We start from the raw sequence: 55729 nt of genomic DNA, 5'->3' as shown, positions 1-55729 counted from the left end.
GCGGGTAGATGGTGCCGTTGTCGAGCTTCAGCTTGACGCTGACATTGGCACCGCTGAACTTCAGCCGGCCTTCGTTGATCGCCTGGCGCAGATTGAGCAGGTTGGTGCTCGACTGCGTGACATCGACATTGATCGGGTCGAGCGAGCGAATGGTGGTCAGCACCGTTTCCTGGTTGGCTGTGACCAGCGCGCCCGGCGTCAGTGTCGATTTGTCGATCCGGCCGGCGATCGGCGCGCTGATCGAGGTGCGATTGAGGCTGATGCGCGCGGTTTCGACGCCGGCCTTGGCAGACGCCACATCGGCTTGAGCCTGCGCCAATGTCGCTGCAACATCGTCATAGTCCTGCTTCGAGACCACATGCTGGGTCAGCAATCCGGAGTAGCGGTCGAACTTGGCTTGCGCGGTGGAGACCGCCGCTTCGGCCCTCTGCTGGGCGGCAACTGCGCTGTCATAGGCGGCCTTGTAGCTTGCCGGATCGATGAGGTAGAGCGGCTGTCCCGGCACCACCTCGGCGCCTTCCTGGAACAGGCGCTGCTGGATGATGCCGTCGACCTGCGGGCGCACCTCGGCGATGAGCGAGGCCGCCGTGCGGCCCGGCAGCTCGGCGGTGATCGCAACCGATTGCGGATGCAGCGTGACGACGCCGACCTCGGGCCTGCCGACGCCTCCCATGCCGGGTGGCACCTGGCTCTTTTCCTGCGAGCAAGCCGCCAGCAGAAGCGTGGCGCCAAGCATCGCCGAAATTGTCAGCCGGTGTGTCCGTCGGAGAGGCTTGCTGAAAGGAATACGCATGTCTGATCATCTTTCGCTGGATTTGCGGCGGAGGATGGTTGCTGCACGATAGGCCCCCCTATCGATCGAGGGGAGCATCGGTATCGACGGGCAGAGGCGAGGCCGAGCATGACGGAAGGAAGCGCTCATCGCCGGCGCACCGACCGGCCACCGCGTCCCGGCGTCGAGCGATGTGTCGAAGCGGCTCATCTCGCGCTCCTTCTTTACAGCCAGGAAGCGCTCGACGCCACCGTCGAACGCGCGGCTGCGACGTTCACCACGGCAGTATGCCGATCGGTGGCGATAAGCCAAGCGCTTTGCCGGTCGTCCGCATTCCGTACTACCGATTGGGGCGCAGTTGCTCGATGGGACAAGGGGCTCACGCGATTTTCTGATCATGATTCTCGACGCTTGCCGATGGGATCGGCAGCGAGAGGCGATAGCCCTGGAAGCTCAGTCGGATCGCGCTCTTCATCGTAACAGCCGGTAAGGTCGGCCGCAGCGCATGCCGCCCGAGAGGGAAAACCGGAGCGATCGACGCGGTCAGCCGCAGCATCATCAGGGCTTCCCACATCATAATGCGCTCCGTGCTTGCTGGCGGTCGCGCGGACGCGCCCGCCAATTCGCAAAAAGTACCGGCCGGCCCTTGAACGGGTGGGGTCAGGGGAGCCGGCCGGCGCAGCCGGTCAGAGTTGCTCGCCACTCCGGGGTAGGGGTGGAGGGAGTTGTCCGCCGTGATCGGGCAGACCTCCGGGGCCGGCTGCGTCCGGCGGATCGCCCCATGGACCGGGGGGTGGGCCGTGCGGTCGATCCGCCAAAGCAAGTATTTCGAGCTGTTCGGGCGTCAGCTTGGCCCGCAACACAGTGATGGAGTCCTTGAGCTTGGCGGCGGAGGCGGCGCGCTTGGTCACCTCGTCGGCCAGCTTTTCCTGGAAGGCGAAGGGGTCGCGCTTTGCCTCATCCGGCTTGCCACCGGCGGCATCGTCCGGCCCACGGCCGGCCGGGCCGAAATCGGGCCGCGGCGGCGGCGCCAGCACCGCTTGCAGCGCGCTGGTATAGTCGCGCCAGGCGTCGAGCTGCTCGGAGCGGATGCCGATCCGGGTTTCGAGCGCGGCGAGCCGGGCGGCAAGAAACTCCGGCGGCGGACCCATGCGGCGCGGGCCGAAGTCCTCGGGGCCGTGCCGCATCGCCCAACGCTGGCCGTGCCACGGCATCGGGCCGGGGCCAGAGTCGGGGCCTGCGTCGTCCTGCCGGCCGATTGCCGGCGGCTCGTCACCGGGTGATGCGCCCGGCTGCGGCTGCGCGGCGAGCACGGGGTGGATGGCCGCGACCGAGAAGAGGCCAAGCGCCAGAAGTCTGCTTCGCATGACATGATCCTTTCCTGCATGCTTCGGATGCCGGAAGGATAGGAAGCGTCTTTTGCCGCATTGCTTCGGCGCGTTGCCGAAGGTTTCCGGAAAAAGGAGATTTGTTTCCGAATGTTTCCAGCGGCTTTGCGGAAACGTTCCGTTGCAATTTTGCGTGCCGCTTGGCGGCATCGCTCCCTATAATCACGGACGAAAAGGCAAGCGGGCAAAGAATGCAGGCACAATCCCACATCCTTGTCGTCGACGACGATCGCGAGATCAGGACGCTGCTCGGGCGTTATCTCGACGGGCAGGGCTTTCGCGTGTCGGTGGCGGCCGACCGGCGCGAATGCGAGCAGAAGCTCGGCTCGGGCCAGTTCGACCTCATCGTGCTCGACGTCATGCTGCCCGACGGCTCCGGTCTCGACATCTGCCGGAGCCTACGGGACCGCAAGCCGCACATTCCCGTCATACTGCTGACGGCGCTGAAGGAAGATGTCGACCGCATCATCGGGCTGGAACTCGGCGCCGACGATTATCTCGGCAAGCCGTTCAATCCGCGCGAGCTCTCGGCCCGCATCCGCGCCGTGCTCAGGCGCTCGGCGCCCGAGGAGACCGTCCCGCCCAAGGTGCGTGTCTACCAGTTCGCCGGGTACCGGCTGGAGCCCGACACGCGCAAGGTGATGAACGCCGATGGCGCGCTGATCGATCTTACCGGCGCCGAGTTCGACCTGTTGCAGGTCTTTCTCGACCGGCCGGGACGGCTGCTCTCGCGTGACCAACTGCTCGACCTGACGCAGGGGCGCGAGCGCGAGCCGCTCGACCGGTCCGTCGACGTGCTGATGAGCCGGCTGCGCCGGAAGTTCGCCGAGGCGGGCGAGGAGAACCTGTTCAAGACCGTGCGCAATGGAGGCTATCAGTTGACGGCGCGGGTCGAGACGACGGAGTACCGCGCCCCGACAGCGGAGACCGGGGCATGACCTCGCTGCGCCGGCGGTTGATCATCCTACTGGTCGTTTCGATCCTGGGTGTCGTCGGGCTCGCCACCTTCGTCGCGGTCAAGGTGCTTGGCGGGCCGTCGCCCGAACTGATCATGGGGCCGCTCGCCCACCAGATCCAATACATGGTGCAACTGGTTCCCGGCCATGCGCCGAACTCAAGCGACGCGCCCGTCATCGTGAAGGATCTCCCGGCCGACGGTTCCGAGGACCGCAAGCACACAAAGGTGCTGAACGAGATCCTGCGTCACGAGGGGCTCAATATTTCGGCCGTGGTCAGCCGCAAGGCCGGCGGACCGGGAATGGTCGCCTCGGTCGAGCTGCCCGACCATCGCTGGATGATCGTCGATGTGCCCGATTTCGGCCCGCCGCGCGATGTCTGGTACGGGCTGGTGGGCTGGATGGTGCTGATCGTGCTCGGGGCCACGCCGGTGTCGATCTATTTCACCGGCGTGCTGGTGCGGCCGCTGGAAATGCTCGAAGCCGCCGTCAGCAAGATCGGCTCGGACGGCGTGCTGGCGACCTTGCCGGAAAAAGGCCCGGCCGAGGTAAGGGCTACCGCCCATGCGCTCAACGAGCTGTCGGCAAGATTGAGGATGGCGATGGAAAGCCGCATGCGGCTGGTGGCGGCGGCCGGCCACGATCTCAGGACCCCGATGACCAGGATGCGGCTCCGTGCCGAGTTCCTCGAGGAGGATCGCGAGAAGTGGCTGAGCGACCTCGACGAGCTCGACCGCATCGCCGACAGCGCCATCCGCCTGGTGCGCGAGGAGGTCAACCAGGACACGGTCGAGCCGGTGGAACTGGACAGGCTGGTCCGCGATATCGAGGTCGAGATGGCCTCGCTCGGCCATGCAGCAGCGATCGACCATCTCGATCATGTGTCGGTCAAAGCCGGCGCGCTTGGCTTGCGTCGGGCGCTGCGCAACCTGATCGTCAACGCCGCCACACATGGCAAGAGCTGCAGCATCGCGCTTGCGGGGCGGGGCGGCCAGGCGGTCCTCACCATAGCCGACCGCGGCCCCGGCATTCCGCCGGACCTCCTCAACAAGGCCTTCGAGCCGTTCTTCCGGGTCGATCCGGCGCGCACGCAATTCATTCCGGGCGCTGGGCTGGGGCTTGCGATCGCGAAGGAGATCATCGAACGCTACGGCGGAACGATCACACTGGAGAACAGGCAGGGGGGAGGATTGCTGCAGACGGTGGTGTTTGCCACAACCTGACGTCATTGTTCGTCCTTGGGCAATTCCAGGCTCTTGACGCGGGCTTTCAACTGCTTTTTCAAAACTTCGCTCGCTGCATCGTGACCGCGCCACCGTTGCGGAGCGGCGTCGCAAGATGCGAATTTGGCGATAAGATGTTTTGCGAGGACGCCACCATGCCCATACGCAAGATTGCGTTTTGCACGGCAGCGATGATCGTTGCCGCCACAAATTTCGCCGATGCGCGGCCTGACACACGCAAGATGACCTGCGCTGAGACCCAGGCGCTGATCCAAAGCCGGCATGCGGTGGTGCTGACCACGGGGGCGAGCACATATGAGCGTTATGTCCGCCAGTACGGCAATGAGTGCGATGCTCCCTACGTCCCGATGGTCAACTATGTCCCGGTCCGTGACGGTAAGTGCATGGTCTATCGGTGCGAAGAGCCGGCGCCAATGGTTCCGGATTGATCGGGCGCCCCATTTCTCTCTGCAGGATGGCCGCTACCTTTTTCGGTCGTCAACCCAGGCTGGCTCGATCAACGGCATGCCTTTCGCCACAGAGCGCGCGCTGCCTCTTACTTGACCTTCTTAATCTCCGGGCCTGCCGGCTGGTCGGTCGCCGGAGCCGGCGTGCAATCCTGCCCTTTGCACTCCAAAGCCGGGTCGTCCTGCGGCGGCAGGCAATTCTGCCCCTCGCAGTGGATGACCGGCTGCTGTTGTTGCGCGGCGTCGCCGTTCGACTGGGCAGGCTGATCCTCCGCGCGGACGGGCTGCGCCCCGGCGAGGCCGGTCATTGCCGCGCATAAGAACGCTGTCCGAAGCAGGTTCATTCGCGCCTCCATGGCTGGGAGCGTGAAGAACAAGGTTACATCGTCGGGTTGAGGTCGGCATCCCAGCCCTACGAACGACGTTAACGGGACGTTTCCGACCAAGGAACGCTCGCTTCGTGCGGGCTGAAGCTCCTCGATGCCCGTCGTGACAGTAGGTTCTGGCTAAAGGGCGATGTTCGCCCAGCTTGACATTGGATGGCGATGCCCGGTCAATCGCGTCCAGGGAGGAAAACATGGTCATTCGTTTCTGGCGGGCCGTCGCCGGCTCCGACGAGGTGCTTGATGCCTATGCGGATCACCTGCAGCGGACGACGTTCGTTGAGATGGCCGAACTTCCCGGGCATCTCGGCGCGACGCTGGCGCGCAAGGTGAGGGGGACCGACAACGAGCTCGTCGTCATGAGCTTCTGGGCGGACATGGATTCGGCGGCGCATTTCATCAAAGGCGATTTCGACGACGCCGTCGTCAAGCCGAGCACCCAGAAGCTGCTCAAATCCTTCGATCTCAAGGTTGAGTTTTTCGAGACAATTGTCTCGACTGGTATCGTTGGCGGGTATGATCAGCTGGTACGCCCAAGGGGAATCGAACCCCTGTTACCGCCGTGAAAGGGCGGTGTCCTAACCGCTAGACGATGGGCGCGCTCAGACGAAGCGGCTTATAATTGCGTTGTTCGCAACCGGCAACCCATCCGCAGCCACATGCGACAACTTTTTTCATGGCGCCGTGAAACGTGCGGCTTTGGATGAGAAAAGTGCGTGCGCGCGTGCGGATGCGGCCGAAGGGCGGGCAGGCTCAGCCGTCCTCGCCACCGCCGCTGTGGCGACGGCAGCGCCAGTTCCAGTCGCGCTCGGGGCCGACGTCGACATGGACGGATTCGGTGTGGCAGTAGGTGCCGACGCCGCCGCGGCCCGGCATCGTGCGGACATAGTTCGCCAGCTCCCACTTCGACACGCCGGGCACCTGGATGTCGGCGGCGGCGCAGTACATGTGCAGCGAGTTCTTGGCGCCGTTGGCGCGGCGGTTGCGCGAGGGATCGCGATAGCCGGAGGTGACGACCATCTTGCGGCCGAAATGGCCCTCGATCGTCTTCAGCACCCGTACCAGCGACGGTTTCAGGCAGGCGACGTCGACGCTTTCGTTCTGCTTCAAAAGGCCGTTCGGCGCGAGCCTGGCCATGCCGGCGGCCGACGCCACCTGGTAGGAGCCGCCGCCCTCGTCCTCGTTGAGGTCGACGTCGCTCTCGTCGTCTATGCCGGACTTGCGCTTGATCTCGAACAGCGCGGTCTGGCGCACGCCGGGAAGGGCATCGGCACCGGTGATGTGATAGCTCGGATCGTCCAGCGAGGCGAGTTGCACTGGTTTTGCGGCCGGCGTCGCGGAAGCCAGCTCAACGATCGGCTTGGCGGGAGCCGCCGGGGCGGTCGCGGTCTTGGCCTGCGCCGCGGTCTGTTCGGAACGCGCATTGTTGATCAAGGGGGCAGGTGCCGCCGAAGCCGGCGTGGTGCTGAACAGCGAGGCAAACAGGCTCTTCTTCGGCGCGGCGATCTGCGGCTGCGCCGGCTCGCCCGCGGTCACATAGACGCCGTTGCTCATGGTCTGCGTGGTCGCCTGCGCCTTTGAGGCGATGGCGGCGGCATCGCCGGCGGCGACCTGCTGGGCGACACTTTGCGTCTGTTCCGCCGTCTGCGCCGGCTGAACCAGCGGTTGCGGCGTGCTGCCGGCAATCGCGGTGGAGCCCGCCGGCACGGCGACGGCCGGGAAGGCGGCGGCTTGCGGCCGCGTCTCCGGCACATAGGCGACCTTCTCGGGCAAAGGCGTGTCGCCTTCGCTCATCACGGTTGATGCCGCCTCAGTCGGCGCCGATGCCTGCGGCGTCGAATCGGCCGCGGTCGCTGTCTTGGCGCCGGACGTCGCGCTCATTTGGGTCGCGGTTGAATTGTAGGCGGGCGAAACGACCGACATCGTCGGGTCGCCGGTCGACGTGCAGGAGGCCAGCAGCACGGAGAAAAGCGCTGCCGTGATGCTGCGGCTTTCCCTTCGTGCAAGACGCCAACCTACTGATTTCAAAATAAATTCCCCCTCAGTATCCGGTCGGTTCGTTATCGCCGCGCCACTCCAGCATCGCGCCGCGATAGCCCTCCTGTTCCCAACCGGAAACGGGATATGTGTCGAATCTGCAAGCCTCGGAATTAATCTGCGTCGGAAGGTGATTTGAGGCCGCCGAACGATTGACGCCACCATTTCGCCCTGTTTTGGCGGCCCGTCAACTCACCAGACATTACAGTCCGTTACACACGTACCTTGACATAGGTGCCCGGCGCATCTCCCAAGGTTTTCATACGCTTGCCGGGTTTGCGGGCGGGTACGTGGATGTTGTCCTGGTTCTCGATCCAGTGCTGCCAGTGCGTCCACCAGGATCCTTGATGCTCATGCGCGGCGGCAAGCCACGCGTTGAAGTCTCCCACCGGCTTGCCGCCGGTCCAGTACTGGTACTTCTTGGCGGCAGGCGGGTTGACGACGCCGGCGATATGGCCTGAGCCCGCCATCACATACTCGACATCGCCGCCGAAAAACCGTGATCCCAGGAACACCGAAAGCGCGGGCGCGATGTGGTCCTCTTTCGTGGCGAGGTTGTAGACGGGGATGGTGATGTCGGCCAGCGAGACGGTGCGGCCGGCAAGCTCCATCGCGCCGCGCGAGAGATTGTTCTCGAGATAGCAATTGCGCAGATAGAAGGAGTGGTTGGCCGCCGCCATGCGGGTGGAATCGGAATTCCAGTAGAGCAGGTCGAAGGGCAGGGGCTCCTTGCCGCGCATATAGTTGTTGATGACATAGGGCCAGATCAGGTCGCCCGAGCGCAGCATGTTGAACGCTGTCGCCATCTTGGTGCCTTCCAGATAGCCCTTCTCGCTCATCGAGCGCTCGACCGCTGTGACCTGGTCCTCGTCGACGAAGACCTTGAGGTCGCCGGCATAGGTGAAGTCGACCTGAGTGGTGAAGAAGGTGGCCGATTTGATGCGGTGGTCGCCTTCCTGCGCCAACAAGGCGAGAGCCGCGCCAAGCAGCGTGCCGCCGACGCAGTAGCCGATGGCGTTGACTTCCTTTTCGCCGGTGGCTTTCTCCACCATGTCGAGGCCGAATTGCAGGCCTTCGCGGATATAGGCCTCCCAACCCTTGGCGCCGTGGCGCTCGTCTGGATTGATCCAGGAGATGACGAAAACCGTGTGGCCCTGCTCGATCGCCCAGCGGATGAAGGATTTCTGCGGGTTGAGGTCGAGGATATAGAATTTGTTGATCCATGGCGGGCAGATCAGCAGCGGCCGCTTCAGCACCGTCTCGGTTGCCGGATCATATTGGATGATCTCGGCGACATCGCTGCGGCCGATAACCTTGCCGGGCGTGGAGGCGATGTTCTTGCCGATTTCGAAGGGTGTGTAGTCCGCCTGGCGCAGCTTCAGGTCGCCGCGGCCGGCGGCGATGTCCTCGGCCAGCATCTTCATGCCGCGCACCAGGTTCTCGCCGTTCGAGGCGACCGTTTCGCGGAACAGCTCCGGATTGGTCAGGATGAAGTTCGACGGCGCGATCGCGTTCGACACCTGCTTGACGTAGAAGCTCGCCTTGTGGCGGGTGTGCTCGTCCAGGCCCTCGGCATGCTCGACAAGCTCGCTCGCCCAGCGCGAGGTGACGAGATAGGCCTGCTTCAGGAAGTCGAAGAAGGCGTTGCGGCCCCATTCGGGATCCTGGAAGCGCTTGTCGCCGCGCTCGGGCTGAACCGCGTCCTGCGGTGCCTCGGCGTTGGGGTTGACCTTCTGGATGGCGTTCGCCCAGACGGTCATATAGCCGGCGAACAGCCGAGTCTGCGCTTCGAGCGCGCGCTGCGGGTCGCCCAGCCAGTATTCCGAGAGCTTGGAGAAGGTCTTGACCATGTCGACCACCGGTTCGGCGACATGATCGCGCACCTCACCCTTCTCGCGCGGTTCGGTCCAGGCGGAAGCCGCCTTGCCGGCCTGCTCGATCATGCGAGCCATGTTCAAGGCGAAACGCTCGGGATCCTTCACCAGATATTGCTCGATGGCCGAAGGTCCGCCATTTTCCGCTTTGTCCGAATCGGGAGCTTTGGACATGGTTCGCGGGGTTCCTCCCGGAGCGTTTTCTTGACATATTACCATGGGACATCTGACCGGGTCCAACTATCGCTCTAACCCGGCTGCCAGGAAAACAATATGACGATTAATGTTGGCGGGACTTTTTTTCTCAGGCCGGGTTCGATTTGCCGCATGGCCGCCGTGGCGGGGCTGGTTGGTATGCTGCTGCCTGCCGGCGGCTGCACCAGCACCAGCCCGAGCAATGCGGCGCCGACGGCCCTGACCGAAGGCCCGAAGGACACCGGCTCCTACCCCAACCTCAACATCGCGCCGCAGGTGGCCGCCAAGCAGTTCACCAAGGAGGAGACCGCGGCGAACCTCGCCCAGCTCAAGGCCGAGCAGCAGGCGCAGCTTGCCAAGGGCGGCAGCGTCAAGGCGCCGACGAATACCGCGGCGCTGAAGACGCTTGCCAAGACGCATGGCGGCGACACGCTGAAGCAGATCGAGGGCAAATGCGACCCGACCCTCGACCCTAACTGCAATTAGGTTTATATCGCGCGCCCAAAGCGCCCCCTTCGATCGTCTGGAACTGAAATGGAAGAATTTCACAAGGTCCGCCGGCTTCCGCCCTACGTGTTCGAGCAGGTCAACCGGCTGAAGGCCAGCGCCCGTTCGCGCGGCGCCGACATCATCGACCTTGGCATGGGCAATCCGGACCTGCCGACGCCGAAAGCCATCGTCGACAAATTGTGCGAAGTGGTGCGCGATCCGCGCACGCATCGCTATTCGTCCTCGCGCGGCATTCCGGGCCTGCGTCGCGCCCAGGCCAGCTACTATGCCCGCCGTTTCGGCGTGAAGCTCAATCCCGACACGCAGGTCGTGGCCACGCTCGGCTCGAAGGAGGGCTTCGCCAACATGGCGCAGGCGATCACCGCGCCGGGCGATGTGATCCTGTGCCCCAACCCGACCTATCCGATCCATGCCTTCGGCTTCATCATGTCGGGCGGCGTCATCCGCTCGCTGCAGGTCGAGCCCGATGACGGCTTCATCCCGGCGGTGGAGCGCGGCATCCGCCACTCGATCCCGAAGCCGCTGGCGCTGATCCTCAACTATCCGTCGAACCCGACGGCGCTGGTCGCCTCGCTCGACTTCTACAAGGACGTGGTCGCCTTCGCGAAGAAGAACGACATCATCATCCTGTCGGATCTCGCCTATTCGGAGATCTATTTCGACGGCAACCCGCCGCCTTCGGTGCTGCAGGTGCCGGGCGCGATGGATGTGTGCGTCGAGTTCACCTCGATGTCGAAGACCTTCTCCATGCCTGGCTGGCGCATGGGCTTCGCGGTCGGCAACGAGCGGCTGATTTCGGCGCTAACGCGGGTGAAATCCTACCTCGACTACGGCGCCTTCACGCCGATCCAGGTGGCGGCAGCGCATGCGCTGAACGGCGACGGCGCCGATATCGAGGAGGTGCGGGAGGTCTACCACAAGCGCCGCGACGTGATGGTCGATTCCTTCAGCCGTGCCGGCTGGACCATTCCCGCGCCCGCCGCCTCGATGTTTGCCTGGGCGCCGATCCCCGAGCAGTTCCGCCAGCTCGGCTCGCTCGAATTCTCCAAGCTGCTCATCGAGCATGCGGATGTCGCGGTGGCGCCGGGCATCGGCTTCGGCGAGCATGGAGACGACTATGTGCGCGTGGCGCTGGTCGAGAACGAGCACCGGATCCGCCAGGCGGCGCGCAACATCAAGAAATTCTTCGCGACCACCGTCAAGCAGCCCAACAATGTGGTGCCTTTGGCTGCCCATCGCTAGAGCCGGATGATTTCAGCTCTGTTCGACCTGAAATCTGAATCCGGCTCTAAATCAAAAAGATAGAGCATGGTGTCACCCGAAAACCGCTTCACACTTTTCGGCATCATGCTCTAGCTTGCCGCACATCACACCGACCAATCTTTGAGGGGCGTCGCCGGACATGGCTGAAGCGTTGCGTGTTGGAATTGCCGGCCTCGGCACGGTTGGCGCTTCGGTGGCGCGCGTGCTGCGCGACAAGGCGGCCGAGCTCACCCGCCAGTGTGGCCGCGACATCGTCGTGACGGCTGTTTCGGCCCGTGACCCGAAGCGCGACCGCGGCGTCGATCTGAGCGCCGCGAAATGGTTCGACGATCCGGTCAAGCTGGCCGAGAAGGCCGATATCGATGTCTTCGTCGAGCTGATCGGCGGCGACGAGGGGCCAGCGCGGCTCTCGGTGAAGGCGGCGCTGGAGGCCGGGCGCCATGTCGTCACCGCCAACAAGGCGCTGCTTGCCAAGCATGGCGTGGCGCTTGCCGAGATCGCCGAGAAGAAGGGCGTGCTGCTTAATTACGAGGCGGCGGTGGCCGGCGGCATCCCGGTCATCAAGACGATGCGCGAAGCGATGGCCGGCAACGCGGTGACGCGTGTCTTCGGCATCCTCAACGGCACCTGCAACTACATCCTGACCCGCATGGAGGCCGAGGGCATCTCCTTCGACGCCTGCCTGAAGGACGCGCAGCGGCTGGGCTACGCCGAGGCCGATCCGACCTTCGATATCGAAGGCCATGACACAGCGCATAAATTGTCGATCCTGACCAGCCTTGCATTTGGGACGAAGATCGCCGCCGGCGACATCTATATGGAAGGCATCTCCAACATCACCCAGGCCGACATCCGCGCGGCGGCCGACCTCGGCTACCGCATCAAGCTGCTCGGCGTCGCCCAACGCACCGACAGCGGCATCGAGCAGCGCGTCCACCCGACCATGGTGCCGACGGCATCGGTGATCGCGCAGGTGCATGGCGTCACCAACGCGGTGGCGATCGAGACCGATATCCTGGGCGAGCTTCTGCTTTCCGGTCCCGGCGCCGGCGGCAACGCCACCGCGTCGGCGGTGATCGGCGACATCGCCGATATCGCCAAGAGCCGGCCCGGCTTCCAGCACGCGCCGGTGTTCGGCTGGCCGGCAAAGGAACTGAAGCCCTACAGGAAGGCGCGGATGCGCAGCCATGCCGGCGGCTATTTCATCCGGCTGACCGTGCATGACCGCACCGGCGTCTTCGCGGCCATCGCCAAGCGCATGGCCGACAACGACATCTCGCTGGAATCGATCGTCCAACAGGCGGCCGGCGCGGAAACACAGGCGCAGAAGACCGTGATCCTCGTCACGCACGAGACGACGGAAGCGGCGGTGCGCAAGGCCGTCGAAGGCATCACCAAGGATGGTCACCTGACCGACAAGCCGCAGGTGATCCGCATCGAGCGGGCGGAATAAGCCAGGTCCGATTCCGCCTTCAATCGATTGATTTTGCTGTCCTTTCGAAAAATGACAGGCTGAGTCTTGCCGTTGTCATGGAGCTTTGCCAGAAGAAGCCCGCCTCTGGCGGGAGGCGGAGCAAATCCGGCGCTCAACCGTTCTGGAATTGCTCGAAGCAACAATTAGGGCGGTTCGGAACCGAACCGCTCTCATGACAACGAGGAATGCCATCCATGAACATCGCCCAGAACATCGCCGCTGGTCTCGACCGGATCCTTACGATGGAAGTCGTGCGCGTCACCGAGCGGGCGGCGGTCGCGGCGGCAAGGCTGCGCGGGCGCGGCGACGAGAAGGCCGCCGACCAGGTGGCGGTGGACGCGATGCGCCAGGAGCTCAACCGGCTGGCCATCAAGGGCACGGTGGTGATCGGCGAGGGCGAGCGCGACGAGGCGCCGATGCTCTATATTGGCGAAGAGGTCGGCACCGGCAAAGGTCCGGCCGTCGACATCGCGCTCGATCCGCTCGAGGGCACGACGATCTGCGCCAAGAACCTGCCCAACGCGCTGGCGGTGATCGCAATTGCCGAGAAAGGCAGCCTGCTGTTCGCGCCGGACGTCTATATGGACAAGATCGCCATCGGCCCCGGCTACCCGGAAGGCCTGATCGACATCGACGCTTCGCCGGCCGAGAATCTTGCCAATCTGGCCAAGGCCAAGGGCGTGTCGGTTTCCGACATCACCGCCTGCATCCTCGACCGGCCACGTCACGCCAAGCTGATCGACGCCGTGCGCGCCACGGGCGCGGCGATCCGGCTGATCGGCGACGGCGATGTCGCGGGCGTCATCCACACCACCGATCCGGACGAGACCGGCATCGACATCTATCTCGGCACGGGTGGCGCGCCGGAGGGCGTGCTGGCGGCGGCCGCGCTTCGCTGCACCGGCGGGCAGATGCAGGGCCGGCTGATCCTCGACACGCCGGAGAAGGTGGCGCGGGCCGAGAAGATGGGCATTTCCGACCCGAAGCGTGTCTACGGCGCCCAGGACATGGCGCGCGGCGACGTGCTCTTCGCGGCGACCGGCGTCACCGACGGCAATCTGCTCGACGGGGTGAAGTTCGGCCGCACCTTCATCACCACGCACACCATCGTGCTGCGCTCATCCTCGCGCACGGTGCGCGAGATCAAGGCGCGTCACCAGGATCTGGACAAGTTCTGATCTTCCAGCGTGAGCGTCACTACGGCGTTCCGGGGAAACCCATCCACACCTTTCCCCGGCTTGCCCGCCTGCCCGCAATTGCTCCAGACGTCGCATGTTGATATCTGCGCAGGAATGATGTGCAGACGGCGCGTCGCATGACGGGCGAGAAACGATTCTTCCTCGATGTCAGGCAGTCGGCGACTGGTGTTTCCTGGGAACACCGGCTGACCGAGCGGCAGGACATGGCCGCCTTGGCCATCGCGCAGGGCCACGGCGTGCCCGACGTCGTGGCGCGGGTGCTTGCCGGGCGCGGCGTCGGCGTGGAACAGACCGAGCGCTTCCTCGATCCGACCATCCGCGAGCTTCTGCCGAATCCCGCATCATTGACCGACATGGAGAAAGCGGCGGCGCGTCTCGCCGACGCGATCGTCGCGCGCGAGAAAGTCGCGATATTCGGCGATTATGACGTCGACGGCGCCGCTTCGTCGGCGCTCCTGAAACGCTTTCTCACGCATTTTTCCGTGCCGTCGGAAATCTATATCCCGGACCGCATCTTCGAGGGCTACGGACCCAATCCGGAAGCGATGCGGGAGCTGATCTCGCGCGGCGCGAAGCTTATCGTCACCGTCGACTGCGGCACCAACAGCGCGGCCTCTATCGAGGCGGCCAGGGAAGCCGGTGCCGACGTCGTGGTGCTCGACCATCACCAGGTCGGCGGTCCGCTGCCGCCGGCGGCGGCCGTGGTCAACCCCAATCGCGAGGACGACCTGTCCGGGCAGGGGCATCTGTGCGCCGCCGGCGTCGTCTTCCTGTGCCTGGTGCAGACGGCGAAGGTGCTGCGCGAGAGGCTGCCAGACGCCGCGCCGGTCGACCTGCTTTCGCTGCTCGATCTGGTGGCGCTGGCGACGGTCTGCGACGTGGTCCCGCTCACCGGCGTCAACCGCGCCTTCGTCGTCAAGGGGCTGCAGGTGCTGCGCCAGCAGAAGAATGAGGGGCTGGCGGCGCTGGCGCGGGTCTCGCGCATCGGCGAGCCGATCAACACCTTCCATCTGTCCTTCCTGATCGGGCCGCGCATCAATGCCGGCGGCCGCATCGGCGATGCCGCGCTCGGCAGCCGGCTTTTGGCCACAGACGATCCCGTCGAGGCGGCCAGCATCGCCGAGACGCTCGACCGGCTGAACCAGGAACGGCAGCAGATGGAGCAGGAGATGCTGGCGCAGGCGCGCGCCGAGGCCGATGCGGAGCTTGCCGGCGGCAACGGTCCCGCCGTCATCGTCACGGCCAGCAACAGCTGGCATCCGGGTATCGTCGGGCTGATCGCTTCGCGGCTCAAGGATTATGCGCGCCGGCCGGCCTTTGCCATCGCCTTCAATTCGACCGGCATCGGCACGGGCTCCGGCCGTTCGGTAACTGGCTTCGATCTCGGCCGGCTGGTGCGCGAGGCGGCTGCTGCCGGACTGATCGTCAAGGGCGGCGGCCACGCGATGGCCGCCGGCATCACCGTCGAGCGCGCCAAGCTCGGCGAGTTGCGCGCCTTCTTCGAGGAGCGCGCCGCGGCCGATGTGTTCCGGCTGCAGAACGAGGAAAGCCTGGCGATCGACGGCGCCCTGGCCGCCGAGGGCGCCACGATCGCGCTGCTCGACGCGCTGGAGAAGGCCGGGCCGTTCGGAGCCGGGCATATCGCGCCGGTGTTCGTATTGCCGCGGCACCGGCTGACCGACGCGCGCGCGATCGGCACCAATCATATCCGCGTGGACCTGCAGTCGCAAAGCGGCGGCAACATCCAGGCGATCGCCTTCCGCGCCGTCGATACGGCGCTCGGCGAATTCCTGTTCAAGAACAGGGGCAGGACCGTGCATGTCGCCGGTTCGCTGTCGGGCAATTATTGGAACGGCAACCGCACGGTGCAGTTTCGCATCAGCGATGCGGCGCTGGCGTAGCAACAATATCGGGAAATTCAGACCAAAACGGACTGCAGCCGGGTCAGTTCGCTGATCTGCGCCTTCGTCGCCTGGTAGCCGATGCTGATCGCCTCGTCGGCGCGGTGGAATTCCGTCAGGCCGATATGGCTGAGCTTCGGCTGCAGCGACATGTCCGGCGGATCGCCGGCCAGCCTGGCGCGCGAGATCCGGTCCTGGATGATGTTGAAGGCCTCGACCATGACGCCGGTGATGCCGAGACGCGTCTGATGTGACTGGGAATTGAACTGACCGGAGCTCGGCGCGTCGTTCTCGACGAGCAGCTCGCCGGCGCTGTGCTTGATGACGGCCGCACGCCCGAACAGGTCGTAGTGCAGATTGACCGCGACGACGAGCGGCTGCTCGTAGGCGCGGCAGACCGAGACCGGCACTGGATTGACCAGAGCGCCGTCGACCAGCACGCGGCCGTTGCAGGCCACCGGCTCGAAAACGCCCGGCAGCGCATAGGAGGCGCGCATGGCGGTGACGAGCGAGCCGCTCGACAGCCAGATCTCATGGCCGGTACGGATTTCGGAAGTGACGGCGACGAAGGGTTTCGGCAGGTCCTCGAAGCGGGCGCCGTCGAGGTGCTCGCGCAGGCGCCGATCAAGCTTCATGCCGCCGAACAGGCCGCTGCCGCGCAGATTGAGATCGAGGAGGCCGAAGATGCGCCGCTTGGTCAGGCTCCTGGCGAATTCTTCCAACTCGTCGAGCTTGCCGGCAAGGTAGCAGCCGCCGACCAGAGCGCCGATCGAGGTGCCGGCGATCATCGACACTTCGATGCCGGCCTCGTCGAGCGCGCGCAGCACACCGATATGGGCCCAGCCGCGGGCGCATCCACCGCCGAGCGCCAGCGAGATGCCGGCCTTCCTGCCAGGCTTCGGATCGGGCACGCCGCCGGACGATGCAGGGCCATTGGCCTCCTGAACGTCAGGTCTGCTGCGCAATGACGCCCATTCGAGCATCATGATCTCCCTTGTCCCATATCCCTTCTATCACAAGGATATTTGAGAATAATGAATATGAGTGGTTTGTGAATATTGAATGGTTCACACCGGCTTCCGATACGTCGTGTCCGCATCGAACAGCGGCTTGCTGCCGTCGTCGGCAAGCGTCGCTCTGCCGTCGTTCAGCCCCACCGTCCGATAAAAGCAGGAACGTCTGCCGGTGTGACAAGTTGCGTCGTGGCCCAACACTTTCACGCGCAACCATATCGCGTCCTGGTCACAATCCGTGCGCATCTCGACGACGTGCTGGAAGTTGCCGGAGGTCTCGCCCTTCTTCCACAAGGCGTTGCGCGAGCGCGACCAGTAATGGGCGATGCCGGTCTCCAGAGTGAGCGCCAGCGCCTCGGCATTCATATGTGCGACCATAAGCAGCATGCCGTCGCCGGCATCGGTGACGACGACAGTGACGAGGCCCGCGGCGTCGAAGCGCGGAGAAAGGACAGAACCTTCCTCCAGCGCCTTCTTGTCTGACGGAGTTTTTGCAAATTCAACTGCCGACATCGCCGGTCCTTATATGTTCTGGCCGGCGACGGCCGGCAAATCAGCCGCCTGCGCGCACCATGGTGACGAAACGGACCTGCTCCTCGGGCGTATCCTTGAAGACGCCGGTGAAGGTCGAGGTCAGCGTGGTCGAGCCCTGCTTGCGGATGCCGCGCATGGCCATGCACATATGCTCGGCCTCGAGCATGACGGCGACGCCGCGCGGGTTGAGCACGTCCTGAATGACGCCGGCGATCTGCGCGGTCATCGCTTCCTGCGTCTGCAGGCGGTGCGCGAAGATGTCGACGACACGGGCGATCTTCGACAGGCCGACGACCTTGCCGTCCGGCAGATAGCCGACATGCGCCTTGCCGATGATCGGCACCATGTGGTGCTCGCAATGCGAATGGAATTTTATGTCCTTGACTATGACGAGGTCGTCATAGCCGGCCACTTCCTCGAAGGTGCGGCCAAGCTCGTCGGCCGGGCACATGTCGTAGCCGTTGAACATTTCGCGGAAGGCTTTGGTGACACGCTTGGGCGTGTCGATCAGACCTTCGCGATCCGGATTGTCCCCAGTCCAGCGCAACAGCGTGCGCACGGCGGCCTCGACCTCGGCCTCGGTCGGCCGGTCGGTGACCGGCTTTTCCATATATTCGGACGGGGGCATGATTTTCTTGATGACGGCATCCATAAAGGCGTCTCCCGTAGTCCCACTCAAAGGTGGGACGAGTTGAACGGACCACGACCTTTTGGGTGAAAATCGCCCATTTCCATCCCGCAAGCGGCGTGAACAGATGAGCAGGGACAATGGCTTTTCGTCGCCTTGTCGATGCTCGACTGCGACCATTATATATGGTTACGGCAAAGCGAAAGGAAGACGCGAGAGCGGCAAAGCCTGTTCGCTGCGCGGCGACGGATTGGAAAAATATGATCGACGACGTCTACAATGCGAAAATTCTCGGCTTCGCCGGAAACATCGGGCGGATCGGCCGTCTCGATCAACCCGACGCGACGGCCAGGGCGCATTCCAAATTGTGCGGCTCGACCGTGACCGTCGACCTCAAGATGGATGGCGACGTGGTGACCGATTTCGCCCATGACGTGAAGGCCTGCGCGCTCGGCCAGGCCTCATCCTCGATCATGGCCCAGCATGTGGTCGGCGCCAGCGCCGACGAATTGCGCACGGTGCGCGAAACCATGCTGAAGATGCTGAAGGAAAACGGCGCGCCGCCGGAAGGCCGTTTCGCCGATCTCAAATATCTGGAGCCGGTGCGCGACTACAAGGCGCGCCACGCCTCCACCATGCTGACCTTCGACGCGGTGGTCGATGCGATCGGCCAGATCGAGAAGAAGCGCGCCGGACAGGCGGCTTGAAGATGGCTTAGGCCGCTACCCTGGTCACAGCGAACTCGCTTCGGATCCAGTCGGCGAACGCCCTGGCAGGTTCCGGCAAATCCGTCAAGCTCCTGGCCACCAGCCAGTAGGCGCCGGAAGCGACATCGATATCGAACGGCTTGATCAAAGTACCCGACGCGAGCTCTTCGCCGACCTGCAAGAGATCGCCAAGCGCCACGCCATGGCCAAGCAGCGCAGCCTGTTTCGACAGCGAGACGTCGGCCAGCATCGGGCCACGCGCAGGCACCGCATCGGCAGGCACGCCCGCTGCCCGGAACCAGCGCGCCCAACCCTGGCGGTTTTCCTCATGCAGCAGCGTGTAATGGCGAAGGTCGATCGGCTTTTCCAGGGGAGGGCCGGAGGCGAGCAATCCCGGCGACAGAACCGGTGAATCGACGGTCGAGGCCAGGCGCTCGGCCTCGCTGCGCGGCCATGAGGTGGCGTGCGCGCTGAAACGCAAGGCGAGCTCGGGCTGGTCGCTGCGGAACTCGATCGTTCGTGGATCGACTTCGAGGGATACGTCGATGTCGGGCCGCAGCTGGCGAAAGCGATTGAGCCGGGGCAGCAGCCATACGGCAGCAAGGGACGGTTCGACGCTCACGCGGACAATCGTCTGCGCCGGCGAGGCCGCAAGCTCCGAAAGCACGCGGTCGATATCGTCGAAGCTCCTCACCAGTCGGTCGAGCAGCCGATGTCCCGCATCCGTCAGTTCGACACGGCGATGGAGGCGCAGAAACAGCGGCCGACGCAGGAAGGTCTCGAGCTCCCTGATCTGCCGGCTGATCGCGGCCTGCGAGACATAAAGCTCTTCGGCCGCGCGGCTGAAGCTAAGGTGCCGGCCGGCAGATTCGAAACTTCTGAGCGCCGTCAGCGGGAGCCGGCTACGCTTCATGTCGCATAACCTCAAGTTATTCGACGCGGAAATTATACTCGTTTGAGAGGGAAGGCCAGCGGCGGTCTAATCCGTTTCGAAGGAGACCCGCCATGAACGCGTTCCTGGCCATTTTCAGCGACGTGATACGGATAGCGACCTTCCAATGGCACGGCGAAGCCGTGCGCGGCGGACACCACCATAGCTGTCGCGATCTTTCCCCTCACCATCGCCCATGGGCCGGCAGCCATCCCGTCCGGCGCTCCAGGCCTTGAGGGCAAAAGCATTGCGTTTCAGCGCTGAAGCCCACATCTATCGCGCAGTGAAACAGGCTGCGGAGCGATGGGCGACCATCACGGGCATATGCATGGCGTCCGGCCGGTCCAGCGCGGGCGCAATTGGCAGGGACCCTGGCGCAAGACGCCCGGGCGCGTCTTGGGCACGTCGCTCGTGCGCTTCTATCAACTGACGCTCTCAGGCTTCGTCGGTAACAGCTGCCGGCACCTGCCGACCTGCTCCGAATATGCGCATGAGGCGATTGCCCGCCATGGCCTGTGGGCCGGCGGCTGGATGGGGCTGTTCCGAATCTTGCGCTGCGGGCCGTTCGGAACGCATGGCATCGACCGCGTGCCGGAGGCGCTCGCGTCGCGGTATGTCTGGTTCATGCCGTGGCGCTACTGGCAAATCGGCAAAAGACGAGCAGAACCCGAAATCTGATTGCTTCGCCGTCACAGTCGACCTGGATTTTAACGATCCGGTAGGGTTAACGCGAAGCTGCACGAACACTGCGAATTTGAGACAAAATCGAGACAAGTCGCCTCGCTAAGCCGCTCCCGTAATCTCATACCGGAGTGACTTCGCCATGCGCCAGATGGACCGCTATCCCTTCATTTTCGCCATCGTCCTTTTCCTTCTGGCCTGGATGCTGGGCTTGCCGGTTCGGGCGCAATCGGCGCCGCTCAACGACATCCACTGCACGCTGATCCAGGATGCGCAAAGCGGCGCAACACTTTACCAGGACGGCGTCTGCGACCAGCGCGTCAGCCCGGCCTCGACGTTCAAGGTACCTCTGGCACTGATCGGCTATGATGCCGGCATCCTGAGCGACCAGCACACGCCGAGCTGGGACTACAAGCCGGACTTCAAGGCGGCGAAGCGCGACCAGAAGACCGTCGATCCGACGATCTGGGAACGCGATTCCATCGTCTGGTACTCGCGCGAGATCACGCGGCGTCTCGGGACGGAGAAGTTCGCCGGCTATGTGTCGAAATTCGGCTATGGCAACAAGGATGTCTCAGGCGACGCCGGCAAGGACAATGGGTTGACGCAATCCTGGATCAATTCCTCGCTCGGGATATCGCCGGTCGAGCAGACGGCGTTCCTGCGCCAGCTGCTTGCCGGCAAGATGCCGGTGTCGGCGAAGGCGCATGAGATGACCCAGGCGATCCTGCCGACCTTCGCGGCAGGAGACTGGACCGTGCAAGGCAAGACTGGCAGCACCAGGCTTGGCCAGGACGGCAAACGCTCGCTCGGCTGGTTCGTCGGCTGGGCCAAGAAGGACGGCCGCCGCATCGTCTTTGCAAGGCTGGCCGTCGATGGAAAGCGTACCGACAAGCTGAAAGGCCTCGCGACGCGGGCGGCGTTCCTGAAGGATTTGCCCGGGCTTATCAAATAAAAACGCCTCATCAAATAGACGGCTGGCGGCTTTACGGCGGCGGAAACTCCTCATAAAAGACTGCCGCCGCCGGACGCCTCCGGCTAACCCTCTGCATGCCGCAACGCATCCAGCGGCACGCATTTCACCACCCGCGCTCGTTTGCGGGACTGGATAGGAGAACCCTGATGCCGAATTCCGTTTCCCTGACATTTCCCGATGGTTCCGTCCGCGAGTACGACGCGGCGCTGACCGGCGCTGGTCTTGCCGAATCGATCTCCAAGTCGCTGGCCAAGAAGGCTGTCGCCTACAGCCTCGACGGCACCCTTCGCGACCTTTCCGATCCGCTCGGTACGTCCGGCAAGGTCGAGATCATCACCCGCGAGGATCCGCGCGCGCTGGAGCTCATCCGCCATGACACGGCGCATGTGCTGGCCGAGGCCGTGCAGGAGCTGTGGCCGGGAACGCAGGTGACCATCGGGCCGGTGATCGAGAACGGGTTCTATTACGACTTCGCGAGGAACGAGCCGTTCACGCCGGACGATTTCCCGGTGATCGAGAAGAAGATGCGCGAGATCATTCAGCGCAACAAGCCGTTCACCAAGGAAGTGTGGTCGCGGGAGAAGGCGAAGAAGGTCTTCGCCGACAAGGGCGAGCGCTACAAGCTCGAGCTGATCGATGCCATACCGGAAGACCAGGACCTCAAGATCTATGCGCAGGGCGACTGGTTCGATCTCTGCCGCGGCCCGCACATGGCCTCGACGGGGCAAATCGGCAACGCCTTCAAGCTGATGAAGGTCGCCGGCGCCTATTGGCGCGGCGACTCGAACAACCCGATGCTGACGCGCATCTATGGCACCGCCTGGGCCGATCAGGCGCAGCTCGACGCCTACCAGACGCTGCTGGAAGAGGCCGAGAAGCGCGATCACCGCAAGCTCGGCCGCGAGATGGACCTGTTCCATTTCCAGGAAGAGGGGCCGGGCGTCGTCTTCTGGCACGCCAAGGGCTGGAAGATGGTGCAGAACCTGATCAACTACATGCGCCGCCGCCTGGACGAACACGGCTATCAGGAGGTCAACGCGCCGCAGGTTTTGGACAAGAGCCTGTGGGAGACGTCGGGCCACTGGGGATGGTACCGCGACGCCATGTTCAAGGTGACCGTCGCCGGCGACGACACGGATGACGACCGCGTCTTCGCGCTGAAGCCGATGAACTGTCCTGGCCATGTGCAGATCTTCAAGCATGGGTTGAAGTCTTACCGCGAACTGCCCGTCAAGCTTGCGGAGTTCGGCAATGTGCATCGCTACGAGCCGTCGGGCGCGCTGCACGGGCTGATGCGCGTGCGCGGCTTCACGCAGGACGATGCGCATATCTTCTGCACCGAGGAGCAGCTCGCGGCCGAGTGCCTGCGCATCAACGATCTGATCCTGTCGACCTATGCCGATTTCGGCTTCGACGAGGTCAGCGTGAAGCTCTCGACCCGGCCGGACAAGCGGGTCGGCACCGACGAGGCGTGGGACCATGCCGAAGCGATCATGAGCAACGTGCTGGAGACGATCCGCACGCGCTCCGGCAACCGCATCAAGACCTCGATCAATCCGGGCGAGGGCGCCTTCTACGGGCCGAAATTCGAATATGTGCTGAAGGACGCCATCGGCCGCGAATGGCAATGCGGCACCACGCAGGTCGACTTCAACCTGCCGGAGCGCTTCGGTGCCTTCTATATCGGCTCGGATTCGGAGAAGAAGCAGCCGGTGATGGTGCATCGCGCCGTCTGCGGTTCGATGGAGCGGTTTCTCGGCATCCTGATCGAGAACTATTCCGGCCATTTCCCGCTGTGGTTCGCGCCGCTGCAGGTGGTGGTGGCGACGATCACCTCGGATGCGGACGAATACGCCATCAAGGTGGTCGAGCGGCTGAAGGCCGCTGGGCTGCTCGCCGAGGCCGATCTGCGAAACGAGAAGATCAACTACAAGGTGCGCGAGCATTCCCTGGCCAAGGTCCCGGTCATCCTTGTCTGCGGCAAGCGCGAAGCGGAAGAGGAAACCGTCAATGTCCGCCGCCTGGGCTCCCGCGACCAGGAATCGCTAAAGCTCGAGGATGCAGTGAAGTCACTGGCCGACGAGGCAGTCTCGCCCGACCGCAGGCGCCGCGCCGCCTGACATACCAGCACTTTCTAAAATGGCGGTGGCGCGTCCTCCGCCATTTTCATATGCCTGTCACGCCAGCCCTGTAACGAGCCGCCATGCTCAAATTGAAACTGCGGGAAAGACGTTTTCCCGAGCTCTCCTACGCCAATGCGCATCAGCCGGTGCTGACGCGCTGGTTCATCCATTCCGTCGAGGGCCTGTCGGGGCGCGACCGCTTCGCCGTCCTCTATGATTTCTGGCGCCGCCAGGTGGTGCCGACCGGTGACCGCGTGTTCAGCCGCATGCTGGAATTGATCGACGTCAAGGTTCGCAACGCGGTGCAATGGCCGCCGGCGGCGCTGCCGGACACGCCGCTGGTCATCGTCGCCAATCATCCCTTCGGCATCGGCGACGGCATTGCGGTGCTGTCGCTGGTCGAGCAGCTCGGCCGGCCGTTCCGAGTGATGATCCACAAGGATCTGCTCAGGATCCGCGAGATGGAGCCCTATTCGCTGCCGATCGATTTTTCCGAGACCAAAGAAGCGATGAAGAACAACATGGCGGTGCGCCATGAAGCGGTGCGGCTGCTGAAGGAAGGCGTCACCATCGTCGTCTTCCCGGCCGGCGGCGTCGCCACGGCGCCGAAGGGTTTCGGCCGCGCCATCGACCTGCCGTGGAAGATGTTCCCGGCCAAGCTGATCCAGGACGCCAAGGCCTCGGTCATCCCGATGCATTTTTCCGGCCAGAACGGTCGCCTGTTCCATCTCGTCAGCGGCCCGATGAATATGGCCGAGCACGACAACCGCGTGGCGAAATTCATCGGCAAGGCATCGCTGACACTGCGCACTTCCTTGCTGATCCGCGAGTTCGCCCGCCTTTCAGGCAAGGCCATCGAGGTGCGTATCGGCGACGTGCTAAGATGGAGCGACCTTGAGCCGCTGCGCGACCGCAAGGCGTTGCTCGATCGCCTCTATCGTGCGGTCTTCGACTTGGCGACGCCTTCTGCGCAGCGCGGGCGCGTGCCGTTCCTGCCCAAGCGGATGCGCAAGGCGGCCTGAATAACAGTAACTAGTCCGCGCCTTCCTCGGGATCGATGGCGGACTGTTCATTGGCCACGACCTCAATCTCCTGGTTCTGGCCGGCAACCACCGTGAAATCCTTCTGGTAGATGCGGTCGCGGTTCTTGGCGATGATGGTGTAGTCACCCTCGGCCAGCACCATCGAAGCGAACGCGCCAACCGCTTCCTTGATCGGATCGCCGCTCTCGTTGAGCAGCGACCAGGACGTGTCGGCGATCGCTTCGCCGCCGGGTTCGCGCACCAGCTTCATCGTCATCTCTGCGGCGCGGTGCTCCACGGTCGCCTCCGTCAGCTTGCCGGCCTCGACGCGGATGTCGGAACGGATCACGGCGTTGACCGCACCATAGGTGGAGACGACGTGGTAGGTGCCGGCGTTCAACCGCACCACCGTGTTCGGCGCGACGTCGGGGGCGATCAGCGGCCGGTCGCCATTGGCCGCGGCCTGGCCTTCATAGATCGAGAAGCGCAGTTTCTTCGGCGGGATGGGCGCGCCGCCCGAGGTCACCGCATCGAGCTTCAAGCCGCCGGCGTCGAGCACGAGGCTTTCGCGCCGGGGCTCCTTGCCGACGGTGATGCGCTTGGTGGCGCCAGCGCGTCCGTAGGAGGCATGGACGAGGTAACTGCCCGGGTCGAGCTGGAATACGGCCGTGCCGCCATGGGCGGATGCCACCATCGGCAGCTTGCCGTCGCTGGAGGGCTGCGGCTTGAAGACCCGCCAGACGATGCCGCGGCTGATGTCGGCGCCCTTGTCGGTCAACTGCGCCGACAGCGTGATGGCGCCGCCACTGCCGAGCGCCAGCGGTCCTCCCGTCTTGGGCGTCGCGTAGCTCGAAATGCCTGGAAGCTTGATGTCGCCGACATCGTTGGCGTTCTGGGCCAGCGCGAAAGAAACCGGCACCACGAACAACGCAGTGACGAGTGCGATCACGAAAAGGCGCAGAGTCCCCTCAAACATGCCTTGCGTTGAAGCCCAAGGCGGTGGCAATTTCAAGGCCTAGAAGCGAGCCTCCCTGCGCGGCGGCTTCTTATCCGGCGCAAAACGCCACCGCCCGAGCCGCCCGACCTCCCGATGGCGTGCTTCAGCTCAAAATCGAGTGCCTTCAGGAGACTTGCGCCCATGGCGTCGCCGATCATCGACTTCCTGCTTACCCGCAATTCCGCGCCGATCCCCGACCTCAAGCAGCCGGCGCCGAGCGATGCCGAGATCGCGACGATGATCGCGGCGGCCTCGCGCGTTCCCGACCATGGCCGGCTTGAGCCGTGGCGCTTCATCCTCTATCGCGGCGAGGCGCGCGTCGAGATCGGCAAGAAGCTGGCGGCACTTGCCGAGCAGCGCGAGGGGCCGTTGCCGGAAGGCCGGCGCAACCAGGAACTGGCGCGCTTCTCGCGCGCGCCGCTGGTGGTCGGCGTCGTATCGGTGCCGAAGGAGAGCCCGAAGATCCCGCAATGGGAGATGTTCCTGTCGGGCGGCATGGCGGCCATGAACCTGATGATCGCGGCCAACGCGCTGGGCTATGGCACCAACATGATCAGCAACTGGTATTCCGACGTTGCGGAGGGCAGGGCGATCCTCGGGCTCTCGCCGCAGGAGCGCGTCGTGGGCTTCGTCCATATCGGCTCCTATCAGGGGCCGGCGCCGGAGCGGCCACGGCCAGATCCGGCGAAGCTCTATGCCGATTACTCTGGTCCCTGGGCCGGGTAGCGCCATGTTCTATGAGCCGTCCAAGGGACATGGCCTGCCGCATGACCCGTCAAAGGCGATCGTGGCGCCGCGGCCGATCGGCTGGATCTCGACGATCGACAAGGAGGGCAAGGTAAACCTTGCTCCCTATTCTTTCTTCAATGCGCTTTCGACACGTCCCTTCATCGTCTGGTTTTCGTCGGAAGGCGAGAAGGACAGTGCCGCGATCGCAGCACAAACAGGCGAGTTCGTCGCCAATCTGGTGAGCCGCGAGCTGGCGCAGAAGATGAACCGCACGGCGGTCGATGCGCCGCGCGGGGTCAGTGAATTCGATTACGCCGATCTCGCCATGGCGCCATCGCGCCTGGTTGCGCCGCCGCGCGTGGCCGAAGCGCCCGCGGCGCTGGAATGCCGGGTGACGGAGATATTCCGGCCAAGGGCGCTGGACGGCACCCAGACCGGCGCGGTCGTCGTTGCCGGCGAGGTCGTCGGCGTCCACATCGACGACGCCTATCTCAAGGACGGGCTGTTCGACATCGTCAGGGCCGGCAACGTCGCGCGCCTCGGCTATATGGACTATGCCGGCGTCAACGAGATTTTCTCGATGCGGCGGCCGCGCTGGGGGAAGGATTAGCCCGACGCGCCGTCATGACGGCGCGCACATACCCCGGCTCGCCGATCCGGATGCTGCCGTCGGGAAGGCCGAGGATACGGTCGAGCGCGATCTCGTAAAGCCGTACCCGTTTCTCCAGGGTTTCGATGGCGATCTCCATATCGGCATCGCTGCCGCCGGCGAACGCCTTGGCGATCACACCGTGCGTGGCCATGCCGAACTGCATGACGATGTCGGCGACGCCTTCCGGATCGAAGGTGCGGAACGTTCCGTCCTCGACACCCTGCCTGATGATTTCGACCAGCAAGGGCGAAAAGGCCGCGCTGGCCGCCTGGTTGATGCGGTGAAACAGCACCAGGTTTTCCGGCCGGAACATTGTCTCGAACAGCGCCCAGGCTTCCGCCGCGGTCTCGACCTTGGCCTGCCGTGACTTCGCGAGCAGGGCGTTGAGGCGTCCAAGCGGATCGAGCGCCGGATCGCCGAGCACATCCTGAACGCCGGCGAGCGCCTGTCTGGCGAAACGTTCCGCCAATGCCTCCAGCAAGGCCTCCTTGGAGGCGAAGTAGTGATAGAAGGCGCCCTTCGAGATGCCGGCGGCGGCGATGACGTCGTTTAGGCTCGCCTTGTCGTAGCCATGCGTCAGGAACAGCGCCTGGGCATGGTCCAGCAGCTCTTCTCGCCTGAGCTCCGGGTGCTTGATGATACGTGGCATGACGAAACCTTGTGCACGCGGTGGCCGTTTCCGTCCAGATGCTTCACGCTGATTGCGCTTGAGAATAGACCGTCGGTCGGTATAATAGACCACTGGTCTGATTCGACAACAGTAGCGGGGGACGTCACGGAAGGTTGGTCATGATCTCGAGATTGGTTTTCCAGACATTCGTATGGTTCGGCATCATGGGCGTGCTGCTGTTCCTGTCGGCCGGAACGCTGCACTGGACCGGGGCCTGGGTGTACATGGTCGTGATGGTCGGGTTGAGCCTTACGATGGGCGTGGCGCTGGCCCGGCGCGATCCAGGCCTGATGAATGAACGCCTGCGCCCGCCGATCCAGAAAACCCAGACCGCGGCCGACAAGATAGTGCAGAGCATATTGCTGCTCGGCATTTTCGCCTGGCTGGTCCTGATGGGGCTCGATACCCGTTTCGGCTGGTCGGCAGTTCCCGTCTGGGCGCAGGTGGTCGGCGCTCTGGTCCTGCTCGTCGGCATCTGGATCTGCTATCTTACGATGCTGGAAAACAGCTTCGCGGCGCCTGTCGTGAAGATCCAGGACGAGCGTGGACAGAAGGTGATCACCACCGGTCCATACGGCTATGTCCGCCACCCTATGTATGCGGGCGCCATTCTCTATTTCGCCGGGACGGCGCTGCTGCTCGGCTCCTGGTGGGGACTGGCATCGGTGCTTGCCTTCGTCGTCCTGCTCGCCATCCGCACCTTCATCGAGGAAAAGACCTTGCGGACCGGCCTGCAAGGCTATGACGACTATGCCGCGCGCGTCCGCTACAAACTGATCCCGATGGTCTGGTAACGGTCAGACAGAGCTGCCTGTCGCTTTGGCGCGGGCGAGCAGCCGCTCGGCCAGGCGCAGATGCGGCCTGTCGTACATCTTGCCGTCGATGCCGACGACGCCCGGATTCCCCGCCGCCGCGAAGGCATCGACGATCGCCCGCGATCGCTCGACCGCTTCGGCGGACGGCGTGAAGGCGGCATTGATGACCGGCACCTGCGCCGGATGGATCGCCATCTTGCCGGTGAAGCCGTCGCGCTCGGCCTCTCGGCATTCCTTCTCGAAGGCGGCCATCTCGCGGAAATCGGGGAAGACCGTGTCGATGGGAGCGACTTCGGCCGCGCTGGCCGCCAGAATGGTCATGGTGCGCGCCAGGCGAAAGACGTCGGTGTAGCGGCCGCTCCTGTCGCGGGTCGTGCGTGCGCCGATCGCCGCGGACAAGTCCTCCGCGCCCCAGGTCAGACCGGAAAGCCGCGCGCTCGTTCCGGTATAGCTCGCCGCCGCCAGCACCCCCGCCGCGGTCTCGGTGATGATCGGCAGGATTCTTATGGCGCCATCCGGCAGCCCGTTCTCCGCCTCGTGCACTCGCAGCTTTGCCGACAGTTGCTGGACGTCCTGCCCGCTGTTCGACTTCGGCAGCATGATGCCGTCGGGCTTCGCCGGGACAAGGGCGGAGAGGTCGTCGTCTGTCAAGCCGGTGGAAAGGTCGTTGACCCGCACATAGATGACCGAACCCGTCCGGTGCCTTTGGCTGGAGACGAAACCGGCCGCGGTCGCGCGCGCCGCAGCCTTGTTGGCGGCGGCTACGGAATCCTCGAGATCGACGATGACCACGTCGGCGCCGGCTGCGATTCCCTTTTCCAGCTTGCGCTCGGAGTCGCCGGGCACGAACAGCAGCGAGCGCATCAGGCGGCCTTCCTCAGCATCATCGCCTGCCTGGTGCATTTGGCGACAAGAACGTCATTCTGATTGTAGGCGCGGTGCTCGAACTCGACGATGCCGCGGTCGGGTTTCGACTTGGAGTCGCGCACGGAGACGACTGTCGTCTCGACCCGGATGGTGTCGCCGTGAAAGACAGGGTGCGGGAACACTGTTTCCTTCATGCCGAGATTGGCGACCGTGGTGCCGACGGTGATATCGTTCACCGAAATGCCGATCATCAGGCCGAGCGTGAACAGCGAATTCACCAGCGGCTTGCCCCATTCGGTTTTCGCCGCAAAGTCGAAATCGATGTGCAGGGGCTGCGGGTTCAGCGTCATCACCGAAAACAGCATGTTGTCGCTTTCGGTCACGGTCTTGCGCAGCGTATGGCGGAAGACATGGCCGACGACAAACTCTTCCAGATAAAGCCCGGCCATGGTTCGATCTCCTCCAATTTGCTTGCTTGATAGGCGTTGGCCGCGCCGCCATCAAGCCGGTTAAGAAACATGGTGAACCGTTCGTAAACCATTTCCAGCCTACCGTTCGCAACGGGGCCGGGACCTTTCCGGCAGGGGCGCAGCTGGTCGGCATGGTTGTTTCGCACTTTCTAAAATGGATTGATACGGCAAGGGTTTCCGAGCGCGCCGCCGCTGCGAGCGCGCTGGCGCGCGCCTATATCAATTCCGATCTGCCGTTCGAGGATCGCTGTGCCGCGGAGGCGGCGCTGACACTGCTTCTGGATGACGCTTCCTCCAAGGTCCGCCTGGCGCTCGCCGAGGCGTTGTCGATGAGCCATCACGCGCCGCCGCAGGTGATCAGCGCCTTGGCCGCCGACCAGCCGGAAGTCGCGGCGCTGGTGCTCGCGCGTTCGCCGCTGCTTACCGATGCCGACCTGGTCGAGCGCGTCGCCTGCGGCCAGAAAGCAACGCAGAAGCTGATCGCCAACCGTCCGGTCGTCTCGATGTCGCTGGCGGCGGCGATCGCCGAGATCGGCGAACCGGAAGCCTGCGCCGTGCTGATCGGCAACAGCGGGGCGGAGATTGCTTCCCTCAGCTTCCGCCGCATGGCCGAGCGGCACGGACACCTGCCGCTGGTGCGCGAGGCGCTGATTGCCGATCGGCGCCTGCCAGCAGACTGCCGGCACATGCTGCTGGTCAAGCTCGGCGAGACCCTGAAAGGATCGCCGCTGGTGCTGGCGATGATGGGGGCGGCGCGCGCCGATCGCGTGATGCGCGACGCCTGTGTGAAGGCCTCCGTCACGCTGATCGAAGGAACGCGCATGGAAGAACATGCCGCGCTGATCGAGCATCTGCGGCTGCGCGGCGACCTCACCGCCGGTTTCATCATCCGCACCATCGCGCATGGCAAGGTGGACTTTTTCGGCTCGACGCTGGTGGCTCTGGCCCAACAGTCCGAGCAGCGGGTGACCGCGCTTCTCGCCGGCGGGCACGACGTGGCGCTGCAGGCGCTGTTCCGCAGCGCCGGACTTGCGCCGGCGACGCATGGCATCATCCTGCGCGCGCTGAAGATCTGGCGCGAGGTCGCCAATGGCCGGCGTCTCGCCGGCGTGCAGGAAGTGAGCTGGCTGATGCTGAAGGAGCTCGGCGGCCAATCGGCCGAGGGCGATCTTGCCGGGCTGGTGAAATCGATCCATCTCGACGCGCTGCGCGAAAACGCGCGCGGCCATGCGCTGGCCATCGCGGCTGCCTAGGCGGATCGACAATCAGGTCTCAGCCGAGCTCCTGAGCGAGTCCGATCAGAAGCCCTTCTGGTCCGCGGATGTAGCAGAGCCGATACACGTCCTTGTACCGGACCACTTCGCCGACGAGCTCGGCGCCGCGCCTGCGGAGCCTCTCCAGCGTGTCGTCGATGTCATCCACGGCGAACATGACGCGGAGATAGCCCAAGGCGTTCACAGGGGCGTTGCGGTGATCCGCCACGACACGGGGCTTGAGGAAGCGCGACAGCTCGAGACGGCCGTGGCCGTCCGGCATGCGCATCATGGCAATCTCGACATGCTGATCGCCGAGCCCGGTGACACGGCCGGCCCACTCTCCCTTGATCGTGGCTCGCCCTTCGAGCTCGAGGCCGAGCTCGCGAAAGAATTCAATCGTCGCATCGAGGTCCTCGACAACGATCCCGATGTTGTCCATCCGTTTGAGCGCCATTATGTCCACCCTAAAAAGTGTCGACCGGTCTAACAAGGAACCATTCCCGAGCTGCTCCGGCTTGAAACGCGGCACGCCCCGAATTGTTCAAGCGCGCGCCTTCGCGAAGAAATCCGGATAATCTTCCATCGCCGCGGCAATGATGCGCAGCGAGGCGGCGATCTGCAGCATTTCGAGCCGATCGCTGCGTTGGGCGATGCTGGCCGCATATTGCCTCGCCACCGCGACGGTCGCGGTCTGCGGCTCGCCCGGCCGCCGAAACAGCAATTCGCGCGCCAGGCCGCGCAGGAAATTGCCGATGGACTCGACCGTTTCGTGCGGGATAGCGGAGTTCAGCTGCGCCTGGCGCAGCCGCAGCACCTCCAACCCGACGGTGACCGCGGCGATGCTGCCGCCAAGCATGGGGTCGCCCCTGCGGCCCGTCTGCTGCACCTGCGGCATCAACTGGTTGATCCGGTCATAGGCGAGGCTCTCGAAGGCCGAGCGCCGGGGAATGCGCTCATGCAGGCAAAGCCGCGCCAGGTCCTCGCGCATCGCCTGCGAGATTCGCTCCACGGTGACCCAGGGATCGGCCGGCAGCACGACGAGGAAGACGCCGATGGCGATCAGGATGCCGACCAGGATCGAGGCCGAGCCGGCTAAGAACGGCCCGGGATCGTAGATCATCCGCTGATGCGGGCTGAGGAACGCGAGGAAGTTGATGGCGAAGGCGGTGGCGACGCCGACATGGCGCGGATTGGCCATGCCGAGCGCCGCGGGCACCAGGATCGGCACGACGAAGAGCGTGAACCAGCCGAAGCCCGGCAGAGCCGGCAGCGCGACCTGGCCGACCAGAAAGGCGAAAGGCAGCGCGATCAGCGTTCCGGTGAAGAAGCCCCAGGCGGACTGCACGGGATCGGGGCGCGATGCGAACAGGCTGGAGACGACGGCGACGAGGATGACGGTGCCGGCCGCTTCCGACCATTTGGTCGTCAGCCAGAAGATCGCCACGAGAAACGTCGCCAGCGCGGCACGCACGGCGTTGCGCCATGCGGCCTGGTAGTCGCGGTGAACGACCAGCGCCGGCTGGCTTCGCTCGCTCGATTTGCGGGAGACGGGCAAGCGGAGCGCCTCCAGTCCGCGCATCACCTGCTTGAGCGCCTCGGCGAAATCGCCGGCGATGGTCAGGCGGGTGATGGTGCCGACCTTGTCTTCGCCGTTATTGTTGGGGCCGCTACCATCGGGGGCCCTATCTTTGGGCAGGTCGGGCATCTCCCTGGCCTTGGCTGCGATCGCGTCGAGCCGGGCCACCCAGGGAGCGGTGTCATCGAGCGCGCCGGGCGTCGCTGCCAGTTCGCCGACGAAGTTTTTCAGGTCCCGGCGCATGGGAATGAGCGCCGCGTTCTTCGGCCTGCGGTGGCTGTGCAGCGCGCGCGCCGCCGAAAGGGCCCATAGAAGCTGGCCAATCGTGCGCCGCACCGGGTGGGCGCGGGTCGCGAAGCTCGGCGCTTCCAGCCGGGCATAGGTGCGCATCTCGGCGAGTGTCTGGGCATCGGTGATCAGCTTGCGCTGGAGCGCGGCGAGGCTTGCCGGGTCGCCGCCGGAAAAGGCGCCGGACGCATATTCGGCGAGATCGAGGATGCTGCGCTTCAGCCTGGAGATGATGGCGTCGGCCGCGAGCCTCGGCAGGATCAGCCGGCTGGTGACCCCGGCGCAGACGATGCCAAACACGATCTCGGCGCACCGCGCGATCGCCAGCTCGACAACGACATGCGGCTGTCCAAGCGCCGGCAGGCTGATGATCATCGCCGTATAGCCGGCGAGGGCGGCGCCATAGGCTTCCGGGTTGCGCAGCAGCGAGGAGACGAGCGTGCAGACGCCGATCCACAGCGCCAGCACGGTGACCAGCAGCCAGGGATTGGTGCCGAACAGCGATGTGATGCCGACGGCCGCCAGACCACCGGCCAGCGTGCCGAGCAGCCGGTAGAAGCCCTTCGCCAGCACCATGCCGGCCACCGGCTGCGCGACGATGAACACCGTCATCATCGCCCATTGCGGATGGTCGAGCTTCAGCGCGTAGGCGGCAAGCAGCGCAATCAGCCCCGCCGAAACCGTGCGCAAGGCGAAAATCCAATCCGAACGGGTCGGCTGTGTCAGGCCGCTTAACGGTGTCTCGGCAAGCTCTTTCAGCCGCGTCCAGGTCACATGCCCGTCTCCATATCGGAGCCTGTTATGGACCGGACGTCGTTCAGATATCCAGCACGTCCGTCTCGGCGAATTCGGCGCGCTCCTGGATGAAGCGGAAGCGCGCCTCGGGCTTGGTGCCCATCAGCGCGTCGACGGCATCCTTTGTGGCCTGCTCGGCATCGATCACGTCGACCCTCAGAAGAGTGCGCTTCTTAGGATCCATCGTGGTCTCCTTGAGCTGCGAGGCCATCATCTCGCCCAGGCCCTTGAAGCGGCCGATCTCGACCTTGCCGCGCCCGGTGAACTCGGTGCGCAGCAACTCGTCCTTGTGCGCGTCGTCGCGGGCATAGCCGACCTTGCCGCCCTGCCTAATCGAATAGAGCGGCGGCACGGCCATGTAGAGATGGCCGCCGCGGATCAGGTTCGGCATCTCCTGGTAGAAGAAGGTGATCAACAGCGAAGCGATGTGCGCGCCGTCGACGTCTGCGTCGGTCATGATGATCACGCGGTCGTAGCGCAGGTCCTCGTCGCGGTATTTCGAGCGCGTGCCGCAGCCGAGCGCCTGGATCAGGTCGGAGATCTGCTGGTTGGCGGCAAGCTTGTCGTTGCCGGCGCTGGCGACGTTGAGGATCTTGCCGCGCAGCGGCAGCACAGCCTGGCTGGCGCGGTCGCGTGCCTGCTTGGCCGAGCCGCCGGCCGAGTCGCCCTCGACGATGAAGATCTCGGCGCCGGCGGCGGCGTTTTGCGTGCAATCGGCGAGCTTGCCCGGAAGGCGCAGCTTGCGCACCGCGCTCTTGCGCGAGACTTCCTTCTCCTGGCGACGGCGCACGCGCTCGTCGGCGCGCGCTATCACCCATTCGAGAAGCTTCGAGGCTTCCTGCGGATTGTCGGCCAGCCAATGGTCGAACGGGTCGCGGATGGCGTTTTCGACGATGCGCATCGCCTCGATGGTCGCCAGCCGGTCCTTGGTCTGGCCGACGAATTCCGGCTCGCGGATGAACACCGACAGCATGCCGGCGGCCGAGATCATCACGTCGTCGGTGGTGATGATCGAGGCGCGCTTGTTGCCGATGAGGTCGGCGTAGGCGCGCAGTCCGCGCGTCAGCACGTTGCGGAAGCCCGCCTCATGCGTGCCGCCCTCGGGGGTCGGAATGGTGTTGCAGTAGGAGTTGAGGAAACCGTCGCCGCCGAACCAGGTGACGGCCCATTCCAGCGAACCGTGGCCGCCCTGCTTGTCGCTCTTTCCGGCGAACACCTCGCGCGTGACCTGGAATTCGTCGCCGAGCGTCGCCTTGAGATAATCCTTGAGGCCGCCGGGGAAATGGAACTCTGCCTTGGCCGGGGTCTGGTCCTTGTCCTTGATCAGCGACGGATCGCAGGTCCAGCGGATCTCGACGCCGCCGAACAGATAAGCTTTCGAGCGCGTCATGCGGTAAAGCCGCGCCGGCTCAAAGGCGGCGCCCTTGCCGAAGATCTGCTCGTCGGGATGGAAGCGGGTCCGCGTGCCGCGACGGTTGTGGACCTCGCCGAGATGCTCCAACCCGCTGACCGGGACGCCGCGGGAGAAACGCTGGCGGTAGAGCTGACGACCCCGCGCGACCTCGACCTCGAGGTGGTCGGACAGCGCGTTGACGACGGAAACGCCGACGCCATGCAGGCCGCCGGAGGTCTCATAGACCTTGGAGTCGAACTTGCCGCCCGAATGCAGCGTCGTCATGATGACTTCGAGCGCCGGCTTCTTGAACTTCGGATGTGGATCGACCGGGATGCCGCGGCCATTGTCGGTAACGGTCAGGAAACCGTCGGCGGAAAGCTCGACGTCGATGAAGGTGGCGTGGCCGGCCACCGCTTCGTCCATCGAATTGTCGATGACCTCGGCGAACAGGTGGTGCATCGCCTTGTCGTCGGTGCCGCCGATATACATGCCGGGACGCCGGCGCACCGGCTCGAGCCCTTCCAGCACCTCGATGTCGGCGGCGCTGTAGCTTTCGCTGCCGTCGCGGACGGCGGTCGAGCGCTTCGCTGCCTGCACCAGCGGATCGGCGGGGCGCGACGGCGCGCGCACCGGCTGCGCCGGCTTTTCCATCTTGCCGAAGAGGTCGTTGTTGTCGTCCATGCGAGGCCTAGCGTCCGGTAATGCGAATCACTCGTGGATACTGCCACGCTTTTGGCGGGCGAACGAGTTCCTGTTCCGTTCAGGGATCAAACTGTCTCTTATTCCAAAACCATTCGATAACCAAGCCGGCCGAAATAGGGCGATCGGCGGGTCGCGGGATTCCTGATTCTTTAACATTAACGCCTAGCGTGAGGCCCAACCAACAAAAGACCACGGGCGTCAGGGGTTTCGTTGTGAGGGGCAGGGCCATAACCATGATCGGCATCGCCGCCGTTTTCGGCGCGATCTCGATCTTTGCGGCGGATTTCTGGGTCAAGAGCCAGGCAAAGGCTCAGCCCGAGGTCAAGGTCATCTCCGTCGCGGCGCCGCAGCCCAAGGTCGAGTTCAAGACCATCGTGGTGGCTCAGGCGCCGCTGCGCTACGGCATGGAGCTCGCGCGGCCGCAGCTCGCCGAGATCCCGTGGCCGCAGGATTCCCTGCCGCAGGGCGCTTTCCCGACGATCGACAAGCTGCTTGCGGACGGCAGCCGGGTCGTGCTGTCGCCGATCGAGGTCAACGAACCGGTGCTGCTCACCAAGCTGTCGGGACCGAACGGTCGCGCCACGCTTTCCAACATGCTGTCGCCGGGGATGCGGGCGGTCACCATCCGCACCGACGAGATCGCCGGCGTCGGCGGCTTCATCACGCCCGGAGACCGCGTCGACGTCGTTTTGACGCGTGACGCGGGAGACATCCAGGAAGTGTCCAAGAATGCTCAAGGGGCGGCCGGCTCGACCGTCACGTCCGAGGTCGTCGTCGCCGATGCCAAGGTGCTTTCGGTCGGGCAGGGCGCGGACGAGCGCAAGACCGAGCCGCAAGTCGCCAATTCGGTGACCATCGAGGTGACCAACGAAGGAGCGCAGAAAGTGGCGCTTGCGCGCACCGTCGGCACCTTGTCGCTGTCCTTGCGGTCCGCGGCCGACGCCAGCGCGAGCAAAAGCGGGCTGACCACCATCTCGTCCTTCGGCGGCTCGGTTGCCGCCAGCGCACAGGCAAGCGCGGCTTCGCTCGTCAATGCTGTGACGAAGGAATCCGACGAGCCGAAATTCAAGACGGTGATCGTGACGCGCGGCGAGAAGGTCGAGGAATACAAGGTTCCTTCACGGGAAACGCCGCAGGAACTGCAGCAATAGCCGGTGGGGACCGGCGGGGACGGGGCAACAGATGTTCGGGTTTGATGCATTTCGGACGACCGGGGGATGGCGTCTTCTCGGCGCGATCGCGCTGGCGGCGGCAATGCTTGGCGCCGCCGCGCCGGCGAGGGCGGGCAATGACGTCGTCTATGTCTCGGCGAACAAGAACGCCTCCATCAAGGTCGCCAAGGGCAAGCCGAAGACGATCATGACGAGCGCCGCCTTCTACCAGATCGTCATCGGCGATCCGGAGATCGCCAACGTCAATCCGCTGACCGACAAGTCCTTCTATGTGCTCGGCAACAATCTGGGCACCACCGGTATCGCCTTGTTCGACCAGAACAAGCAGCTCGTCGGCACCATCGACATCGAGGTGACGCTGGATACCGACCAGCTGGCCAGCACCATCCGCGCCAGCGTGCCCGACGCCAAGATCAAGGTCGGTTCGGCGAACGGCCGCGTCGTGCTGTCGGGCGAGGCCGACGATGCGGTCGCCGCCGACAAGGCCAGCAAGATCGCGTCGCGCTTTTCCGGCAATGAGGAAGTCATCAACTCGGTCAACATCTCGTCCTCGCAGCAGGTTCAGCTCAACGTCCGCTTCGTCGAGATCAACCGTCAGGCCGGCCAGGATCTCGGCGCCAAATACGCTGCTAATTTCGCTTATGGCATCGGCAACCGCAAAGTCGTGCTGAACCCGGACGGGGGGACCGTGTCGGGAGCCGGAACCGGTGAGATCATCGGCAGCCTGCTGTCGAACGGCGTTTCAATCGACATCGCCATCAAGGCGCTGGAGGAACGCGGCCTGGCGCGGCGGCTGGCGGAGCCGAACCTGATCGCGCGTTCAGGCCAGACGGCGAGCTTCCTTGCCGGCGGCGAGTTCCCGATCCCGGTTTCCGAGGACAATGGCAAGATCAGCGTCACCTACAAGAAATACGGCGTCGGCCTCGATTTCACGCCGACGGTGCTCAAAGACGGGCTGGTAAGCCTCGACATCGCGCCGGAAGTGTCCTCGATCGACCCGTCAGCTTCCATCCAGGTCAGCAACGGCATTTCCATTCCGGCCTTCATCGTGCGCCGCGCCAGGACATCGGTCGACCTCAAGAACGGCCAGAGCTTCATGATCGCCGGTCTCCTGCAGTCGCAGAACGACATCACGACGTCGCGGGTGCCGGGGATCGGTAAGCTGCCGGTGCTCGGTCCGCTGTTTTCCTCGAAATCCTATCAGCGGCGCGAGACCGATCTGGTCATCATCGTCACGCCTTACCTGGTCAAGCCGGTCGATCCCTCGAAGAAGATGGTCGAGCCGACCGACGGCACCCAGCCGGCAAGTCCGGCCGATTATTTCCTGAACAACACCGAGGAAGTGGATGCCTCGGCGCCGAAGCGCCCGGTGGCCCTGGCAGACGGCAGCGCCGCCCGTCCGGTGGCTGCCACGACGTCCGGCCACTTCCTCGATCTGCCGAAGGACTAAGGCCATGCGCAGCACCCTTTGGATTGCTCTATTCCTGGCCGGGTTCGTGAGCGGCTGCACCAGCGATGACTATGTGCGCACCGAAGGCGTGACGCCGGGAGTCGGCAACGCGCAGGCATCCAACACCGTCATGCAGATGGTCGATCCATGGAAGTACGGCGTACAGAACACCAGGCTTCTGGTGCCGGCCCAGCGTCCGGGTTCGGAGAGTGCTGCCGTCGGCGCAAAAGCCGGCTCCGCGCCGTCATCGACGACATCATCATCAACCACATCGAACTGATGGGCTGACGCCGATGGCATCTGGCAGCAAGACAAAGAAGATCCTGCTCGTTTCGACGGACGGGACGTTTTTGCAGGACACGCGGACCGCTTTCGCGACCTCCGAGGTCATCCAGCTTTTGACGCTGGAAAAGAGCGTCAACGAGTTGCGCGGCGAGATCCTCGAAGCGGACTTCGGCACGGTCATCGTCGACATGGATGCGGCCAAGCTCGAGGAGATCGAGTCGCTGCAGCGCGTCATGCGGCGGCTGGAGGGCCGCATTCCCGTGGTCGTCGTCACCCAGGAATTCAACGCGGCGGCGGTGCGCATCCTGGTGCAGCTCAAGGTCGCCGATTTCCTGGTCAAGCCGATCACCACGGCCGACCTCGTGCGTTCGGTCATCCGTGCGCTGCAAGGGCCGGGGCGGGAAGAGAACACCGAATCGCACGTCTATACCTTCATGCCGGCCGCCGGCGGCGTCGGCACCACCACGCTCGCCCTTCAGACGGCCTTCCAGCTGCATCATTCGGTGACGCGCGGCGCCTCGACATGCGTGGTCGACCTCAATTTCCAGCAAGGCGCCTGCGCCGAATATCTCGACCTCGAGCCGCGCTTCGACATCACGGAAATCGAGAACCAGCCGGAGCGCCTCGACCGGCAATTGCTTGACGTGATGCTGTCCAAGCATGCGAGCGGGCTGTGCGTGCTTGCCGCTCCCACGCGCCCGTCCGACATGCGCTCGTTCAAGACCGACGTCGTGGTGCGCATGCTCGATCTCGTGGCGGCCTATTTCGACAATGTCGTCATCGATATGCCGCGCACCTGGTTTCCCTGGACCGAGACGGTGCTGCTGGGCTCGAACAAGCTCTACATCGTCGCCGAGATGACGGTGCCATGCCTGCGCCATACGCAACGTCTCATCCAGGCCGTTTATGAGACCGCCGGCAAGGAAGTGAAGCCCAATGTCATCGTCAACCGCTTCGAGCAGAAGATGTTCGACAGCGGCATCAAGCAGGCCGATGTCGAGGAGATACTCGGCGAGCATTTCGTCGGCGGCATCTCCAACAATTACCGGCTGGTGCGCGAGGCGGTCGATCGCGGCGTGCCGCTGCACGCCATCGACCCCAACGCCAATGTCGTCAACGACCTGAAGAAGATCATCCTGCCGGAAGAGGCCGTCCAGACCGCGGTCAAGTCGAAGTCGCTGTTTGGCCTGGGCAAAGGCCTGCTGAAGAGGAAGGCAGGATGACCAGCCGCTTTTCCAACCTGCAGAGCCGCGACGTCCGTCCGCAGCGGGTGCCGGAACCCGCGCCTGTCACGCACAATGCGGTCGTCATCCCGACGACCCGCAAGCCGGCGCCGCCGCGGCCTGAAGCAGCGCCTCAAAAGAGCGCCAACAAGGTGCTGGACGCACGCGTGCGCATCCATCGCATGCTGCTCGAAGAGATCAACCTCGTGGCGCTGGAGCGGCTGCCCAAGGATGAGATGCGCCGGCAGGTGCATGAGTTCGTTTCGGAAAAGACGCGCGAGGAGCGGATGGCGATCAACATCGCCGAGCTCGACGCGCTGGTCGACGACATCGTCGACGAAATGGTCGGCCTCGGCCCGCTCGAGCCGCTGCTCAAGGATCCCGAGATCAACGATATCCTGATCAACGGCCACCAGAACTGCTTCGTCGAAAAGCGCGGCAAGCTTCAGCAGGTCCACATCCCGTTCAAGGATGAGGCTCATCTGCTTAGAATCATTAACAAAATCGTCGCGGCGGTCGGCCGGCGCGTCGATGAATCGCAGCCGATGGTCGACGCCCGCATGCTCGACGGCTCGCGCTTCAACGCGGCGATCCGCCCGGTCGGCGTCGACGGACCGCTGGTATCGATCCGCAAATTCTCGAAAAACAAGCTCGGCCTGCACAAGCTGGTCGAGTTCGGCGCCATCACCCAGAACATGGCCGAAGTGCTGGCGGCGGCCGTGCATGCCCGCAAGACCACGATCATCTCCGGCGGCACCGGCACCGGCAAGACGACAATGCTCAACGCGTTATCGGCCTTCATTCCGGAGGACGAGCGCCTGATCACCATCGAGGACGCGGCCGAGCTGCAATTGCAGCAGCCGCATGTCGCGCGCATGGAAACGCGCCCCGCCAATATCGAGGGTCACGGCGAACTGAAGCAGCGCGATCTCGTCAAGAACGCGCTGCGCATGCGCCCCGACCGCGTCATCCTCGGCGAGTGCCGCGGCGAGGAAGCATTCGACATGCTGCAGGCGATGAATACCGGCCATGAAGGCTCGATGGCCACCATCCATGCCAACACGCCGCGTGACGCCATCTCGCGCCTGGAGCAGATGCTCGGCATGACCGGCATGCCGATGACCGTGCAGTCGATCCGCAGCCAGATCTCCAGCGCCATCGATATCATCGTCCAGCTGACGCGCCTTTCCGACGGCAAGCGCAAGGTGACCAGCGTCGCCGAGGTGACGGGCATGGAAGGCGACGTCATCCAGATGCAGGAGATCTTCCGCTTCGTGCGCACCGGCATGGAGGCGGACGGAAGGATCCTCGGCCACTTCGAAGCGACCGGCATCCGCCCGCGCTTCCTCGAGGACCTGCGCAACATGGGCATCGAGTTCCCGGGCAAGTATTTCGAACCCGGCCGGCCGCAGGACTAGGCCGGTGTTCGAGGGATTCAGCCCGGTCTACGTCGTTTACGCCGCGGCGGCGCTCACCGGCATCATGATCGCCGAGGGGCTTTACCTGCTCTATGCCGGGCGCAGCGACAAGCGCACGGCCATCAACCGGCGCATGAAGCTCGCAGAGAACAAGATCAGCCAGGAGCAGGTGCTGATCCAACTGCGCAAGGAGCGCGGTATCGACGGCGGCGGCTCCATCTTTTCCCTCGACCGCTTTCGCGCCCTGCGCACGCAGTCCGGGATGACCACGCCGCTGCCGAAGTTCCTGATGATCACCTGGGGCGTGGCCGCGGCGCTGGCGCTTTTAGCCATCTGGAAGGGCCTGCCGCTCCTGCTCGGCCTGATCCTGCTTGTCGTTCTCTTACCGGTGCTGCCGGTGATGGCCATGCGCTTCATGCGCAAGCGCCGGCACAAGCGGTTCGGGATGCAACTGCCCGAGGCGCTGGAGCTTATTACGCGCGGCCTGAAGGCCGGCCATCCGGTGCCTGTGGCGATTGCGATGGTGGCGCGCGAAATGGCCGATCCGATCGGCACCGAGTTCGGCGTTGTCGCCGACGAGGTGACCTATGGCTCCGATTTGGTCTCGGCGCTAAACAATCTCTTCGACCGGGTGGGGCACGAAGACCTGCCGCTGTTCGTCACGGCGGTGTCGATCCAGAGCAGTTCCGGCGGCAATCTGCGCGAGATCCTCGACGGCCTGTCGGCGACGATCCGCGACCGCGGCAAGCTGCGCCGCAAGGTGCGCGCCATTTCGACGGAAGGGCGCATGTCGGCCTACATCCTGACCGCGGTGCCGGTGCTTCTGTTCACCGCCATCATGGTGCTGATGCCGCAGTTCTACCAGGATGTCTGGGACGTGCCGAAGACCTGGTACATGCTAGGCGGCTCCATCATCTGGCTGCTACTCGGCAACGCCATCATGTTCAAGATGTCGAATTTCAGGTTCTGAGATGGAAGACGTCATCCGCTTCCTCGCCTCGCTCGCGCCGACGTCGCTGGTGCCGGTCGCCGTGCTGCTCCTTGTACTGGGCGGAGGCGCCGTCGCCTGGCCGCTGGTGCTCGCCAAGGGCGATCGCGGCGAGGTCAAGCGCCGGCTGAAGGTCGAGACATTGCAGCCGGCCGAGCAGGCGGAGCCCACGCCCAAGAAGAACGCCAATGCCGTGCGCGAGAAGGCAGTGAAGCGGGCGCAGGAATTCTACGCCAAGAGCGACCCGGAAAATGTCGCGCGGCTGCGCCTGAAGCTGATCCAGGCCGGCTATATGGAGCCGCGCGCCGTTGGCATGTTCTTCCTCGTCCGTTTCGCCACCCTGGTCGGCGCGGCGCTCGGCGCATTCCTGATCAATCACTGGGCGGCCAGCGCCGAGTCGACCATGACCAGCCGCTGGACCTTCATCATCCTCTCTGGTGCTGGCGGCTATTTCCTGCCAGGCCTTGTGCTGACGCAGAAGGTTCGGGAAAAGATGCGCGAATACCGCAACGGCTTTCCCGATTTCATGGATCTGATGATCGTCTGCTCTGATGCCGGCATGAGCATGGAGGCCGGCATCGAGCGCGTCTCCAAGGAGCTTGCCAGGACCTATCCGTCGCTCAGCCAGAACCTCATTCTGGTGTCGCTGGAGTTGCGGGCCGGGCGCAGCCTAGACGACGCGCTGAAGGCGCTTGCCGACCGCCTCAGCCTCGACGAGGTTCGCTCTTTCGCCACGCTCCTGCAGCAATCCAAGGAGCTCGGCACCAGCCTGTCGGGCTCGCTGCGCGTCTTCTCCGACGAAATGCGGCACAAGCGCATGTCGATGGCCGAGGAGAAGGCGCATGCCCTGCCGGCCAAGATGTCGGTGCCGGTGACGGTCTGCATCCTGCCGGTGGTGCTGATGATCGCCATTATACCGATCATCGTGAAGCTGACCGCCCACCACTGAAGATTCAGGTGAGGCCAGCCTGCGAAGGCCGGTGCTCGCGTACTTCAAGTACGCTCCGCGCCGGTTCTCGAAAGCCACTATTCTCGACTCGACCTGACCCGAATCTCAGCACACCTCAACGACATCCGGGCTGGTTAACGCATCCTTGGCGGGCAACCAAAATTTAGCTGCATTTCGGCACCGAAGCTTAATCGCTCTCCGGTATCGTCTTTTCCTGAAGAACGACCCGGCAAATCGGGCGATGGGGCAGGGGCATGCGTCAGAGACTTCCCAGGGCAGCGGTGGCGTTGGCTGCCGTCTTGATGATCACCGGCTGCACGACGAATAACAACGTCGACACGACCAAGACCACGGCGATCCAGCCGGTGGCCAAGGATGTCAGCGCCAACGACCTCGTCGAAGGCAAGGCGCAGTTCCGCGAGGCGAATTTCGGCCTTGCCGAACAGCATTTCCGCAAGGCGGTCGAGCTCAAATCCGACAATGCCGAGGCCTGGATGGGGCTTGCCGCATCCTATGACGAGCTTGGCCGCTTCGACTTCGCCGATCGCGCCTATGCGCAGCTGTTGAAGGTCGCCGGGCGCAAGCCGCAGATCGTCAACAATATGGGTTATTCGCAGCTCCTGCGCGGCAACAAGAAAAAGGCGCGCGCGCTGCTGCTCGAAGCCAAGGCCGGCATGGCCGACCAGACGGTCGTCAACGCCAATCTGGCGCTGCTCGACAAGGGCTGATCCGTCTGCGGGTTCGCGTGTCCCGTGTATTGTCACGGGATTTCGCCTGGTATGTCGACGCTTTGTAAACCTTGTGTCGAGGTAGCATTGGGCACCGTCCGAAAACGGTTTGCGCCAGCCGCCGCCAGTTTACATTGAGGGACGGGCACCTAGAGGCAGTTCTTCACGGATGTTGGATTTCAGTTCGCTCCTGCTCGCGGCGGCGCTGTCGGGCACATGCCTCAGCATCACCATGTTCGCGATCTGGCTCACAACGCCGAGGGCGCGCTTCGTGCTCACGGTCGCCTGCGGCATCTTCGTGCTCGTCGCCCATGTCGTCGCGTTCTGGCGCTACACCAAGGATCCCGAACCCTGGTTATGCCAGGTCGTGCTGGCGCTGCTGACCCTGGGTTTCCTGGTGATCTGCCTGTCAGCCATGCAGTATCTCGGCTTCCGCGACTACCGCCGCGCCGTCGTGCCGACCCTGGCCGCGATGGCCGCCTGCGCAATCGTCACCTTTCTCGGCTTCGACGGTATCGGCTTCCAGATCACCTATGCGGCCGTGACGGCGCTGCTCGCGGCGATCGGCACAATGTTCTGGATGAAGGGCGATCACGATCGCCGGATCCTGCTCGTGGTTTCGTTCCTCAGCGGCGCTTGCGGCTTGTCCTTCGCGCTGTGCGGCCTGACGTTGCTGGCGCAAGGGCAATGGGTCCTCGGCGCGGCGCCCGACAACTGGGCGGAGCGGTTGAACTCCGTCGTCGCGGTCGCCTGCATGACCGGTCTCGGCGCGCTGACGTTGTCGCTGCACCATCTGCAGGCGCAGATCGAGCTCAAGGCCGAGACGATGACCGATCCGCTGACCGGCCTGATGAACCGCCGAGCGCTCAACGAGCTTTACGGCGACCGCGACTTCGGTCCGTTCATGGCGATCGCCATGTTCGATCTCGACCATTTCAAGATGACCAACGATGTCTTCGGCCACCCCGTCGGCGACCAGGTCCTTTGCCGCTTCGCGGCGGTGATCAAGAAATATGGCAGGGCCGGGGTCGACGCCTTCCGCTTGGGTGGCGAGGAATTCGCGCTCGTCATGTCGCGCGTGACGCCGGAAAAGGCGCATGACATGGCAAGCCGGATCGGCGTCGCGTTCGGCACCGAGATCGTGCCTACCCATCGCGGCCCGCTGCGCAGCAGCGTCAGCGGCGGCATGGGATTCGGCTCGGCCGCGGGCCGTCCGCTCGACGAGGTGCTGGCGCAAGCGGACGCCGCGCTCTATGCGGCCAAGCGCGCCGGGCGCAACCGCGTCATCGCTCAGGACAGAGAGGGCCAGCCCAATGCCGGGCCGGCCCTGAAGACTGCCTGAGCACAGAGCAATTCCAGGAAAAGTGTGAGAACGGTTCACCGTTTCCGTGAAACGGCGAACCGCTCTATCGGCTACTCCGCCGCGCCGAGATATTCCGACAGCGGCGGGCAGGAGCAGACCAGGTTGCGGTCGCCGGCGACGTTGTCGATGCGCGAGACCGGCGGCCAGTATTTCGCCGAAAGGTCCGCATCGCCCGCCGGATAGGCCGCCTCCAGCCGCGAATAGGGGTGCTTCCACTCACCGGCAAGCGCTTCCGCCGCGGTGTGCGGGGCGTTGACCAGCGGGTTGTCGTTGGACGGCCACTCGCCCTTCGCCACTTTCGCCGCCTCGCCGGCGATGGCGATCATCGCCTCGCAGAAACGGTCGAGCTCGCGCTTGGGCTCGGACTCGGTCGGCTCGACCATCAGCGTGCCGGCGACCGGGAACGACATGGTCGGAGCGTGGAAGCCGTAGTCGATCAGGCGCTTGGCGATATCGTCGACGGTGATGCCGGCGCTCTCCTTGAGCACGCGTGTGTCGAGGATGCACTCATGCGCGATGCGGTCGCTCCGGCCCTTGTAGAGCAGCGGGTAGTGCGGCGCGAGCCGCGTCGCCACGTAGTTGGCCGAAACGATCGCCGTTTCCGTCGCCTGCTTCAGGCCGGAGCCGCCCATCATGCGGATATACATCCAGGTGATCGGCAGGATGGAAGCGCTGCCGAAAGGAGCCGCCGCCACGGCGTGGGCCGAGCCTTCGGTGACATGGCCCGGCAGATAGGGCTTCAGATGCGCCCTGACGCCGATCGGGCCGACGCCCGGGCCGCCGCCGCCATGGGGAATGCAGAAGGTCTTGTGCAGGTTCATGTGGCAGACGTCGGCACCGATGTCGCCTGGGCGCGCGAGGCCGACCAGAGCGTTCAGGTTGGCGCCGTCGAAATAGACCTGGCCGCCATGCTCGTGGATCAGGGCACACAGATGACGCGCGCCTTCCTCGTAGACGCCATGTGTCGAAGGATAGGTGAACATCAGCGCCGCGAGGTTCTTGGAATGCTCGTTGGCCTTGGCGCGCAGGTCGTCCATGTCGATATTGCCGTCGTCCAGGCAACGCACGACGACGACACTCATGCCAGCCATCGCGGCGCTCGCCGGATTGGTGCCGTGCGCGGAAGACGGGATCAGGCAGACCGTGCGGTGGCCTTCACCGCGCGCGCGGTGATAGGCGCGGATGGCGAGCAGGCCGGCATATTCGCCCTGGCTGCCGGCATTGGGCTGCAGGCTGACGGCGTCGAAACCGGTGATCTCCGACAGCCAGCTCTCCAGGTCGCTGGCCATCTTGCGATAGCCCGCCGAATGGCCGGCCGGCGCGAAGGGATGCAGGTTGGCGACGCTCGGCCAGCTCACCGGCATCATCTCGGCGGCGGCGTTAAGCTTCATCGTGCAGGACCCGAGCGGGATCATGGCGCGGTCGAGCGCCAGGTCCTTGTCGGCCAGCCGGCGCAGGAAGCGCATCATCTCGGTTTCGGAATGGTTATCGTGGAAGACCGGCTGGGTCAGGAACTCCTTGCCGCGCGGCTTGCCCGGCATCGAGCCGCCTTCCGTGCCGGGCTTGGCTCCGAAGAGACCGGCGATCGCCTCGAGATCGGCTTCCGTCGAGGTCTCGTCGAAGGCGATACTGACATGGTCGGCATCGATGACGCGCAACAGCCGGCCGGTCTTCTCGGCGGCGGCTTCTATTGCCGCGGCCTTGCCCTTCACTTCCGCGGTCACCGTATCGAAGCGGCTCGCGCCGAGCACCGACACGCCAGCGGCCTTGAGACCTGAGGCGAGGCGGTCGGCCAGGCTATGGATCTTCCCGGCGATCGCCTGCAGCCCGGCGGGACCGTGCCAGATCGCGTAGGCCGTCGCCATGTTGGCCAGCAGCGCCTGCGCAGTGCAGATGTTGGAGGTGGCCTTGTCGCGGCGGATGTGCTGCTCGCGGGTCTGCAGCGCCAGCCGGTAGCCAGGGCGCCCTTTGGTGTCGGTCGACTGGCCGACAAGGCGGCCGGGCATCAGCCGGGTCAATTTGTCGGAGACCGCGCAATAGGCGGCGTGCGGGCCGCCAAAGCCCATCGGCACGCCGAAGCGTTGCATCGAGCCGACGGCGATGTCGGCGCCGAGCTTTGCCGGCGCGTCCGTCAGCGTGAGCGCAAGCGGATCGGCGATGAAGACGACCAGCGCGCCGATGGCGCGAGCCTTCTCGATCGCCGCCTTGTGGTCGCCATAGATGCCGAACGTGTCCGGCCAGGAGACGAGCAGGGCGGCGGTGTTGTCGTCGATCGTCTCGCCGTCGACCTCGGTGCCGAGCGGCTCGGCGCGGGTGCGCACGACGTCCAGCGTCTGCGGATGCGGCGTGCCGGCAAGCGCCACCTTGGTGCGCTTGTCGCGGTGGTGGCGCAGCGCAATGCCGACGGCTTCGGCGACGGCGGTGGCTTCATCGAGCAGCGAGGCGGACGCCACAGGCAGGCCGGTAAGCTCGGTGACCAGGGTCTGGAAATTGAACAGCATTTCCAGCCGGCCCTGGCTGATCTCGGCCTGGTATGGCGTGTAGGCCGTGTACCAGGCCGGATTCTCGAACATGTTGCGCTGGATGACCGGCGGCACGTGGACGCCATGATAACCAGCGCCGATGAAGCTCTTCAGCACCGTGTTCTTCGCCATGATCGCAGACAGTTCGGCCAGCGCTTCCGCTTCGCTCGCCGGAGCGGGCAGGTTGAGCGGCTGGTCGAGGCGGATCGACCGCGGCACGGCCTGGCTGATCAGCGTTTCGACGGACGGAACGCCGAGCACGGCAAGCATGGCTCTGACATCGTTGATGCCCGGGCCGATATGGCGGGCCGAGAAGGGAGTAAGCGCTGCGGTCATGTCTTTATGTCCTGATATCAGCCGATATGGGCTTTGTAGGCGGCCTCATCCATGAGGCTGTCGAGCTGGCTTTCGTCGGCCAGCTTCATCTTCCAGAGCCAGCCGTCGCCGGTCGCGGCCGAATTGACCAGCGACGGGTCGGCCGACAACGAAGCGTTGGCCTCGGTGATCTCGCCGTCGACCGGCGCGTAGACGTCCGATGCCGCCTTGACGGATTCGACGACCACGGCCGTATCGCCCTTGGCGAGCTTGCGACCGATCTCCGGCAACTCGACGAAGACGAGGTCGCCAAGCTGTTCCTGCGCATAGTCGGTGATACCGACAATGGCGACGCCACCTTCGACGCGGAGCCATTCATGGTCTTCAGTGAAATAGGTCTTTGCCATCTGGAAATCATCCTTTGCGGTAGCGGTGTGGGGTGAAGGGCAGGGACGTGACGTCGACCGGGATCTTCGTCCCGCGGACATCGGCGAAGAGTTTCGTGCCGGCCTTGGCCAGCGCAGTGTCAACGTAGCCCATGGCGACCGGGTGGCCGGTCGAAGGGCCGAAGCCGCCGGACGTGACATGGCCGGCCGGATTGCCGTCAGCGTCGACCAGCGCCGCGCCGGCGCGAACCGGCTGGCGCCCGTCGGGCTTCAGGCCGACGCGCTTCTGCGACGGCCCGCGTTCGAGGATAGAACGCAGCGCGTCGGCGCCGATGAAACCGCCGGCGGCGCGGACCTCCTTGGGAATCGCCCACATCAATCCGGCGCTTGCCGGGTCGATTTCCGGCGTCAGGTCATGGCCATGCAGGCAAAGCCCGGCCTCGAGGCGCAGGCTGTCGCGGGCGGCAAGGCCGATCCACTGCACGCGGTCGTCCTCCAGCAGCTTCGCGACCAGATCACGCGCGTCCTTCTCCGGCAGGCCGATCTCGAAACCGTCCTCGCCGGTGTAGCCGGAGCGGCTCATGAACCAGTTCTGACGCGGCTCGATGCCGTGCATGAAGAGCAGCGAGCCGGTTTCGATGCCGGCCCGCGCCAAAGCTGCCCAGGCATCCGGGCCCTGGATCGCCAGGAAGACGCGGTCGAGCGGCTCGACCTTGGCGTCGAAATCGGCGGCCAGCGCGCGCAGATGCTTCTCGTCCTCCACCGCGTTGCCGGCATTGGCCACCACCATGAACCGGTCATCGCCAAGTCGCGTGACGATCAGGTCGTCGATGATGCCTGCCGCCTCGTTGAGGAAGAAGGTGTATTTGGACTGCGAGATGTCCAACGCGCCGACATCGAGCGGGCAGGCGCGGTTCAACAACGCGGAGGCCCCCGGACCGGAGACCTCGAACAGCTTCATATGCGAGATGTCGAACAGGCCGGCATGCTCGCGTGTGTGAAGATGCTCCTTCATCACGCCGGGCGGGTATGTCAGCGGCATTGACCAGCCGGCGAAGGCGCCGAAACGCGCGCCCGCGGCCTGATGCAAATCCTCAAGGGGCAGATGTCTGGTGTCGTCGCCTGTCATGTCTTCTCCAGAGTCGCACGCAATCGACCGCCGCAGGCGGCCTAGTTCGTGCCCCTCTGTCTGAAGCCTGAGAGACTTGCGCTCCGTAACTCTGTCGGCAGCGCTTACACCTTCGGCGCGGGACGAATCCCGACTTTCCAGAGTTGTCTTTCCCGTCCACGGTTCTTTTGCCTGAGAGATTTCGGGCGATTTCCCCTTCGGCGACAGCGTGCGCTGCTCTCTCCCGCAAACAGGTGGGACTCAGTCGCCTGAGCCCCCGACGCGCCATCCATAGCCCGTCGGCGACACCTTGTCACCTCCCAGCGACATCAAAGCTGCGTCGATATTCAGGTGAGGCCGGTCTGACCTGAATATCAACGCACCTAAAGCGCAGCACCCACAAGTCTTCGCTAACCACGCCATTTGCCGGTTTCTCAAGACAATGTTGATAAAGCTGACGGGATAACGCCGGCAAAGGCGACGGGCAGGGACGGCAAATGGGCGAATTGATCATGAGCGCTCCGGTGGCGGGGCTGACCTCGAAGAACAAGATCACGGCCGAGGACGTGACGATGCTGCGGCGCGAGGTGTTCGCCGATGGCGTCGTGACGCGGGGCGAGGCGGAGGCGCTGTTCGCGCTCGACCAGACGGCGCGCGACAAATGCGGCGAATGGGCGCCGTTCTTTGTCGAGGCGCTGACCGACTACATAGTCCACCAGGAAAAGCCGGAAGGCTATATCTCCGAGCAGAATGCCGACTGGCTGGTCCGCACGATCTCGCGCGACGGCGTGGTCGACAGCCGCACCGAACTGGAACTGCTCGTGCATGTGCTGGAGGAAGCAAAATCCTCGCCCGGCCAGCTCTCGGCCTATGCGCTGGAACAGGTCGCGCATGCAGTGATCGACGGCAAGGGGCCGCTGATGCATGGCGGTAGCCTGGTTCCCGGCCATATCGGCAAGGCCGAGGTCGATCTCCTGCGCCGCATCCTCTACGCCTATGGCGGCAACGGCAACATCGCCATCAGCAAGGCCGAGGCGGAGGTCCTGTTCAAGATCAACGACCGGACCGCGGCCGCCGACAACGATCCGTCCTGGAACGACCTCTTCGTCAAGGCGATCGCCAACTACGTCATGTGCTCGACCGGCTACGAGCCGCCGACGCGGGAAGTAGCGCTGCGCCATGAAAACTTCCTCGACGAGGCAAGCCCGACGCTTGGCGGTTTCTTCAGCCGGATGGTCTCGGGCGGGTTCGCTGCGATCCTCGAAGCCTATCATTCGCCTGGTGATATCGAGGCCGAATGGGAAGCCAGGAACCGGGCCGCCGAGGCGCTTGCCCGCCGCGCCGAGACGATCGACGCTAGCGAGGCCGAATGGCTGGCCGAGCGCGTGGGCGGCGGCCAGCGACCGCTGCGCGACAACGAGCGCGCGCTGCTGGCTCTGATCAGGCAAGCGTCGCCGGAAATCCATCCGGCGCTGAAGCCGTTGCTTGAGAAGGTGGCTTAGCCTTTTACTGCTTCGGCTTGGTCTCTTCCGGTTTGGCCTGGTCTGTCTTGGCCTGGTTCGGCTTGGCTGAGGTATCAAACCGCGACATCCATTTGAAGCCGCCGAACCAGTAGCGGCGGACACCGGCGATGGTGCCGTCGGCGGTGCGCGCGCCGATCCAGTTGTTGACATACTGGATCAGGCGGACATCGTCCGGCCGCAACGCGAAGGCCTCTGGCGCACGCAGCAGCGGGCCTCCGACCAGCCTGAATTTCGCATCGTAGAGCCTCGCCGCCATCTGCGGCGTCGGCGAGGTGGCGACCATCGCCTGGGCGTCGCCGCCGATGATCGCGGCAAAGACATCGGCGGTGTTGTCGAAGGACAGGATGTTCGCCTTCGGGAAGGCTTCCTTGGCAGCCGCCTCGTCCGTCGAATTGGACAGTACGGCGATCTTGTATCCCGGCGCCGTCAGCGCCTTTCGAGGCCGTTTGCCCAGGCTGGCGAGCGAGGCCACCATGCGGATGTCGGCAGTGCCGGTCGGATTGGAGAACACAACCTCGCGGGCGCGCTCCGGCGTGCTGGCGTAGCCTGCGGCGATCAGATCGAAATCGCCCTTGAGCAGACGTGCCTTCAGATCGTTCCACGGCACTTCGACCAGCTTCAGCTCGACGCCGAGATCGGACGCCAGGGCACTGGTCAGGTCGACATCGTAGCCGGCGAATTTGCCATCCGCGTTCTTGAGGATCCATGGCGGGTTGAGCGCCACGCCGACCGTCAGTGTCTTTTGGTCGATGACGCGCTTCAAGCTGTCGTCCGCGCGAGCCGGCAGTAACGCCAGCCAGGCAGATAGAACAAGTATGGTCGCCGTGACCATTTTGTTAGCGCTCATGAATATATCCTCGCTGCAGCCTGTCTGGTTGTAAGACTTACACAGAGGTGCCATTCTGTCGATAGCGAAGCCAATTGGAGATTTGCGATGTCGGCGCGGATGGCGGTTACCGGTTCGATGGTATTGCTGGCCAGCTTGCTGGGTAATCCGGCGCAACTGTCGCTGTTGCCCGATGCGGCGCAGGCCGCAGGCCCGATGCGCCTGGTCTGCTCGAGCTCCAACTATCGCTACTCCTATTGCGGGATCGACACGCGCGGCGGCGTGCAATTGACCAACCGGCTGTCGAAGTCGCGTTGCCAGTTCGGCACGAGCTGGGGCTATGACGGCGGCGGCATCTGGGTGGACAAGGGCTGTTCGGCGCAATTCCTGGTTGCCGGCTCCGGCCGCCGGCCGTCTCCCGGCGATGCGGCGGCTGCCATCATCGTCGGCGGCATTGTCGGCGCCATCCTCGACAACAACGACAGGCACGGCCACCATTCGGACAATTACTATCCGAGGCCGAAGCCGCGCCGTGACGATCAATGGATCGACCCGACGCCGCAATTCGACAGGGACGGCAATCCCAATTTCGATACCCATGGCAATTATCAGGGATGCCACGGCATGGGCTGCGCGGTGGACAATCCGGATGAGATGGGGGACGCGCCGCCTGAGCCGGGCCAAACCACTTTCGACAGCTCGGACGATTGATCGGGTCGCCGAGTCCAGCGTGCTGAACCGTCGGACCTACCGGCTGACGGCTATCGGGGAATCACCAGGCGACGGTCAAATCCCACCATACCAGTCGTAGCCATTGTCTTCCCAATAGCCGCCGCGGCCGCCGCCGACATTGGCGAAGCTGTCGACCAGCTCGATCTTGGAAAGGTATTTCGGCATCTTGTAGCCGAGCTGGCGCTCGACCCGGACACGCAGCGGCGCGCCGTTCTCCACCGGCAATGGCTTGCCGTTCAGGCCATAGGCCAGAATCGTCTGCGGATGGCGGGCGTCGATCAGATCGATGGTGCCGTAATATTTGATGTCGCCGGACAGGCTTTGCTCGATCGTGTCGAGGCAGTGGAACATGACGTAGCGGGCCTGCGGTTTGACCACCGCCTGGTCGAGCACCAGCGACAGCGGCGTGCCGGTCCATTTGGCGATGCAGCTCCAGCCTTCGACGCAGTCGTGGCGGGTGATCTGGGTGCGGCTCGGCATATTCTGGAGCTGCTCGCGGGTCAGCGACAGGGGTTTTTCGACGAGGCCGGTGACCTCGAGGCGCCAATCGGCGAAATTGTTGGCGAGCAGACCCTTGTAGGTGTCGTCATCGGGCGCCGTGCTGCCGTTCGGCCGCTGCGGCTGCCGAATATCGGCCTCGGTGAATTCCGGTGCCAGCGCGTCCCTGCCGGTAAGCAGGCGCTGCGCGTGCCAGGTCAGGTCGTTGGCGTTTTCAAGGAAGCTGCGCAGGCCGCCACCGATGCCCAGACCGCTGTCGAAGGCATCGCAGCCCGACAGCGCGATGCCGGACAGGCCGAGGCTGCTGGCGGTGAGGAACTTGCGGCGGCTGATCTGAAATTTTGCCATCTCAGGCGCTCCTCTCGGTTGGCTGGTCGTGCTTCGCGGGCGGGTCGGTGCGATACCAGCCGGTGATGATCGAGCGCAGCTCGTTGATCGGGCCGGCGGCGAGGATCATCAGGATGTGGACGATGAAGAAAAGGACGAGCAGCAGCATGACGGTGAAATGGATGGTGCGCGCCGTCTGCCGGCCGCCGAGGATTTCATTGAGCCAGGGCAGCACCGAATCCATGCTCGGCGACATTGCGAGGCCGGTGATGATCATCAGCGGCAGCAGCACGAACAGCACGCCGCCATAGGCCATTTTCTGCAGCGTGTTGTATTCTCTCGTGTGATGGAACTTCAGCTTCGCGTGATCGACGATGTCGCGGGGCAGCTTGCGCAGGTCCGACACGCGAGGGGCGAGATCGCGGCGGATATGGCCGTTGATCAGGCCGGCGACCAGCCAGACGAGCAGCGTCGTGGTCAGGATCCAAGCGAAGAAGAAATGGACGACGCGGGCCGTGCCGAGGTCGTAATAGGACGGGATCGTTGCCCAGGAAGGGAAGGCGCGGGGCGTCTCCTGTCCGGGTGGCCCCGACCAGCCGAGCACGCCCGTGGTGTCGAAGCGATGACCGAAGACTTCGGTGAATCCGCGCGGACCGTTGGCGGTATTTTCGGCGCCGATCTGGAGGATCGTGTTGTTGAACTCGAAGCCGGACTGCTTGCCGATATAGAGCTGCGGCCGCGCATTGAAGATCTGCAGGCCTGAAAGCAGCATGAAGAACAGCGCGAAAGCCCAGATCCAATGGGTCAACCGCGTCCAGCGTGATTGCCGATAGATGAGGGTCTTGTCCTTGCCGTCCGCCTCGGCGGCGGATTGGTTGTTGGCAACAGTGTCCATCTTGCCTCCGGCCGCCATCGGGAGGCGGCTTTTCAGGTCATTGTCTCCCCCTCAATACGTCGCCGCACAAGGTAATGTTTCATGCGATCACGGATTTATTACGGGCCACCGAGACTGACAGCGAGATTGACTGCGGCGGCGAGGATCACGGCGTTGAAAAAGAACGAAAGGATCGAATGGAGGAGCACGACGCGGCGCATATGCGTCGTGGTGATGCCGGTGTCGGCGGTTTGCGCGGTCATGCCGATGACGGTGGAAAAATAGAGGAAGTCCCAGCCTTCTGGCCGTTTCCCACCTGGAAACTCAAGGCCGCCGACGGGCATTTTCTTCTTGGTGGCAGCGTCTATCTCGTCGCCATCCATCCAGTAGACATGAGCGTAGTGCAGCGAAGCCATGGCGTGGATGGTGAACCAGCCGAGCGGGATCGACAGCATCGCGAAGACGATGGCTATCGGATGCGCGCCCTTCTGGTTGATGATCTGAAACAGCGAGCCGATGGCAATGCCGACGACGAAGAGCGTGACCGCGAAGATCATTCGCAACGGCAGGTCGGCGGAGCGCGCGTTCTTGCTGAGGTAGCGGCCGGTGAGTTTCGGCATCAGCCGCACGACCAGAACGACATAGGCGGCAAAGAAGGCGTTGGCGCCGATCTGGTAGGCCAGCGGCGCTCGCAAGATGAGCGCGATCGCCAGCGCGACGATGCCGATTATCGCGGATATTGCGAACTGCATGTGGCGATGCATCGGTGATTTGACGGATGCGTCGTCAGCCATGGCGGAGCCTCCGGAAAGCGCTCGATCAGTCCGGTGTGACGGATTTCAAGGCACGCCGCAAGATGCGGTCGAGCTCGCCGAGAAACTGCGATCTGTCCTTCTGCGTGAAGGAGGCGTTGAAGCCCCGGCTTTCGCCGGTCTCGCGCAGATGCTGTTTGAGGTCGCGCATCGCCACCGCCATGCCGATGGTTTCCGGCGTGAAGGGGCGGCCGGTGGGTCCCAGCACATGAGCACCGAGCGCCACCGTGCGCGCGGCAAGCGGAATGTCGGCCGTCACAACGATGTCATTGGCCCTGGCGTTCTCGACGATCCAGTCGTCCGCGGCGTCCGCGCCCTTGGAGACGACGACGTTGCGGATCATCGGATCGCGCGACGGCCGCAGGCCGCCGTTGGAGACGTAAGTGACGATGACGCCATGACGTTCGGCGACCTTCTCGACCTCGGCCTTGACCGGGCAGGCGTCGGCATCGACGTAGATGACAGGCGCGGGCATCGTCACTCCAAATGAATATGGGGCCGGCATAGCCAGCCCCATGGCAGAAATCGCGGGACCTGTCAGGCCGGAAGCGCGCCCGACTTCTTCGCCGTCCAGGTGGCGATATAGTCCATCAAGCCGGGGCTGAGGCAGTCATAGGGCTCAAGCCCGATCGACTTCAGCTGGCCGCGGATGCCGGCCATGCGGTTCGGATCGACGCCGGATTCGATGATCGAGGAGACGAAGGCGGCAAAGCCCGGCGGCGACCAGCCGTCCTCCTCGAAGCGCTCGGGATGGATGAAG

General features: G+C 64.4%; 53 protein-coding genes, 1 tRNA gene, 1 pseudogene and 1 riboswitch (1 of these 56 cut by a window edge). Of the genes and pseudogenes, 28 read left to right on the top strand and 27 right to left on the bottom strand.

Features of this window, described 5'->3' with window-relative positions; all coding sequences use genetic code 11:
- From RFM41_RS28990 to RFM41_RS28980, 3 genes are all read right to left on the bottom strand, one after another.
- Positions 1–736: the 5' portion of an efflux RND transporter periplasmic adaptor subunit gene (locus RFM41_RS28990; protein WP_320248683.1), read on the bottom strand. 491 nt of this gene lie to the left of the window's left edge; 736 of the gene's 1227 nt are visible here — the first part of the coding sequence; the start codon lies at positions 734–736; its stop codon lies off the left edge, out of view.
- Positions 737–1151: 415 nt separating this feature from the next.
- Positions 1152–1331 (bottom strand): hypothetical protein, encoded by a 180-nt coding sequence (locus RFM41_RS28985; RefSeq protein WP_320319320.1) that lies wholly within the window; start codon positions 1329–1331, stop codon positions 1152–1154.
- Between the two features lie 127 nt (positions 1332–1458).
- Entirely contained in the window at positions 1459–2139 is a 681-nt protein-coding gene (locus tag RFM41_RS28980) for a hypothetical protein (RefSeq protein ID WP_320248687.1), read from the bottom strand.
- A 212-nt stretch (positions 2140–2351) separates the two neighbouring features.
- Here RFM41_RS28980 and RFM41_RS28975 point away from each other — a divergent pair, with 212 nt between their 5' ends.
- The 3 genes from RFM41_RS28975 (at position 2352) to RFM41_RS28965 (ending at position 4788) form a co-directional block, all read left to right on the top strand.
- On the top strand, positions 2352–3098 hold the full coding sequence (locus RFM41_RS28975; RefSeq protein ID WP_320248689.1) for a response regulator: 747 nt from the start codon (positions 2352–2354) through the stop codon (positions 3096–3098).
- Positions 3095–4339, top strand: coding sequence for an ATP-binding protein (locus RFM41_RS28970; protein ID WP_320248691.1), 1245 nt, complete (start codon positions 3095–3097; stop codon positions 4337–4339). Before RFM41_RS28975 ends, RFM41_RS28970 begins: the two co-directional genes overlap by 4 nt.
- Positions 4340–4494: 155 nt before the next feature.
- Complete coding sequence (locus RFM41_RS28965) at positions 4495–4788, top strand: hypothetical protein (protein WP_320248693.1); 294 nt, start codon at positions 4495–4497, stop codon at positions 4786–4788.
- A gap of 107 nt (positions 4789–4895) precedes the next feature.
- Here RFM41_RS28965 and RFM41_RS28960 read toward each other — a convergent pair whose 3' ends face one another.
- The 4 genes from RFM41_RS28960 to phaC all read right to left on the bottom strand — a co-directional run bounded on the left by RFM41_RS28960 (position 4896) and on the right by phaC (position 9274).
- Positions 4896–5150: a hypothetical protein gene (locus RFM41_RS28960; protein ID WP_320248695.1), complete on the bottom strand. Its 255-nt coding sequence runs from the start codon at positions 5148–5150 to the stop codon at positions 4896–4898.
- Positions 5151–5714: 564 nt separating this feature from the next.
- Positions 5715–5789, bottom strand: a tRNA-Glu gene (locus RFM41_RS28955).
- 153 nt (positions 5790–5942) lie between these two features.
- On the bottom strand, positions 5943–7112 hold the full coding sequence (locus tag RFM41_RS28950) for a YcbK family protein (RefSeq protein ID WP_320248791.1): 1170 nt from the start codon (positions 7110–7112) through the stop codon (positions 5943–5945).
- Between the two features lie 326 nt (positions 7113–7438).
- Complete coding sequence (phaC, locus tag RFM41_RS28945) at positions 7439–9274, bottom strand: class I poly(R)-hydroxyalkanoic acid synthase (protein WP_320248696.1); 1836 nt, start codon at positions 9272–9274, stop codon at positions 7439–7441.
- Positions 9275–9373: 99 nt separating this feature from the next.
- Between phaC and RFM41_RS28940 the strand changes: the two genes are divergently transcribed.
- From RFM41_RS28940 to recJ, 5 genes are all read left to right on the top strand, one after another.
- Entirely contained in the window at positions 9374–9781 is a 408-nt protein-coding gene (locus RFM41_RS28940) for a hypothetical protein (protein WP_320319319.1), read from the top strand.
- A 48-nt stretch (positions 9782–9829) separates the two neighbouring features.
- Positions 9830–11047: an LL-diaminopimelate aminotransferase gene (locus RFM41_RS28935; protein ID WP_320248698.1), complete on the top strand. Its 1218-nt coding sequence runs from the start codon at positions 9830–9832 to the stop codon at positions 11045–11047.
- 160 nt (positions 11048–11207) lie between these two features.
- Entirely contained in the window at positions 11208–12521 is a 1314-nt protein-coding gene (locus RFM41_RS28930; RefSeq protein ID WP_320248699.1) for a homoserine dehydrogenase, read from the top strand.
- Positions 12522–12736: 215 nt separating this feature from the next.
- The gene (gene glpX, locus RFM41_RS28925; protein WP_320248701.1) at positions 12737–13720 is read left to right on the top strand and encodes a class II fructose-bisphosphatase; all 984 of its coding nucleotides are present in this window, start codon (positions 12737–12739) and stop codon (positions 13718–13720) included.
- Between the two features lie 137 nt (positions 13721–13857).
- Positions 13858–15642 carry a single-stranded-DNA-specific exonuclease RecJ gene (gene recJ, locus RFM41_RS28920; protein WP_320248703.1) on the top strand — a complete coding sequence of 595 codons (1785 nt, stop codon included), beginning with the start codon at positions 13858–13860 and terminating at the stop codon, positions 15640–15642.
- Between the two features lie 17 nt (positions 15643–15659).
- Here the strand turns inward: recJ and RFM41_RS28915 are convergent, their stop codons facing one another.
- From RFM41_RS28915 to folE, 3 genes are all read right to left on the bottom strand, one after another.
- Entirely contained in the window at positions 15660–16625 is a 966-nt protein-coding gene (locus RFM41_RS28915; protein WP_320248793.1) for a patatin family protein, read from the bottom strand.
- 84 nt (positions 16626–16709) lie between these two features.
- Positions 16710–17168 (bottom strand): phosphoribosyl-AMP cyclohydrolase, encoded by a 459-nt coding sequence (gene hisI, locus RFM41_RS28910; protein ID WP_320248705.1) that lies wholly within the window; start codon positions 17166–17168, stop codon positions 16710–16712.
- Positions 17169–17208: 40 nt separating this feature from the next.
- Positions 17209–17841 carry a GTP cyclohydrolase I FolE gene (gene folE / locus RFM41_RS28905; RefSeq protein WP_320248707.1) on the bottom strand — a complete coding sequence of 211 codons (633 nt, stop codon included), beginning with the start codon at positions 17839–17841 and terminating at the stop codon, positions 17209–17211.
- A gap of 236 nt (positions 17842–18077) precedes the next feature.
- Between folE and RFM41_RS28900 the strand changes: the two genes are divergently transcribed.
- A complete protein-coding gene (locus RFM41_RS28900; RefSeq protein ID WP_320248708.1) occupies positions 18078–18524 on the top strand; it encodes an iron-sulfur cluster assembly scaffold protein in 447 nt (148 codons plus the stop codon).
- Positions 18525–18531: 7 nt separating this feature from the next.
- Here RFM41_RS28900 and RFM41_RS28895 read toward each other — a convergent pair whose 3' ends face one another.
- The gene (locus RFM41_RS28895; RefSeq protein ID WP_320248710.1) at positions 18532–19437 is read right to left on the bottom strand and encodes a LysR substrate-binding domain-containing protein; all 906 of its coding nucleotides are present in this window, start codon (positions 19435–19437) and stop codon (positions 18532–18534) included.
- A 321-nt stretch (positions 19438–19758) separates the two neighbouring features.
- Here RFM41_RS28895 and yidD point away from each other — a divergent pair, with 321 nt between their 5' ends.
- The 4 genes from yidD to RFM41_RS28875 all read left to right on the top strand — a co-directional run bounded on the left by yidD (position 19759) and on the right by RFM41_RS28875 (position 24257).
- The gene (yidD, locus tag RFM41_RS28890; protein ID WP_320248711.1) at positions 19759–20133 is read left to right on the top strand and encodes a membrane protein insertion efficiency factor YidD; all 375 of its coding nucleotides are present in this window, start codon (positions 19759–19761) and stop codon (positions 20131–20133) included.
- A 145-nt stretch (positions 20134–20278) separates the two neighbouring features.
- Entirely contained in the window at positions 20279–21091 is an 813-nt protein-coding gene (gene blaOXA / locus RFM41_RS28885) for a class D beta-lactamase (protein ID WP_320248712.1), read from the top strand.
- Positions 21092–21258: 167 nt separating this feature from the next.
- Positions 21259–23232 (top strand): threonine--tRNA ligase, encoded by a 1974-nt coding sequence (gene thrS / locus RFM41_RS28880; RefSeq protein WP_320248713.1) that lies wholly within the window; start codon positions 21259–21261, stop codon positions 23230–23232.
- An 83-nt stretch (positions 23233–23315) separates the two neighbouring features.
- A complete protein-coding gene (locus tag RFM41_RS28875) occupies positions 23316–24257 on the top strand; it encodes a lysophospholipid acyltransferase family protein (protein ID WP_320248714.1) in 942 nt (313 codons plus the stop codon).
- A gap of 10 nt (positions 24258–24267) precedes the next feature.
- Here RFM41_RS28875 and RFM41_RS28870 read toward each other — a convergent pair whose 3' ends face one another.
- Complete coding sequence (locus tag RFM41_RS28870) at positions 24268–25233, bottom strand: RgsD C-terminal domain-containing protein (protein WP_320248715.1); 966 nt, start codon at positions 25231–25233, stop codon at positions 24268–24270.
- A 162-nt stretch (positions 25234–25395) separates the two neighbouring features.
- On the opposite strand from RFM41_RS28870, the gene RFM41_RS28865 reads away from it, so the two are divergent.
- The gene (locus tag RFM41_RS28865; RefSeq protein ID WP_320248717.1) at positions 25396–25980 is read left to right on the top strand and encodes a nitroreductase family protein; all 585 of its coding nucleotides are present in this window, start codon (positions 25396–25398) and stop codon (positions 25978–25980) included.
- 4 nt (positions 25981–25984) lie between these two features.
- A complete protein-coding gene (locus RFM41_RS28860) occupies positions 25985–26593 on the top strand; it encodes a flavin reductase family protein (RefSeq protein WP_320248718.1) in 609 nt (202 codons plus the stop codon).
- Here the strand turns inward: RFM41_RS28860 and RFM41_RS28855 are convergent.
- Positions 26547–27284 (bottom strand): TetR/AcrR family transcriptional regulator, encoded by a 738-nt coding sequence (locus RFM41_RS28855; protein ID WP_320248719.1) that lies wholly within the window; start codon positions 27282–27284, stop codon positions 26547–26549. The two genes, RFM41_RS28860 and RFM41_RS28855, sit on opposite strands and share 47 nt — an antisense overlap.
- Before the next feature lie 140 nt (positions 27285–27424).
- Between RFM41_RS28855 and RFM41_RS28850 the strand changes: the two genes are divergently transcribed.
- A complete protein-coding gene (locus tag RFM41_RS28850; RefSeq protein WP_320248720.1) occupies positions 27425–28099 on the top strand; it encodes a methyltransferase family protein in 675 nt (224 codons plus the stop codon).
- A gap of 3 nt (positions 28100–28102) precedes the next feature.
- On the opposite strand, the gene RFM41_RS28845 is transcribed toward RFM41_RS28850, so the two are convergent.
- Together RFM41_RS28845 and RFM41_RS28840 are read right to left on the bottom strand one after the other, a co-directional pair.
- Positions 28103–28984 (bottom strand): HpcH/HpaI aldolase/citrate lyase family protein, encoded by an 882-nt coding sequence (locus tag RFM41_RS28845; RefSeq protein WP_320248722.1) that lies wholly within the window; start codon positions 28982–28984, stop codon positions 28103–28105.
- Positions 28984–29436, bottom strand: a complete 453-nt coding sequence (locus RFM41_RS28840; protein ID WP_041011475.1) for a MaoC family dehydratase — start codon at positions 29434–29436, stop codon at positions 28984–28986. Before RFM41_RS28840 ends, RFM41_RS28845 begins: the two co-directional genes overlap by 1 nt.
- A gap of 152 nt (positions 29437–29588) precedes the next feature.
- Here RFM41_RS28840 and RFM41_RS28835 point away from each other — a divergent pair, with 152 nt between their 5' ends.
- Positions 29589–30710 carry a DUF2336 domain-containing protein gene (locus RFM41_RS28835; protein ID WP_320248726.1) on the top strand — a complete coding sequence of 374 codons (1122 nt, stop codon included), beginning with the start codon at positions 29589–29591 and terminating at the stop codon, positions 30708–30710.
- A gap of 19 nt (positions 30711–30729) precedes the next feature.
- Here the strand turns inward: RFM41_RS28835 and RFM41_RS28830 are convergent, their stop codons facing one another.
- The 3 genes from RFM41_RS28830 to parE all read right to left on the bottom strand — a co-directional run bounded on the left by RFM41_RS28830 (position 30730) and on the right by parE (position 35449).
- Positions 30730–31167 (bottom strand): VOC family protein, encoded by a 438-nt coding sequence (locus RFM41_RS28830; RefSeq protein ID WP_320248727.1) that lies wholly within the window; start codon positions 31165–31167, stop codon positions 30730–30732.
- An 87-nt stretch (positions 31168–31254) separates the two neighbouring features.
- Entirely contained in the window at positions 31255–33351 is a 2097-nt protein-coding gene (locus tag RFM41_RS28825; RefSeq protein WP_320248729.1) for an FUSC family protein, read from the bottom strand.
- 43 nt (positions 33352–33394) lie between these two features.
- A complete protein-coding gene (gene parE, locus RFM41_RS28820) occupies positions 33395–35449 on the bottom strand; it encodes a DNA topoisomerase IV subunit B (protein WP_320248731.1) in 2055 nt (684 codons plus the stop codon).
- Positions 35450–35703: 254 nt separating this feature from the next.
- Here parE and cpaB point away from each other — a divergent pair, with 254 nt between their 5' ends.
- The 9 genes from cpaB to RFM41_RS28775 all read left to right on the top strand — a co-directional run bounded on the left by cpaB (position 35704) and on the right by RFM41_RS28775 (position 45025).
- Positions 35704–36621 carry a Flp pilus assembly protein CpaB gene (cpaB, locus tag RFM41_RS28815; RefSeq protein ID WP_320248733.1) on the top strand — a complete coding sequence of 306 codons (918 nt, stop codon included), beginning with the start codon at positions 35704–35706 and terminating at the stop codon, positions 36619–36621.
- Between the two features lie 31 nt (positions 36622–36652).
- Positions 36653–38092 carry a type II and III secretion system protein family protein gene (locus tag RFM41_RS28810; RefSeq protein ID WP_430691529.1) on the top strand — a complete coding sequence of 480 codons (1440 nt, stop codon included), beginning with the start codon at positions 36653–36655 and terminating at the stop codon, positions 38090–38092.
- Positions 38093–38096: 4 nt separating this feature from the next.
- A complete protein-coding gene (locus tag RFM41_RS28805; RefSeq protein WP_320248735.1) occupies positions 38097–38372 on the top strand; it encodes a hypothetical protein in 276 nt (91 codons plus the stop codon).
- A 13-nt stretch (positions 38373–38385) separates the two neighbouring features.
- A complete protein-coding gene (locus RFM41_RS28800) occupies positions 38386–39600 on the top strand; it encodes a CpaE/TadZ family protein (RefSeq protein WP_320248737.1) in 1215 nt (404 codons plus the stop codon).
- Entirely contained in the window at positions 39597–41018 is a 1422-nt protein-coding gene (locus tag RFM41_RS28795) for a TadA family conjugal transfer-associated ATPase (RefSeq protein WP_320248739.1), read from the top strand. Before RFM41_RS28800 ends, RFM41_RS28795 begins: the two co-directional genes overlap by 4 nt.
- 4 nt (positions 41019–41022) lie before the next feature.
- Complete coding sequence (locus tag RFM41_RS28790) at positions 41023–41988, top strand: type II secretion system F family protein (RefSeq protein ID WP_320248740.1); 966 nt, start codon at positions 41023–41025, stop codon at positions 41986–41988.
- 1 nt (position 41989) lies between these two features.
- Positions 41990–42955 (top strand): type II secretion system F family protein, encoded by a 966-nt coding sequence (locus RFM41_RS28785; RefSeq protein ID WP_320248741.1) that lies wholly within the window; start codon positions 41990–41992, stop codon positions 42953–42955.
- A 254-nt stretch (positions 42956–43209) separates the two neighbouring features.
- A complete protein-coding gene (locus RFM41_RS28780; protein ID WP_320248742.1) occupies positions 43210–43683 on the top strand; it encodes a tetratricopeptide repeat protein in 474 nt (157 codons plus the stop codon).
- 169 nt (positions 43684–43852) lie between these two features.
- Positions 43853–45025, top strand: a complete 1173-nt coding sequence (locus tag RFM41_RS28775) for a GGDEF domain-containing protein (protein ID WP_320248743.1) — start codon at positions 43853–43855, stop codon at positions 45023–45025.
- A 71-nt stretch (positions 45026–45096) separates the two neighbouring features.
- Here the strand turns inward: RFM41_RS28775 and gcvP are convergent, their stop codons facing one another.
- Genes gcvP through gcvT form a run of 3 tightly spaced genes read right to left on the bottom strand, consistent with a single transcriptional unit; the run spans position 45097 to position 49398 of the window.
- A complete protein-coding gene (gcvP, locus tag RFM41_RS28770; RefSeq protein ID WP_320248745.1) occupies positions 45097–47904 on the bottom strand; it encodes an aminomethyl-transferring glycine dehydrogenase in 2808 nt (935 codons plus the stop codon).
- A gap of 17 nt (positions 47905–47921) precedes the next feature.
- Positions 47922–48290 (bottom strand): glycine cleavage system protein GcvH, encoded by a 369-nt coding sequence (gene gcvH, locus RFM41_RS28765; protein ID WP_320248747.1) that lies wholly within the window; start codon positions 48288–48290, stop codon positions 47922–47924.
- 7 nt (positions 48291–48297) lie between these two features.
- On the bottom strand, positions 48298–49398 hold the full coding sequence (gene gcvT / locus RFM41_RS28760; protein ID WP_320248749.1) for a glycine cleavage system aminomethyltransferase GcvT: 1101 nt from the start codon (positions 49396–49398) through the stop codon (positions 48298–48300).
- Positions 49399–49547: 149 nt separating this feature from the next.
- A riboswitch (glycine riboswitch) is annotated at positions 49548–49634 on the bottom strand.
- Between the two features lie 240 nt (positions 49635–49874).
- Between gcvT and RFM41_RS28755 the strand changes: the two genes are divergently transcribed.
- A complete protein-coding gene (locus RFM41_RS28755; RefSeq protein ID WP_320248751.1) occupies positions 49875–50879 on the top strand; it encodes a hypothetical protein in 1005 nt (334 codons plus the stop codon).
- A 4-nt stretch (positions 50880–50883) separates the two neighbouring features.
- Here RFM41_RS28755 and RFM41_RS28750 read toward each other — a convergent pair whose 3' ends face one another.
- Entirely contained in the window at positions 50884–51747 is an 864-nt protein-coding gene (locus tag RFM41_RS28750) for a transporter substrate-binding domain-containing protein (RefSeq protein WP_320248753.1), read from the bottom strand.
- A gap of 87 nt (positions 51748–51834) precedes the next feature.
- Between RFM41_RS28750 and RFM41_RS28745 the strand changes: the two genes are divergently transcribed.
- Positions 51835–52437, top strand: coding sequence for a DUF3011 domain-containing protein (locus tag RFM41_RS28745; protein ID WP_320248755.1), 603 nt, complete (start codon positions 51835–51837; stop codon positions 52435–52437).
- Between the two features lie 75 nt (positions 52438–52512).
- Here RFM41_RS28745 and RFM41_RS28740 read toward each other — a convergent pair whose 3' ends face one another.
- The 5 genes and pseudogenes from RFM41_RS28740 to RFM41_RS28720 all read right to left on the bottom strand — a co-directional run.
- Positions 52513–53304, bottom strand: coding sequence for a molybdopterin-binding protein (locus RFM41_RS28740; protein ID WP_320248757.1), 792 nt, complete (start codon positions 53302–53304; stop codon positions 52513–52515).
- A 1-nt stretch (position 53305) separates the two neighbouring features.
- On the bottom strand, positions 53306–54178 hold the full coding sequence (locus RFM41_RS28735; protein WP_320248758.1) for a cytochrome b/b6 domain-containing protein: 873 nt from the start codon (positions 54176–54178) through the stop codon (positions 53306–53308).
- A gap of 98 nt (positions 54179–54276) precedes the next feature.
- Complete coding sequence (locus RFM41_RS28730) at positions 54277–54951, bottom strand: DUF1345 domain-containing protein (protein WP_320248760.1); 675 nt, start codon at positions 54949–54951, stop codon at positions 54277–54279.
- A gap of 25 nt (positions 54952–54976) precedes the next feature.
- Positions 54977–55444, bottom strand: coding sequence for a YaiI/YqxD family protein (locus RFM41_RS28725; protein ID WP_320248761.1), 468 nt, complete (start codon positions 55442–55444; stop codon positions 54977–54979).
- Between the two features lie 62 nt (positions 55445–55506).
- A pseudogene (locus RFM41_RS28720) lies at positions 55507–55729 on the bottom strand (S-(hydroxymethyl)glutathione synthase); the annotation flags it as partial.

It is taken from the genome of Mesorhizobium vachelliae (genome assembly GCF_033977325.1).
GTDB classification, from domain to species: domain Bacteria; phylum Pseudomonadota; class Alphaproteobacteria; order Rhizobiales; family Rhizobiaceae; genus Mesorhizobium; species Mesorhizobium vachelliae.
This window is presented reverse-complemented; position numbering and strand designations above follow the sequence as displayed.

Excerpts from the sequence above, each read along its gene's own strand:
- RFM41_RS28915 (WP_320248793.1), bottom strand. The coding sequence starts at position 16,625 with ATGCTCGAATGGGCGTCATTGCGCAGCAGACCTGACGTTCAGGAGGCC.
- thrS (WP_320248713.1), top strand. The coding sequence starts at position 21,259 with ATGCCGAATTCCGTTTCCCTGACATTTCCCGATGGTTCCGTCCGCGAG.
- blaOXA (WP_320248712.1), top strand. The coding sequence starts at position 20,279 with ATGCGCCAGATGGACCGCTATCCCTTCATTTTCGCCATCGTCCTTTTC.
- RFM41_RS28730 (WP_320248760.1), bottom strand. The coding sequence starts at position 54,951 with ATGGCTGACGACGCATCCGTCAAATCACCGATGCATCGCCACATGCAG.
- RFM41_RS28980 (WP_320248687.1), bottom strand. The coding sequence starts at position 2,139 with ATGCGAAGCAGACTTCTGGCGCTTGGCCTCTTCTCGGTCGCGGCCATC.
- RFM41_RS28870 (WP_320248715.1), bottom strand. The coding sequence starts at position 25,233 with ATGTTTGAGGGGACTCTGCGCCTTTTCGTGATCGCACTCGTCACTGCG.
- RFM41_RS28855 (WP_320248719.1), bottom strand. The coding sequence starts at position 27,284 with ATGCCACGTATCATCAAGCACCCGGAGCTCAGGCGAGAAGAGCTGCTG.
- cpaB (WP_320248733.1), top strand. The coding sequence starts at position 35,704 with ATGATCGGCATCGCCGCCGTTTTCGGCGCGATCTCGATCTTTGCGGCG.
- parE (WP_320248731.1), bottom strand. The coding sequence starts at position 35,449 with ATGGACGACAACAACGACCTCTTCGGCAAGATGGAAAAGCCGGCGCAG.
- RFM41_RS28895 (WP_320248710.1), bottom strand. The coding sequence starts at position 19,437 with ATGAAGCGTAGCCGGCTCCCGCTGACGGCGCTCAGAAGTTTCGAATCT.
- RFM41_RS28805 (WP_320248735.1), top strand. The coding sequence starts at position 38,097 with ATGCGCAGCACCCTTTGGATTGCTCTATTCCTGGCCGGGTTCGTGAGC.
- RFM41_RS28775 (WP_320248743.1), top strand. The coding sequence starts at position 43,853 with ATGTTGGATTTCAGTTCGCTCCTGCTCGCGGCGGCGCTGTCGGGCACA.
- RFM41_RS28845 (WP_320248722.1), bottom strand. The coding sequence starts at position 28,984 with ATGCGCTCGCTGCTGTTCGTGCCCGGCGACTCCGAGCGCAAGCTGGAA.
- RFM41_RS28785 (WP_320248741.1), top strand. The coding sequence starts at position 41,990 with ATGGAAGACGTCATCCGCTTCCTCGCCTCGCTCGCGCCGACGTCGCTG.
- gcvT (WP_320248749.1), bottom strand. The coding sequence starts at position 49,398 with ATGACAGGCGACGACACCAGACATCTGCCCCTTGAGGATTTGCATCAG.
- RFM41_RS28985 (WP_320319320.1), bottom strand. The coding sequence starts at position 1,331 with ATGATGCTGCGGCTGACCGCGTCGATCGCTCCGGTTTTCCCTCTCGGG.
- phaC (WP_320248696.1), bottom strand. The coding sequence starts at position 9,274 with ATGTCCAAAGCTCCCGATTCGGACAAAGCGGAAAATGGCGGACCTTCG.
- RFM41_RS28960 (WP_320248695.1), bottom strand. The coding sequence starts at position 5,150 with ATGAACCTGCTTCGGACAGCGTTCTTATGCGCGGCAATGACCGGCCTC.
- RFM41_RS28800 (WP_320248737.1), top strand. The coding sequence starts at position 38,386 with ATGGCATCTGGCAGCAAGACAAAGAAGATCCTGCTCGTTTCGACGGAC.
- RFM41_RS28735 (WP_320248758.1), bottom strand. The coding sequence starts at position 54,178 with ATGGACACTGTTGCCAACAACCAATCCGCCGCCGAGGCGGACGGCAAG.
- RFM41_RS28970 (WP_320248691.1), top strand. The coding sequence starts at position 3,095 with ATGACCTCGCTGCGCCGGCGGTTGATCATCCTACTGGTCGTTTCGATC.
- recJ (WP_320248703.1), top strand. The coding sequence starts at position 13,858 with ATGACGGGCGAGAAACGATTCTTCCTCGATGTCAGGCAGTCGGCGACT.
- RFM41_RS28930 (WP_320248699.1), top strand. The coding sequence starts at position 11,208 with ATGGCTGAAGCGTTGCGTGTTGGAATTGCCGGCCTCGGCACGGTTGGC.
- RFM41_RS28875 (WP_320248714.1), top strand. The coding sequence starts at position 23,316 with ATGCTCAAATTGAAACTGCGGGAAAGACGTTTTCCCGAGCTCTCCTAC.
- RFM41_RS28795 (WP_320248739.1), top strand. The coding sequence starts at position 39,597 with ATGACCAGCCGCTTTTCCAACCTGCAGAGCCGCGACGTCCGTCCGCAG.
- RFM41_RS28965 (WP_320248693.1), top strand. The coding sequence starts at position 4,495 with ATGCCCATACGCAAGATTGCGTTTTGCACGGCAGCGATGATCGTTGCC.
- RFM41_RS28745 (WP_320248755.1), top strand. The coding sequence starts at position 51,835 with ATGTCGGCGCGGATGGCGGTTACCGGTTCGATGGTATTGCTGGCCAGC.
- RFM41_RS28860 (WP_320248718.1), top strand. The coding sequence starts at position 25,985 with ATGTTCTATGAGCCGTCCAAGGGACATGGCCTGCCGCATGACCCGTCA.
- folE (WP_320248707.1), bottom strand. The coding sequence starts at position 17,841 with ATGGATGCCGTCATCAAGAAAATCATGCCCCCGTCCGAATATATGGAA.
- RFM41_RS28900 (WP_320248708.1), top strand. The coding sequence starts at position 18,078 with ATGATCGACGACGTCTACAATGCGAAAATTCTCGGCTTCGCCGGAAAC.
- gcvP (WP_320248745.1), bottom strand. The coding sequence starts at position 47,904 with ATGACCGCAGCGCTTACTCCCTTCTCGGCCCGCCATATCGGCCCGGGC.
- RFM41_RS28940 (WP_320319319.1), top strand. The coding sequence starts at position 9,374 with ATGACGATTAATGTTGGCGGGACTTTTTTTCTCAGGCCGGGTTCGATT.
- RFM41_RS28865 (WP_320248717.1), top strand. The coding sequence starts at position 25,396 with ATGGCGTCGCCGATCATCGACTTCCTGCTTACCCGCAATTCCGCGCCG.
- RFM41_RS28835 (WP_320248726.1), top strand. The coding sequence starts at position 29,589 with ATGGTTGTTTCGCACTTTCTAAAATGGATTGATACGGCAAGGGTTTCC.
- glpX (WP_320248701.1), top strand. The coding sequence starts at position 12,737 with ATGAACATCGCCCAGAACATCGCCGCTGGTCTCGACCGGATCCTTACG.
- RFM41_RS28810 (WP_430691529.1), top strand. The coding sequence starts at position 36,653 with ATGTTCGGGTTTGATGCATTTCGGACGACCGGGGGATGGCGTCTTCTC.
- RFM41_RS28935 (WP_320248698.1), top strand. The coding sequence starts at position 9,830 with ATGGAAGAATTTCACAAGGTCCGCCGGCTTCCGCCCTACGTGTTCGAG.
- RFM41_RS28755 (WP_320248751.1), top strand. The coding sequence starts at position 49,875 with ATGGGCGAATTGATCATGAGCGCTCCGGTGGCGGGGCTGACCTCGAAG.
- RFM41_RS28750 (WP_320248753.1), bottom strand. The coding sequence starts at position 51,747 with ATGAGCGCTAACAAAATGGTCACGGCGACCATACTTGTTCTATCTGCC.
- RFM41_RS28850 (WP_320248720.1), top strand. The coding sequence starts at position 27,425 with ATGATCTCGAGATTGGTTTTCCAGACATTCGTATGGTTCGGCATCATG.
- RFM41_RS28830 (WP_320248727.1), bottom strand. The coding sequence starts at position 31,167 with ATGGCGCTCAAACGGATGGACAACATCGGGATCGTTGTCGAGGACCTC.
- RFM41_RS28740 (WP_320248757.1), bottom strand. The coding sequence starts at position 53,304 with ATGGCAAAATTTCAGATCAGCCGCCGCAAGTTCCTCACCGCCAGCAGC.
- RFM41_RS28780 (WP_320248742.1), top strand. The coding sequence starts at position 43,210 with ATGCGTCAGAGACTTCCCAGGGCAGCGGTGGCGTTGGCTGCCGTCTTG.
- RFM41_RS28950 (WP_320248791.1), bottom strand. The coding sequence starts at position 7,112 with ATGTCGGTCGTTTCGCCCGCCTACAATTCAACCGCGACCCAAATGAGC.
- RFM41_RS28975 (WP_320248689.1), top strand. The coding sequence starts at position 2,352 with ATGCAGGCACAATCCCACATCCTTGTCGTCGACGACGATCGCGAGATC.
- RFM41_RS28725 (WP_320248761.1), bottom strand. The coding sequence starts at position 55,444 with ATGCCCGCGCCTGTCATCTACGTCGATGCCGACGCCTGCCCGGTCAAG.
- yidD (WP_320248711.1), top strand. The coding sequence starts at position 19,759 with ATGGGCGACCATCACGGGCATATGCATGGCGTCCGGCCGGTCCAGCGC.
- RFM41_RS28840 (WP_041011475.1), bottom strand. The coding sequence starts at position 29,436 with ATGGCCGGGCTTTATCTGGAAGAGTTTGTCGTCGGCCATGTCTTCCGC.
- gcvH (WP_320248747.1), bottom strand. The coding sequence starts at position 48,290 with ATGGCAAAGACCTATTTCACTGAAGACCATGAATGGCTCCGCGTCGAA.
- hisI (WP_320248705.1), bottom strand. The coding sequence starts at position 17,168 with ATGTCGGCAGTTGAATTTGCAAAAACTCCGTCAGACAAGAAGGCGCTG.